A 45621-nucleotide genomic window follows, 5' to 3' on the forward strand; every position below is an offset into this window, starting at 1 on the left:
GCGTTTGGCGTAGCGGAAATGTCGCGCCTGCAACGATCCGGCGCGTTTGGCTGCGAGCGTGGGCGGCCAGGCGATGCGCTCGCCGTGCTTCGCAACTTGTGCGGGACCGCGTCCCGGGCCTTCTCGCCGTCGAGCGCCGCCCTGTGCCGAGGTGGCGGCCTGTGCCCGACGGGTCAGCGTTTTTTTGCGGGCAGCGGGATCACGCCCTTCACGGCCTTCGCCGCGACGGGCTCGGGCGGCAGCTCGCCCCAATCGGCATCCGATGATGTTTCGGTGTGCTTGTCTTCGTGCCTCGGCGAGGCGGGCGGCTGCGTCTCGGGTGAAGACGGCACATCGGAGCGCTGCGGCATGGCGTGCCGGCGATGCGCGAGCACGCAATCGGCAACCTCGTCGACGTGTTCCGGGCTCACCGCCTGCGCCCCTTCGAACGCGGCGAGCGCGCGCGCCGCACGCAGCATCACGAGATCGGCGCGCAAGCCGTCGACAGCGGCCTCGATGCAACGCTGCGCGGCGCGCTCGTGGACGGCGTCGCTCCAGTCGAGCTTGTCGAGCGCATCGCGGGCCGCCGCGATGCGCTGCGCGAGCGCGCGCTGTTCGGCCTCGCGCACCGCACAAAACGCCTGCGGATCGGCGTCGAATGCAAGCCGCGCCTTGACGATGCGTTGCCGTTCAGCGACGTCATAAGGCGTGCCGAGTTCGACCATCAAGCCGAAGCGATCGAGCAATTGCGGACGCAACTCGCCCTCTTCGGGATTCATCGTGCCAACCAGCACGAAGTGCGCGTCGTGCGTGTGCGACACGCCATCGCGTTCCACGGTATTCACGCCGCTCGCCGCCGCGTCGAGCAGCACGTCGACGAGCGCGTCGGGCAGCAGGTTCACTTCGTCCACGTAAAGCACGCCGCCGTGTGCGCGCGCGAGCAGCCCCGGCGCGAAGCGCACCGCGCTCTCGCGCAACGCCGCTTCGAGGTCGAGCGTGCCGATCAGCTTGTCCTCGCTCGCGCCGAGCGGCAGCGTGACGAACGCGCCTTCCGGCAAGAGCGCCGCGAGCGCACGCGCCGCCGTGGATTTCGCGGTGCCGCGCGGCCCGCTCACCAGCACGCCGCCGATCGCGGGGTCGATGGCCGCGAGCAGCAGCGCGCGCTGCAATGCCGCCTGGCCAACCAGCGCGGTAAAAGGAAAAGCGGGACGCGTGGCCGCTTCGCTCATGGTCCTGATCCTTCCAGATGCTGCCCGGCTTCGAGCAGACGGTGTTCGAGTTGTGCGCGATGCTCGCCCGGCTCCTGCCAGAGCCCGCGCTGGATCGCTTCGAGCAGGCGCTCGCACACGGCATGCAGCGCGTGCGGATTGTGGCGCTGCATGAATTCGCGCGTGTCGTCGTCGTGCACGTAGGCGTTCGCGACGAGCGCGTACTGATGATCTCCCACCACGCGCGCAGTCGCGTCATAGCCAAACAGGTAATCCACGGTCGCCGCCATTTCCGCCGCGCCCTTATAACCGTGGCGCTTCACGCCGTCGATCCACTTCGGGTTCACCACGCGCGAGCGGATCACGCGCGCAATCTCTTCGTGCAGCGGACGAATGCGCGGCGCGGCGGGGTTGCTGTGGTCCGCGTGATAGAGCGCGGGCTGGGCCTGCGAAAAATGCCGCGCCGCCACGGCCATGCCGCCCTGGAACTGGTAGTAGTCGTTCGAGTCGAGCAGGTCGTGTTCGCGGTTGTCCTGGTTCTGCAGGACCACGTCGAGTGTCGCGAGTCGCGCGCGGAACGCCTCGCTCGCCTCGTCGCCAGCGCTCTTTTGTGCGTAGGCGTAACCGCCCCACGCCTGGTACGCGTTCGCGAGATCGGCGTCGGTCTGCCACTGGCGATGGTCGATCAACGACTGCAAGCCCGCGCCATACGCGCCGGGGCGCGCGCTGAAGACACGCCAGCCCGCGCGGCGTCGCGCCTCGTCGGCGGCCATGCCGTTCGCGACCAGCGCATCGCGCTCGCGCAGCACGCGTGCGCGCAGCGGGTTCTGGTGCTCCGGCTCGTCGAGATCGGCCACCGCCTGCACGGCGGCGTCGAACAGATGCATGACGTTGGGAAACGCGTCGCGGAAAAAGCCCGATACGCGCAGCGTCACGTCGATGCGCGGCCGGTCCAGCGCCTCGACCGGCATGATCTCGAAGTCGGTCACGCGCTGGCTGCCGGCGGCCCACTTCGGCCGCACGCCGATCAGCGCGAACGCCTGGGCGATGTCGTCGCCGCCGGTGCGCATCGTCGCCGTGCCCCAGACCGAAAGCCCAATGGCGCGCGGGTAGTCGCCGTGCTCCTGCAGATGGCGCTCGATGAGTTGATGCGCCGATTTCATGCCGAGCGCCCACGCTGCTTGCGTCGGAATGGCGCGCGTATCGACGGAGTAGAAGTTGCGGCCCGTGGGCAGCACATCGGGGCGGCCGCGCGAGGGCGAACCACTCGGGCCTGGCGGCACGAAGCGGCCTTCGAAGCCACGACGCAGCTGGCGCATCTCTTCGGGGCCGCAGGCGTCGAGGCGCGGCAGCACGTCGTCGCGCAGGCGCGCGAGCACCTGGGCAGCGTGGGGCAGCGACGCAGTCTCCGCATCGCTTCGTTGACCTGAGCAAATGTCTTCGATCAGCGTGGCCGCGAGCATTTCCAGGCGTTCGCGCGTGTCGCCCGCATGACGCCATGGCGTATCGCTCACCGCTGCGAGCCGTGGTGGACGCGGGCCTTGCCACGGCGCAGCCCAATCGACCGTGGCCGGATCGACGAGGTAATCGATGCGCAGGTCTCGCGCGAGCGCATCGATGAGACCTGCGTTCGCGCCCTGCCCGTCCCCGCATGCGTATCGTCCGAGCGCGAGCAGCGTGTCGCACCGCTGCTGGCCTTGCGGCGATTCGCCGAACGTATGCAGGCCGTCGCGAATCTGCGCTTCCTTCAGCTCGCACAGGTACGCGTCGGCGCGCGTGAGCAATTCGTCTTCGCCAGCCTGATCCTGCGGCGCGGCGACGCTCAATTCCTCGTGCAGCCGATGCTCGATGATGGTCGCGAGTATGGTCTTGCGCAGCAGCTTCGCGCGGCGCGGGTCCACCATCAATGCTTCGTAATACTCATCGACCTGACGTTCGAGGTCTTGCAGCGGTCCGTAGTTTTCGGCGCGCGTGAGCGGCGGCATCAGGTGATCGATGATCACGGCCTGGGCGCGGCGCTTGGCCTGGCTCCCCTCGCCCGGATCGTTGACGATGAACGGGTACAGATGCGGCAGCGGCCCGAGCGCCATGTCGGGCCAGCAGGTGTCGGCGAGCGCCACGCTCTTGCCCGGCAGCCACTCCAGGTTGCCGTGCTTGCCCACGTGCGCGATGGCGTCGATGCCGAAGGTCTCGCGCAGCCAGAAGTAAAACGCGAGATACGCGTGCGGCGGCACGAGTTCGGCGTCGTGGTAGTTCGCGTAGGTGTCGTCGCCGCGCGAGCGCGAAGGCTGAATGCCCACGAACACCTGGCCACAGCGCCAGCCCGCAATCATGAAGCGGCCGCGGCGCACGGTGGGGTCGTCCTCCGGCACGCCCCAGCGCGCGATCAGCGCGTTTTGCGCCTCGGCGGGCAACTGCGAGAAGCGCGCGCGGTAATCATCGAGGGAAAGACTCTGCCATGCGGGGCGCAGCGCGCGGGTGTCGGGATCGTTCGTCACGCCCTGCGTGAGGATGCGCATGAGCGCGTCGCCGTCTTCGGGCAGATCGGCCACACGATAGCCTTCGTCACGCAGCATGCGCAGGATGCCGACCACCGAGGCCGGCGTGTCGAGTCCCACGCCGTTGCCAATGCGCCCTTCGCTCATCGGATAGTTCGCGAGCACGAGCGCGAGTTTCTTCTCCGCGTTCGGCAGGCTGCGCAGACGGCACCACCGGCGCGCCAGTTCGGCGACGAACGCCACGCGCTCGGCATCGGGCTGATAGCGCACGACATCGACCTGCGTCTCCTTGCAGTGGTATGCGAGGCCCTTGAAGCTGATCGCACGCGTAATCACGCGGCCGTCCACTTCGGGCAGCGCGATATGCATGGCGATGTCACGCGAATTCAGGCCGTGATTGTCCTTCACCCAGTCTTCGCGATTGCCGCCGCTCAGGATCACCTGGAGCACGGGCGCGTCGCCGGCGAGCGCGATCGGTTCGGGGTCGTCGAGCGACGAAGCCGCGAAGGCCGTGGTATTCAGCACGAGCGAGACGTCGTGCTCGGCCGCCAGTTGATCGAGCACGTCGCGGCTCAAAGTGTCCTTGAGCGACGTGATCGCAAGCGGCAGCGGGTTCAGGCCGCGCGCGAGCAGCGCGTCGATGAGGGCATCGAAAGCGGCGGTGTTCGCCGCCTGCAGATGCGCCTTGTAAAACAGCAGCGCGACGACCGGCGCGCCAGGTTGCCAGCGCACGCGCCATTCGTCGATGGTCGCGACGTCGCGCTGCGGGCAATAGAGCGCAGCGGCGGGCAACGCAATGGGCGGCGCAGGCTCGCTGCCCCAGTCGAATGCGCGCCACGCGAGCGCACGCAGGAACGATTCGGCGTTGCCCGCGCCGCCTTCGCGCAGATAACGCCACAGCAAGCGGCAAAACTCGGGCTCGGCGCGGCTCTTCGCGATGAGATTGGGGTCTTCCTGCAAGTCGCCCGAAAACATCGCGAGCAGTTGCCCGCGGCGCTCGGCTAGCGAGACGACCTGCTCGATGCCATATGGCCAGTACGTTTCGCCGCCCAGATGATCGACCACCACCACGCGCGCGTGCTGCAAGACATCATCGACGTAGAAGTCCACCGACGCGGGCTGGCGCAAATAGGTGACGTTCGCAAGCCGCACGCTCGGAAAACCTGCGGGCAGGCGCGGCACGACGCTTGCCAGCAGCGCGAGCGTCGTGTCCGCCGAACTGAGCACGACGATCTCGGCGGGCTGCTGGTCGATCCGGATAACGCCCTGCGTGTCATCGACGAAACCGCCTGGCGTAGTGCGCAGCAAATGCATGGGACGGCCTCGTCTAGCTCGGTGCGATCACTTCGCGCCCGCGGTCTGCACATTCGCCAGTGCGACATCGAAGGCCGCTTGCAGCGTCGCGCCATCGAGATCCTCTCCGATCAGCACGAAGCGGCTCGCAAGCGGCTGCGCCGCGCTTTCCTGCGCGTTCCAGCGGCGGTCGAAATAGCTGTCGAAGCGACGGCCCACGCCTTGAATCACGAGGCGCATGGGCGCGCCCGGCAACGCGGCAAAACCCTTCACGCGATAGATCGTGTGCGCATCGACGAGTTGCTGCAGCGCCTCGATCACAGTCTCGCGCGAAGCCGCATTGCCCGACACCACAACCGAATCGAACTCGTCATGATGATGATCGGGATCGTCGGCGGAACCGTGATGGTCGTGCCGCAGATGAATGCTCTCCTCCGAGGCCGCCTCGAGCCCGAGCAGCGTATGCAGATCGAGCTTGCCGTGCTGCGCGCGCACGATCTTCACCTGCGGCGGCAGCTCTTCGCGCAGTTCGGCGATGAGCGCGTCCTGGCCCGCAACGTCCAGCAGATCGGTCTTGTTGAGAATGACGAGGTCGGCCGCCGAAAGCTGGTCTTCGAACAGCTCGTGCAGCGGCGACTCGTGATCGAGGTTCGGGTCGGCGCGGCGCTGCGCGTCCACGGCCTGCGGATTTTCGGCGAACTGCCCGCTCGCGGCGGCGGGGCCGTCCACCACGGTCACGACCGCATCGACGGTGAACGCGTTGCGAATCGACGGCCAGTTGAACGCCTGCACGAGCGGTTTGGGCAGCGCGAGGCCCGAAGTTTCGATCAGCACGTGATCGACATCGCCGCGGCGTTCGAGCAGTTTCTCCATCACGGGGAAGAACTCTTCCTGCACGGTGCAGCAAAGGCAGCCGTTCGCGAGTTCGTAGAGCTGGCCTTCCGTTTCGTTGCCGTTCTCGTCGCAGCCAATGCCGCAACCGCGCAGAATCTCGCCGTCGATACCGAGTTCGCCGAATTCGTTGACGATGACCGCGACGCGCAGGCCGCCCGCGTGCTGGAGAATGTGACGCAGCAACGTGGTTTTACCGCTGCCGAGAAAGCCCGTCACGATCGTGACCGGAATCTTGCGCATTTGCATGAAGTGCTCCTTCGGCGCCAGGCCGTATCGAGGGGCATGGTGCGTCGCGCCTGCCGTTCGTGCGGGTGCCGTGTTGCGCACACGCGCGTATCCATGGAGACGCTGTCACGCGCAACGATTCAACAACCTGCAGGGGACGAACGACCAGAAACGCACCCGGGCCTCGCCCGGCTGACGCATGAAAATCACGGACCCGGCACCGCATCCCCGCAGCACGAATCCCACGTATCTGGCCGGTATCCGGACTGACGAAACACCGCTTCGCCTTCCCGCGCGAGCGGCCTTGCGGCCGGCTTGCACAGTGGCGTGGACTGCGTAAAGCATGGAAGCGGTTTGCGGCATTCGTGCGAACGCCGCGCTCGTTGTACCGTTGCGGGTGCAGTTCAGGTTGGCCACGCCCGAGGCGGGATGGCTCCCTGATTCCCGTTTAACTGCGCGCGCATTATGAATCGCGCGCGCGAGCACCAGAGTGCGTGCGAGTGTAGGCGCGGGGGGCCCGTGCGTCAAGGAAGGCGTGGGAAGCCGCAAAAGCGTGTGCTATCGTAGCGCGCATCCGGCGCCCGCCGGAACGCGACGCTTTTGCTCGTTTTGCCCCTGCGGTCACGCCTTCGATCGACGCCCTCGCCGTGAATCCTGCCGAAAATCGCGCCTCGGGCGCAGCCTCATTCGAAGCCACGCCGGAACCCGCGCAGCGCGTGCCGCCGCTTGCGCTCGGCATCGGCTGCCGGCGCGGCGTGACGCTCGCGCAGGTCGAAGCCGCGGTGCGCGCCGCGCTCGGCGCGTGGCCGGTCGACAGCGTAACGGCCGTGGCAACGCTCGATGCAAAAGCCGGCGAACCCGGCTTGCAGGCGTTTTGCGCGGCACATGCGCTGCCGCTTCAGACGTACACGCGGGAGCAACTCGCCGCGACACCGATACTGGCGCCACCCTCCGCAGCCGCGCAAGCGCAGTTCGGCGTAGACGGCGTGTGCGAACCCTGCGCGCGTCTGGCGGCGGGCGGCGCTCCGCTCGTGCGCGGCAAGCTGGCGCTCGACGGCGTGACGGTCGCAATCGCAGGCATTCTGCCAAACGACGCAAATGCGGACGCGAAAGCGCCGCAACCAAACCAATCCCGATGATGAAAACCGATCCCGAATCGCACCAACGCATGACGCAACGCCGCCGCGAGGGCCACGAAAAGAAGCAGGCCGCCGCGACGCACGAAAAGGGCCTGTTGATCGTCAACACCGGCAACGGCAAGGGCAAGAGCACGGCCGCGTTCGGCATGGCCGTGCGCATGCTCGGCCACGGCATGAAGCTAGGTGTCGTGCAGTTCATCAAGGGCGCGCTGCACACGGCCGAACGCGATTTCCTCGGCAGCGTTGCGCACTGCGATTTCGTGACGATGGGCGACGGCTACACCTGGAACACGCAGAATCGCGACGGCGACATCGCCACCGCGCGCAAGGGCTGGGACGAAGCGAAGCGCATGATCGAGAGCGGCGAGTACGCCATGGTGATCCTCGACGAACTCAACACGGTGCTCAAATACGAGTACCTGCCGCTCGACGAAGTGCTCGGTGTGATCGCCTCGCGCGCGCCGCACGTGCACGTGGTCGTGACGGGTCGCCATGCGCCCGACGCCCTGATCGAAGCGGCCGACCTCGTCACGGAAATGCGCCTCGTGAAGCATCCGTATCGCGAGCAAGGCGTGAAGGCGCAAAAGGGTGTGGAGTTTTAAGCGCATGAGCGCAACGGTTGCCTGCCCCGCGCTCTTCATCAGCGCGCCCGCTTCGGGCCAGGGCAAGACCACGCTCACGGCTGGCCTCGCGCGACTGCATCGGCGCGCGGGCCGACGCGTGCGCGTCTTCAAGACCGGGCCGGATTTTCTCGACCCGATGATCCTCGCACGCGCGAGCGGCGCGCCCGTGCTCTCGCTCGACCTGTGGATGGTGGGCAAAGAAGCGTGCCGCGCCCTGCTCGCGCAGGCGGCGCGCGACGCCGACCTGATCCTTATCGAAGGCGTGATGGGCCTGTTCGACGGCACGCCGAGCAGTGCCGATCTCGCGACCGAGTTTGGCGTGCCGGTGGCCGCCATCGTCAGCGCGAAGTCGATGGCGCAGACCTTCGGCGCGATCGCGTTCGGTCTCGCGCATTTTCGGCCGGAAGTGCCCTTTCACGGCGTGCTGGCGAACCGTGTGGGCTCGCCGCGCCACGCGCAGATGCTGCAGGAGGCGTTGCCCGCCGACGTACGCTGGCTCGGGCATGTTGCGAGCGAAGCAACGATGGCGCTGCCCGATCGCCACCTCGGCCTGCATCAGGCCGCTGAGATCGGCGACCTCGACGCGCGCATCGAACGCGCCGCCGACGCGCTCGCGCAAACCGCGCTCGCCGAATTGCCGCCTGCGGTGGCATTCGCCGATCCTTCGCATGACGAAGCGATTGCGCACCGGCTCGAAGGCCGCCATATCGCCATTGCGCGCGACGCCGCATTCTCGTTTCTCTATCCGGCGAACATTGCGCTGCTCGAAACGCTGGGCGCGAGCGTGAGCTACTTCTCGCCGCTCGCAAACGAGCCCGCGCCCGCCAGCGCCGACGCGATCTTTCTGCCAGGCGGCTATCCCGAGCTACATGCCTCGACGCTCGCGCACAATACCCAGACCGCGAATTCGTTGCGCGCGCATGTATCCGCGGGAAAGCCGCTCGTCGCTGAATGTGGCGGCATGCTCTATCTGCTCGATGCACTGACCGACGTGGAAGGCACGCGCACGCCGATGCTCGGCCTGCTTCCCGGCGAGGCGGTCATGCAAAAGCGTTTCGCGGCGCTCGGCATGCAGCAGCTCGACGGCGCGCATGGCGCGCTACGCGGCCACACGTTTCACTATTCGCGCGTCGCCACGCCGCTGGCGCCCGCGCTCACGGCACACCACGCACAGACCGGCGCGCCGGGCGAGGCGCTGTACCGGCACGGCTCGATCGCGGCCACCTATATGCACGCTTACTGGCCCTCCAACCCGGCTTTCGCGGCCGCACTCTTCCATGGCACAGCCCTTTGACGAAGCCGAACGCGCGGCGGTCTACCGCGCGATTTACGAGCGCCGCGACATGCGGCACTTCGCACCGGGCCCGATCGATCTCGCGACACTCGCGCGCCTGCTCGACGCCGCGCATCACGCGCCGAGCGTGGGCTTCATGCAGCCGTGGCGGATCGTGCGCATCACGGACCATTCGGTGCGCGAGCAGTTGCACGCGACGGTCGAGCGTGAGCGCATTGCAACCGCCGATGCGCTGGGCAGACGCCGCGACGAGTTCATGAAGCTCAAGGTGGAAGGCATGCGCGATTGCGCCGAGGTGCTCGTGGTCGCGCTGATGGATCGCCGCGAAGCCCACGTCTTCGGCCGCCGCACGCTGCCCGAGATGGACCTCGCCTCCGTGGCGTGCGCGATCCAGAACATGTGGCTCGCGGCGCGCGCCGAAGGGCTCGGTATGGGCTGGGTGTCGATCTTCGACGTCGACGAGGTGCGCACCCTGCTCGCCATGCCGCCCGGCGCCAAGCCGGTGGCGATCCTCTGCGTGGGTCAGGTCGACGCGTTCTACCCGCAGCCGATGCTCGAAATGGAGAAGTGGGCCGAACGCAAGCCGCTTGGCGAATGCGTGTTCGAAAACCGCTGGCCGCAGGACGAGCCGGCGAGCGTGCCCGAAGCGGCGCCGGACACCCCCGGAAAGTTGCCCTGAACTACTGCTGATTGACGGGTGAGACGGAGAGCACTTCCGGCATGCCCGGCGCTTGATCCGCCGTGCCGGCGCTGACCGGACCCTTCAGCTTGACGCGCCATTGCGGCGCGCCCGCGTACGGCAGCCGCGCCAGTGCGCCCGCCACGAGATACGGCACGGCCTCGCGGGCGTCGGCGTTGCGGTCGCGCTTCACGGCGCTCACCTTGTAGACCTCGTTACCATCGGGCAACGCGAAAAAACGCAGCGTCAGCGTGTGCACGTAGGGCCGCCCGAACCATGGCAACGACGGTCCCTCGGCCGGCGCGCAGCCGGCGCCGCAGCTAGCGTCCACGACTTTCACCTCGGCGGGATGCGTGTCCCACGCCACCGAGACGAGATAGCGCGCCGCCTCGGGTGCGCCTGCCTTGAAGCCGCGCTGCGCGAGACCGTCGCTCAGCAACGCCTGGTACGGGAGGATCTCGCCCGCATCGGCCTGGGCCGGAGTTGGCGCAAAACGGTAGGTCGCGGGCTGGCTGGTCGCAGCCGTTGCGGGCAGCGCGCCTGTGGCCGCGACGTCGGTCGTCACGCCCGCGCATCCGGCAAGGGCGACGAGCATCGGTAGCAGACAGATCGACAGCAAAGTCTTCACGAAACACTCCATCGGGTTGCCGCCGGCATACGGCCAACGGCATTCGGGTTATTCATGCATGCATGCGCAGCAGGAACGACACGGCACGACTCAAACCGGCGCACCGATCGCGGGCAGCGACATCGTCAGCACGGTGCCCTTGCCTGGCTCGCTCTCCAGCAGGACGTCGCCGCCGTGGCGCGTCACGACTGTCTTCACGAACGCCATGCCGAGCCCCGCGCCGCTCACCTCGGGCCGCTGTTCCGCATGAAAGCGCTGAAACGGCTGAAACAGCCGCGCCTGATCTTCCTGCGCGATGCCGTAGCCCTGATCGCGAATCGAGCAGACCACGCGCGACGGAACGCGGTCGTCCAGCGCGACGGTGCAGACGATGCGCGTATCCGCAGGACTGTACTTCACTGCGTTGTTCAGCACGTTCACGAGCGCGCGCGTCATGAGCGAGCGGTCGGCGTTGATCCAGCCCATCTGCTCGCCTTCGAACACGGTGTCGATCTGGATGCGCTTCGCGTGCGCCTGCGGCCACACTTCGTCGCTCGCGTCGATCACCAGCTCCGCGAGGCTGGTGAGCTCGAGCGCGTACACCTGCGACTCGGCGCGCGCGAGCTGCACGAAGTCGTCGGCGAGCTTGAGCGAGCGGCGCGCGTAGCGCTCGATGCGCTCCATCACGCCGCGCACGGGCTCGGAGCCAAGCGTGCCGCGCTCGCGCTCCGTCTCGACGAGCGCGACGATCGAGGCCTGCGGCGAGCGCATGTCGTGCGACAGCAGGCGCAGCGCGTCCTCGCGCTGGCGTTCGGCGTCGTGCAGCTCCGTCACGTCGACGAGACCCGCGATCCAGCCCACCGCCTGTCCCTGCGCGTTCGTACAGCACGCGTAGCGCAGCAGATAGTCGCTGCCGTCGCGCGCGCGCACTTCCACGCCGCGTTCCATCAGCTCGGCAAACTCGTCGCGCGCCGGGTCGAGCGGCGCGGGCCAATGCGCGTGCGCAAACGCCATCGCGTCGGGCGACGGGTCGATCGGCTTGACGAGCGCGAGGTCGCCGAACACGTCCTGCATCCGGCGCCCTTCCGCGGCGCTCACGTTCAGGCGCTCGAGATACGCACGCGACGCATGATTCGCGATCAGCACGACACCGCGCAGATCGGCCACGAGAATCGGCTCCGGCACGGAATCGAGGCTATCCCATACGAAGCGGCGCATGTCCTGCAGCCGCTGCGCGGCCTGCGCCATGAGCGCCATTTGCTGGGCGAGCGCGTCGCCGGCGAATTCGCGGCGCGGCGTAGGCGCCTCGGGCAGCAGGTAGGGTTCGTCGGCAAGCTGGCGCAGTTCCTTGCGCAGGTAAGCCATCGTCATCTCGAGGCGGCGCCAGCTCCACACCGGATAGACGATGAGCAGCGCGACGATCGCTGGCACGGGCGGGAGCCAGAGGCGCACGTGCAGCATGCCCGCGCTCGCACCGAGCGACACGGCGATCAGGAACGCGAGCAGCAGCAGCGTGCGCAACGGCGAGAGCACGAGGAAACCCGCCAGCAGCACCGCGAGCGGCGCGAGCGAGGCAAACACGACCATGACCGGCGGCGCGGGCTGGATGGCGCTGCCGTTGAGCAGCGTGTCGAGCACGATGGCGTGGATGTACACGCCGGGTAGCGGCCCGAGCGTACCCGAGAGCGGCGTGGCGAAGCGGTCGTAGAGCCCCGAGGCCGTGACGCCGACGATCGCCACGCGCCCGCGCAACTGCTCGGGCGGCACGCGGCCATCGAGCACGTCGGCGAACGAGACCTTGTGGAACGCCTGGGAATTTGCGCCGAACGGAATCAGGAAACGCGCCTCGCTGCCCGGCGCCGCCGCATGCAGCACATCATCGCGCTGCGCGGCGGCGGGCATGCCGTGCGCGAGCTTCACCGCGCCGCTGCGCACGGCCCGCCAGACCGGCACCATCAGTTGCGGCCAGCGCTGCTGCGCGTCGCCTTCGAACAGCGCGACGCTGCGCACGATGCCGTCGCTATCGACTTCGAGGTTGATGTGGCCCATGCCGGCGACCGCCTGCGCGAGCGGCGCGACCGGACGCACGGCCTCGCGGCGGCCGGTGTCGTCGGCGGGCGTGAGCAGGATGGGGAGGAACGACGGGCGCGCGTGCAGTGCCTGCGCAAAGTGCGCGTCGTCGGGGGACGATTCGGTGAACAGCACGTCGTAGACGACGGCCGCGGCACCCGCTTTCGCGAGTTGATCGACGAGCCGCGCATGCAGCTCGCGCGGCCACGGCCAGCGCCCGAGCGCCGCGACGCTCGCATTATCGATCTCCACGAGCACGATGTCGGGCGACACCGGCAACGCACGCGCGGAGAGCAGGCGGTCATAGACGAGATGGTCGGCGCCGCTCGTGAGCCGCCAGAGCACGCAGAGCACGACCACGACCACGCCCGCGCAGCCCACGCCGGCCCATTCGAACAGGAAGCGTCGCCCGACGGAGCGGCCAAGGCGCGCGGGCGGCCTCACGCTCATGCGGGGCTCCACCTCGTCCGGCCGAGTCACCAGTCGAGCCTGAATGACTGGACCGGGCTGCCCTTCTGGTAGTAGTGGCCGTTGTCGAACTGCTCGGCGATCACCGTCCAGTAGTAGACGCCCTTCGGCAGGTCGCGCACGACCGCATCGCCCGTCGTGATGTCGGTACGGTCGATGAGCGGCGCGCGCAGATCGGACGTCGTGCCGAGCACGAAGCGAAAGCGCGTGTTTTGCGCGTTGCGGTCGATGAACCAGCGGAACGCGAAGTCGCGCGAGCCTTCAATGGGGCCGGCGCTCGTGCCCAGCGCGACGCGCCGGCGCTCGAACGCATACGAAACCGGCATGCCTTCGAGGCCGCGGGCGTCGATGGCGGAGATGCGTACGAAGTAGGTGCCGTCTTCGAGATTGGCAAACGACACGCGCGGGTCGGCGCTGCGCTTGTCGCGAATCATGTCGAGCAGGCCCGCGTCGCGGCCGATCTGCACGCGCCAGGCGCTCGCACCCGCCGAGGGCGCGATTTCGAAGGCGACAGCTTCGTCGTCCTGCACTTTGGACGGATGCAGCAGCTCGGGCGCGTCGAGCAGCGTGACGGGCGCGCCCACCGGCTGGCCCGCCAGCGTGAGGTTGCCGTGGTGCGCGGCGACGAGTTGCTCGGAGGCGCTGAGCGGGGTGCCCGGTGACGGCGGCCGCGCGAGCGCGCTGCGGCCGTTGCGGGCCACCGAGTCGGCGTCCACGCCCACTGCGCCGTCCAGCACCTCGACCGCCGTCGCACCCTTGTCGCCGTCGTAGCTCACGCGAAACTGCGTGCCGCGCACACCGGCCACCACGGAAGGCGAGCGGATCTGGAAGCGATCGTCCTTCTTCGTGGCATGCGTGACCTCGTTGCTCACCTCGCCGTGATGGAGATCGACGATGCGGTCGGTCGCGCCCGTGAGCGCCGTTTGACGCAGCGTGGCGAGGTCGAGCGAGGTATCGGGCGGCAGGGCGATATGCGAGCCATCGGCCAGTTCGAGGGTGGCGAAACCGTTGTGGCCGGTCTGCACCCGGTCGCCTTCGACAAGGCTCGCGCCGACGGTGAGCGGTAGAAGCGGGCCGGTGCGGAACGCATGCTGCACGGGACCGTTCGCGGCGATCACCTTCGCGCTCAGGCCATCCTGGCGCAGCAGCGCGACCGGCACGCGCAGCGTCGTGCCCGGCCGGAGGTGGCGCGGCTCGCTCACATGATTGAGGCTCGCGAGCTTCTTCCAGTCGGCGGGATTGCGCAGGTAACGCGTGGCGATGTCGTAGAGCGAGTCGCCGGGGCGCGCGACGTAGGGGGTCATCTCGGGCGGCTGCGCCGGAGCGTTCTCGCGCGCCTCGGCGCCGCGGGGAAGTGCAACGAACGCAAGCGCGAAAGCAAGGAACGGCGCCGCGGTGGCGCGCACCGCACGCGCGCCCCTCACGCGCTGTCCCCCTCGATACGCTCGAGCCGGTAGCCGTAGCCGTAAATCGGCGTGAGGCGATAGCCGTTCTCGGGACGCAGGCCGAGCTTCGAGCGCAGCATGGAAACGTGCGTGTCCATCGTGCGCGAAGGAATGTCGTCGGACTGCTTCCAGATCACGTCAAGGATGTGCGCGCGAGACAGAGGACGGCTCAGATGCTGAAACAGCAGCAGCGCGAGTTCGAACTCCTTCTGCGTGAGCGCGACGTTGCGGCCGCTCACCGAAGCCTGGCGCGACTTCAGGTCGAACTCGTATTCGCCGAAGGTTTCCTTGAACGCGGGCGTGTGCAGTTGATAGGCGCGGCGCAACAGCGAATTGACGCGGGCGATCAGCACCGGCGCCGAGACGGGCTTGACGACATAGTCGTCGGCGCCGGCGTTGAGCATTTGCGCGATGTCGGCCTCGCGGCTGCGGCTCGTCATGAAGAGCACCGGCAGGCGCGTGGAGAGGCTCTGCCGCACCCAGTGCAGCACCTCGTCGCCCGCCATGTCGGGTACGTTCCAGTCGAGCACGAGCATATCGAACGTCTGCCGCCGAAGCTGTCTGACGAGCTCGCTACCCTTGGCGAACGCGTGGCAGACGTGGCCCGCAGCGCTCAAGGCCTGGCAGACGAACTCTGTCTGCGCTGCATCGTCATCCAGTACTGCAACTCTCATAGCACCCCGCAACCAGGTTTGTTCTTCATCGTCCTGCGATGGACTGCTTCCCTGCCGCACCGCGCTGCCACCAGGACCATTGCCTGGCGGGCGCTGGCGCGCGCTTCGGCGCCGGATCGTGGGCCACCCGCCCGGGCCCCGGCTCTGGGCCTGGCGGCACGCGGGACCCGCCGCGCACCAAAGCCCGCTACTCTCGCCGCGTCTCGAAAAAAATGCGAGCGCGAGGCCACGCTCGACTTCGGTGAACAGATCGCTCTCATGTTAATCACTCATGGTAGTCGAATTTGCCGTCGTTCGAACCGGGCCTGGCCGCCTCGCCCGCAACTGACGGCGATTGCGCGAGCAGCGCGGTCAGGTGGGAGTGCACGTGCTCCCATGCCGCGTGTGCATAGTCCGGCTGCAAGGCCGCGCGCGACTGCGCCATCACGAACACGCGCAGTACCGTGGACGAACACTGTGTCAGACGCTCGGCCGCGCCGAAACGCGAAAGGTGCAGCGCCTCGCTGAGCCACGGGAGTTCGGCCGCGCAGGAGTCCGCGTAGGCTTCCATCGCGGCGCGCGCATGCTGGTCGCGCGCGAGGTCGAGCTCGATGCGGTCGAACTCGCGGCCACCGTCGGGGCCGTCCGCGCGCGAGCCCGGTGGAAAACGCTTACGGCCGGATCGGAAAAACATGTAGCCCCCGTGAAGACAAGCAGGCAGAGCAACAGAAGTGAAGCGGCCAGGCGTTTTTTCGCGGACGCAACAACGTCGAGCCGCTCGCAATGCGCGAAGCGGCAAAAAGAATGCGTTCTCAAATGCGGAAAAAAATGTGGCGACGGCCGCGTGCTACGCACTGCGTGGTCTCCGGATTCCGCCCCCGGAGTCGGACCGCCAGCGCAGTCATCGTCGTACGCGGCGCGAGCCCCGCTGCCAGCGTCACCGCCCGACGCTGTCAGCGGGCCGCAGCCGCCTCCCTGCACGACGAGGCACGTGCCGCCATCGCCACGTCCACCTCAAAGCACTGGTTTTCCCAGCGTTATCCGGCGAACTCGGGTTCGCTCTGACTTCCTCTTGCTGACTGCGTCGCCAGGTCCCGAGCGAGCCAGCCCCCGTAGCGGAAATCCGTTGCCAGCGGCGCATGCGCGAAGCTCGCGTGGCGCTGGCGGCGTGCGGCCGTGCTTGCACTTGCCGCGACGACGTATTCTCACCTGGGTGCCGTGAATTTACTGTCAGGGATTGTTAAATCTGTCAGAGCCGATGAAAAGCAGTGAACAGCCGGGCAGATGGCATGGCTTGGGGGATGGCTCCAGCGAGCCCGCGTAACGCAGCGCATGCCCGTCACGCGCCCGGATTGATTCGCAATCCTAACTCTCAGCCGGAAGACGGCAGCGGCGGGATTCCCGCCATGGAGATATCCCGCCGCCGCAGCGAAGCAAGTCAGTATGCGTTAGTGCTCGGATTGCCGGTCATTGCCCCGTTCGCCACCCTGGGGAGCATGCCCGCCCTGACCACCACCCTGAGGCGGCGCAGCCGGCCGCCCCTGCGGCTGTTGAGGTGCGGGCGGGCGCATGCCGGCCTGCGGCTGTTGAGGTGCGGGCCCAGGCGCGCGCATGCCGCCCTGCGGCTGGGGCTCCGGCGGACGCGCATAGCCCTGCGCGGGCGCGCCGGCGGGCGGCCGGCCGCCGAACTGCTGCTGCTCGGGCGGATGCCCCGCCTCGTGGGGACGCATGGTGCCCGGTTGCTCCCCGTTGCCGGGCGGGCGTTGCGTCCCGGGCGGCGGTGCGCCGCGCATCGGCTCATCGGGTCGCGAGGGACGCTCGCCACCGCCAGGCGCAATGGCGGACGGCCGGCCCGGCGCACCATGCCACGCCGGCGCTGCCGGCGGGCGGCCGCGTTCGGGCGGCGGCACGTGCTCCCAGCGATGCTGTTCGCCATACCACGGCCGGTCGCGATAGAAGCTGCCCCAGTAGGCGCCCAGCGAGAACGCCACGATCGGCAGGCCGATCTGCGCGCCATAGTCGGTGAGCGGCACGTAGCTGCCCTGATACGGATAACTGAGATACCCGCCGTAGACCCAGCCGCGCAGACCGGGCACGGTGACGTCACACCACGAATAGTCGCCCACGCAGCCCATCACGGTGACGGGCTGGCCGGGTCCCAGTTCGGCTACGACGGGATAGTCGCCTGAAGGCCCCGCGTACAGATCCACCGGTTCGCTCGTGTAGGCCGCGGATTGCGCGCTGGCGGCGGACGACGCGAGCACGAGACCGGTTGCGAGGCACGCGCCGGCGAGCGCAGGTAAGGCCGCGCGCAGGCGCGTGTTGAAGCGCTTGGACATCGTTTCTCCCTGTTCCAGCTAGTTTGTTTGCCGCTGCGCAATTGCCGTGCCCGGCCCGTCGTGACGACGATTCGAGGTTATTCGTTTTCTTCGAAGTAATGCCCGAACTTGACCTGCTTGGTGCGGATATAACGCTCGTTTTCCTCGCGCATCGGGATCGCGAGCGCCACGCGTTCGATCACCGGGAGGCCGTGCTGCCTGAGCGTGTCGAACTTCTTCGGATTGTTGCTCATGAGCTTCACCGACGACACTTTCAGCAGGCGCAGGATCGCTGCCGCCGAATCGTATTCGCGCGCGTCGTCGGGCAGACCGAGATCGAGGTTCGCCTCGACGGTGTCGCGGCCCTGCTGCTGGAGCTGGTACGCGCGGATCTTGTTCGACAGGCCGATGCCCCGGCCTTCGTGGCCACGCAGATAGAGCAGCACGCCACGGCCTTCGGCCGCGATGTAGCGCAGCGCGAGGTCGAGCTGCTCGCCGCAGTCGCAACGGTAGGAACCGAACACGTCGCCGGTCAGGCACTCGGAGTGGAGCCGCGTCAGCGTAGGCTCGCCGCTGCCCACGTCGCCCATGACGAGCGCGAGATGCTCGGCGCCGCCGTCCTTCACCCGGTAGACATAGGACTCGAACGTGCCGTAGCGGGTCGGCAGCGTGGCGGTCGCGTCAAGCACGACGCATTCGTTGGCGTTGTCGCCGTCCGCACAGGACGACTCAGGAAGCGTAGGCATGATTCTCGAGCAAAAACTGGCAAAACCGGCAAGGGGCCGGGTTGAGGTTCGGAACCGGAGTTTACCGCCATTTGCTCCACCCCGCCGCCCAGCCCAGTAGGGGAGGCTCGGCCCGCGCCGCATGCCCTCGGCATAAATGGTGCGACCCCCGCGCATACCCCGAGGACGCACGGCACGCCAGCCGCCTATACTGAAATGGCTTTCCAATGGCTTGACGGGCGATACACCCGGCTTGCCGCACCGCGCAATGACTGGACAACCAGAAGGACGAAGAGGGTCGCCCTATGACAAGCGTTGCACAGGTACTCAAATCGAAACCGGAACAGGTGGTGTACACGATCGAAGCCTCCGATTCCGTCTACAACGCAATCCGCCTGATGGCCGATAAGCAGATCGGCGCGCTGCTCGTGACCGACGGTCCATCGATCGCCGGCATCGTCACGGAGCGTGACTACGCGCGCAAGATCGTGCTGATGGACCGATCTTCGAAAACGACCGCCGTGCGCGACATCATGAGCACGCACGTGCGCTTCGTCCAGCCGGAGCAGACCACCTACGACTGCATGGCGCTCATGACCGAGCGGCGCATGCGTCACCTGCCCGTCATGGACGGCGGCAAGCTCGTGGGAATGGTGTCGATCGGCGACCTCGTGAAGGAAATCATCGCCGAGCAGAAGTTCACGATCGAGCAGCTTGAGCACTACATCACCGGCGGGACTGGCGCCTGACGTAACGCGCCCGCCCCACCAGCCCACCAGACGTGAAAAAGCGCCCAATCCCGACGGGGTTGGGCGAAGCCACCTTTCGGCGGCGGAGGTTCCACGCATGAAAAATCGCGCGATGGTTTGCGCGGGCGGCGTGCGACAAAGGCGGAACGCTGTCCGCCTTCGCCAGTATGGGTTTAGAGCTTTGCTGGGTGGGGGCGCTGCCGGGTCAACTTACGCGTGCGTCCGTGCCTGCTCGCAGCGCCCTGGCACCGGTTTGCGCTGGAACGGCCAGCCTCGGCCGATCGATGTCGCCCGGTCACCCGCTTAGTTGCCGAAGTACACCGACTGCGACGGGCGCACCGTGGCCGGCTGGCCCGACTGCGCCGAACCGGAGGTCGACGGGCCATAGCCGCTCGTTTCGGCTGCCGGCGCTTGTTGCGCCAACCCTTCCTGCTGGCTCACGCGGGCTTCGGCGGCCTGGATGTCGCTCGGGTACGTCGCGTCATTGGCGGTAGCCGGGTTGTAGCCGGCCTTCTCGAGCTGGATCAATTCGGACTTCACTTCGGCGCGTGTGACCGGACCGTTGCCTTGCACCTGGGCAAACGAAAGGGCCGGAGCAGCCACGAGGGCGGCGACGAATGCGGCTTGAATCAGGGTACGGGATTTCATGTTCATTACCTCCATCACTTGTTTTATTCCGACGGCGGTGTCTGCTTGCATCGCCGAACCAGTGATTTCAGTGTATTGAGACAGGAGCCCAGGGGAAACCCTAATTTTGGGAAAATACACTTTCAATCGCGGCAACAATGCCGCGCGCATGCGATATCGGCCGAACGCCTTGCGGCGCGGCGCTTCCCGCGGATTTCGCCGGAGCGCTCGTGCCAGTCACAGCGGGGCGACGCTGCCGTCCAGCAGCTTACGTGGGCCGCTCACGAACCGGCTGCCCCGTTCGTAGAAACGCAGCGGCCGGTCCATCTCACGCGAGAGCCCGATGCGTGTCGTCACGCCCACGGGCCGCTCGGGTTCGTCCACGCGGCCGATCCAGAGTCCGTGCCCGCGGCACAGGTCCACGCCGTCGAAGGCCGCCGCAATGCCGAACGCCTGCGAGAGCCGCCCCGGCCCGCGCGCGAGATCCCGCAGCGGGACGCCGGGGCGCAGCGCCTCCATCGCGCCGATGCCTTCGAGCGGCTCCAGCGCGCGAAACAGGATGCCCGCGCCCACGTCCACGGCTTCGCTCGACATGTTGAACATCCAGGCGCTGCCGTAGGTCAGCCGCACGTGGGCATGACCGCGCTCGAGGAACATCGCGGCGTTATAGGGCCGGCGTCCGATGTAGGCGTAGCTCGTGGAGTCGCCCACGGGATACGCTTCGACTTCGACGAGCCGCCCCACCATGCGCCCGCGCGCCAGGTCGCGCACGAGATATTTGCCGACCATGAAGCGCGCCAGCTCGGCGGTATCGAGCGGCAGGTCGTGGCGGTGCAGTGGCAGTATCGTCATCGAAGCGTTCTCGGGGTGGTCGGGGTGGTCGGCGTGGGCATCGCGGTTTCGCGGACCGGCAGAGTGTAGCGCTGGCCGCGCCCAGCTACCGCTCATCCACGGCTTAGCCACGCGCAGCCGGCCATTGCGCTACCATCGTCCGCATATCCGCGCGAACGGTTCGCGCTACCCAAGGAGCCGTACGATGAACGAACAAAGCGCGATTCAATTCCTCACGACCGTGCGCAAGCCCCTGCTCACGCTGCACAAGGCGATTCTCGACCACGAGCGCAAGGACTACGAACGCGAGTTCGGACCGGTCACGCCGGCGGCCTTCCTGCAGGTGCTCATCAACGGCTCGGGCTTTCGCTGGCTCATGCCGCTCTCGACGGTGATCGCCAACGTCGACGAAACGCTCGACGCCAAGGATGCGAGCCCCGACGATCGCATCGGTGCGGCGCAAGGCGTGGCCGCACTCTTCTCCGGCGAGGAATCGGCGGAGTTCTACGAGCGCTATCAGGCGTTGCTGCAGGCGAGCCCCGAGATCCTGCACTTGCACGGGACCGTCGCGCCGCTCCTCAACGCCCTGAAGAACTAAGCGTTTCTGGCGCGCGGCGCCTTGCGAGGCGCCGCGGCCACCGTGGCCTCGGCTGCTGCGCCGCCGCGCTTGCCCTTCGCGGCGGAAAGGCGTCGCCACAACGTCGTCTTGCTGATGCCGAGCATCTCGCACGCGCGGTCGCGATCGCCGTTGCAGGCGTCGAGCGCGGCGCGGATTTCATCGGCTTCGGTGTTGAGGCTGCGCTCGCGCAAGGTGAGCGCGCCCTCGCCTGCCGTCGTTGCCGCGCCACTCGCAGCACGGCGCGACTCGAACACCTCCGGCGCGATGGAGCGCAGCACGTCGGGCGTCAGCACGTCCTCTTCCGAATCGGCCAGTTCCACCACCATCCGCTCGACCACGTTCTGCAACTCGCGCACGTTGCCGGGCCATGCGTGCCGCGCGAGCGCGCCGCTCACCCGTGCGAGCGTGCGCGACGCGTCTTCGGGCGTGCGGATACGCACGGCCACGCGCGGCTCGCGGCGCGAGGCCTGGAACAGCAGTTCCGACGCCAGCAGCGCGATGTCGGCGCCGCGCTCGCGCAACGGCGGAATGGCGAGATTGAGAATGTTCAGGCGATAGAAGAGATCCGCGCGAAACTCGCCCGCTTCGATCTGCTCGGTGAGCGCGCGGTGCGTGGCGGCGACCACGCGCACGTCCACGCGCGTGGGCTCGGTGGCGCCGAGGCGCACCACCTCGCGCTCCTGCAGCACGCGCAGCAGGCGGCTTTGCAACGGCAATGGCATCTCGCCGATTTCATCGAGAAAAAGCGTGCCGCGGTGCGCGGCCTCGATGAGCCCCACCTTGCCGCCGCGCCGCGCACCCGTGAACGCGCCCTCCTCGTAGCCGAACAACTCGCTCTCCAGTAGCGCCTCGGGAAACGCGCCGCAATTCATCGCGACGAACGGAAAGTCGCGCCGCGGGCTCTCGCGATGAATGCCCTGAGCGATCATCTCCTTGCCGGTGCCGCTTTCGCCGCGGATCAGCACCGTGGCGTCCGACTTCGCATAGCGCCGCGCGAGCTGGCGCACGCGCTCGATGCCGGGCGTCGCGCCGCTCAGGTCGTCCAGCCGGTAGCGCGCGACGAACTGCTGCGTGCGCTGACGCGAGCGCAGCGTGCGGTCGAGCCGCTCCACCGCACGCGACTCCTGAAACGTGAGCACGGCGCCTGTCGTCACGCCGTTGTCGACGAGCGGCCCGCGATGCACGACATAGCTCACACCGCGCACGGTCTCGAGCGATTCGCCATCGGCTTCGGGCAGCGCGAACGCGATGTCGGGCGCGAGCGCCGCGAGCGACTGGCCCGCGGCCGCCGCCGGATCGATGCCGAGCACGGCCGCGAGGCGCTGGTTGATCGCCTCCACGCGGCCGCGCGCATCGAGCGCGACCACGCCGTCGCGCAGGTGTTGCAGCACGCTGTCGAGGCGCTGCCGACGCTGCGTTTCGCGCCAGGTGGCTTGCACGAGATCCAGCGCGTTGTCGAACGCCGCGCGCACCGAGGGCCGCGAGTAGACGAAAAACGGCACGAGCCCGAGCCGGGCCGCGAGATCGTTGACGAGGCCCGGCCCCACGACCGCGCCCACGCCGCGGTCGCGCAGGTCGAGCACGCAGGCCTCGGCGTCCTGAACCGTGCGGTACTGGCCGAACACCACGTCGATGCCATAGGCGCTGGCAAAGCGCCGTACTTCCACAGGCGTCTCACCGTAGGTGACGAGCGCGACGAGATCGGCCTCGCGCCGCGCGCGGGCTAGCGCCTGCATCACGTCGAAGCCGGTGGGCTGCACGAGCACTACGGGCAGGTCGATACGCGCTTTCAGATAGGTGCCGTTCGAGCCCGCCGCCACCACCACATCGGGCCGCTGGTTCGGCCCCGCGGCGGCGAGTTCGGCCACCGCTTCCTCGAAGCCGCGCGGCACCACGCGCAGGTCCGCGAGCTCGTCGTATTCGCGGGCGATGTCGCGAAACAGGTCGCGCAGGCGGCTGATACCCATGGCCCAGACACGCGGGCGGATCGCGGAGGAAGCGGGAGCGGGAAAGCGGTTCATGATGTCCAACGATACGGTCGTGACGCCGGGGACGGTGCAGCCGATAGCCGACCGTCAGCCAGATTTCGCATTATCGCGCGCCGATTTCATTTTTGAAATTGTGATTTCACCATGGAAATCGGGGCCCGCTACCGGCACAAGCGATTCCAGCGCAAAATCAACGCGTTAGCCTCCTGGCGCGGAGCTGGCACGCTATCTGCAGTATCAGGCGGCGATTCAATTGGAGACATCCCGCATGAACAACAAAATCCCCGCCAGCGCCGGCGCGAAATTCCGCGCAGCCGTGGCTGCCGAACAACCGCTGCAGGTCGTCGGCGCCATCACCGCGTATGCGGCCAAGCTCGCGCAGGCGACCGGCTTCAAGGCCGTCTATCTTTCGGGCGGCGGCGTGGCCGCCAACTCGCTCGGCGTGCCGGACCTCGGCATCAGCACCATGGACGACGTGCTGATCGACGCCCGCCGCATCACCGACGCCGTCGACATTCCGCTGATGGTCGACATCGACACCGGCTGGGGTGGCGCATTCAATATCGCGCGCACGATCAAGTCGTTCATCAAGGCAGGCGTGGCCGCCGTGCACCTGGAAGACCAGGTGGGTCAGAAGCGCTGCGGCCATCGCCCGAACAAGGAAGTCGTGGGAACCGACGAGATGGTGGACCGCGTGAAGGCCGCCGTGGACGCGCGCACCGACGACGGCTTCGTCATCATGGCCCGCACCGACGCGGCCGCCGTGGAAGGCATCGACGCCGCGATCGAGCGCGCCGTGGCTTACGTGGAAGCGGGCGCGGACATGATCTTCCCCGAAGCGATGAAGACGCTCGACGACTACCGCCGTTTCCGCGCCGCCGTGAAGGTGCCGATTCTCGCCAACCTCACGGAGTTCGGCTCGACGCCGTTCTTCACGACCGAAGAACTGAAGAGCGCGAACGTGGATATCGCGCTCTACTGCTGCGGCGCGTATCGTGCGATGAACGCTGCCGCGCTGAACTTCTACGAGACCGTCAAGCGCGACGGCACGCAAAAGGCCGCCGTCTCGACGATGCAGTCGCGCGAAGACCTCTACCGCTACCTCGGCTATCACGCATACGAAGACAAGCTCGACGCGCTCTTTGCCGCGAAGAAGTAAATCCGCCCACCATATAGTTCACAGATACCTGGAGAGAGGAAGACACCATGAGCGAAGCAGAAAACACCACGCAAGCCGCTGGCGGTTTCAAGCCGAAGAAGTCCGTTGCGCTGTCAGGCGTCGCGGCGGGCAACACGGCGCTGTGCACCGTGGGCCGCACCGGCAACGACCTGCACTACCGCGGCTATGACATTCTCGACCTCGCCACCGCGTGCGAATTCGAAGAAGTCGCGTACCTGCTCGTGCACGGCAAGCTGCCGAACACGTCCGAACTGGCCGGCTACAAGGCGAAGCTCAAGGCGCTGCGCGGCCTGCCCGCCAACGTGAAGACGGCCCTCGAAGCCGTGCCCGCCTCGGCGCATCCGATGGACGTGATGCGCACCGGCGTCTCGATTCTGGGCACCGTGCTGCCCGAGAAAGACGACCACAACCTGCCGGGCGCGCGCGATATCGCCGACCGCCTGATGGCTTCGCTCGGCTCGATGCTGCTGTACTGGTATCACTTTTCGCACAACGGCAAGCGCATCGAAGTCGAAACCGACGACGACTCGATCGGCGGCCACTTCCTGCACCTGCTGCACGGCCGCGCGCCGTCGAAGTCGTGGGTCGACGCGATGCACGTGTCGCTCAACCTGTACGCCGAGCACGAGTTCAACGCCTCGACGTTCACGGGCCGCGTGATCGCGGGCACGGGCTCGGACATCTACTCGGCCATCACGGGCGCGATCGGCGCGCTGCGCGGTCCGAAGCACGGCGGCGCGAATGAAGTCGCGTTCGAGATCCAGTCGCGCTACGAAAACGCCGACGACGCAGAAGCCGATATCCGCGCACGCGTGGAGAAAAAGGAAGTCGTGATCGGCTTCGGCCACCCGGTGTACACGATCTCGGACCCGCGCAACAAGGTCATCAAGGAAATCGCGAAGAAGCTCTCGAAGGAGCAGTCGAACATGAAGCTGTTCGACATTGCCGAGCGCCTCGAATCGACAATGTGGGAAGTCAAGAAGATGTTCCCGAACCTCGACTGGTTCAGCGCCGTGTCGTATCACATGATGGGCGTGCCGACCGCCATGTTCACGCCGATCTTCGTGATCGCGCGCACCGCCGGCTGGAGCGCGCACATCATCGAGCAGCGCATCGACAACAAGATCATCCGCCCGAGCGCGAACTACACGGGTCCGGAGAATCTGAAGTTCACGCCGATCAGCAAGCGCTGATCGCCGGAGGCGATGCGTCGTAGCGTGACGACGTCGCCTTCGATCCTGCGCATCGCCGCTTACAATCCATTTGGTCCCCAAGCCGTGAATACCGCCTACCGCAAGTCCCTCCCGGGCACCCGGCTCGATTACTTCGACGCGCGCGAAGCCGTCGAGGCCATCCAGCCCGGCGCCTACGCCACGCTGCCGTACACCTCGCGCGTGCTCGCCGAAAACCTCGTGCGCCGCTGCGACCCGGCCACGCTCACCGCCTCGCTTACGCAGCTCATCGAGCGCAGGCGCGACCTCGACTTTCCGTGGTTCCCGGCGCGCGTGGTCTGCCACGACATCCTCGGGCAAACCGCACTCGTCGATCTCGCCGGCCTGCGCGACGCCATTGCCGACCAGGGCGGCGACCCCGCCAAGGTGAATCCGGTCGTACCGGTGCAACTGATCGTCGACCACTCGCTCGCCGTGGAATGCGGCGGCTTCGATCCGGACGCGTTCAACAAGAACCGCGCGATCGAAGACCGCCGCAACGAAGACCGCTTCGACTTCATCAACTGGACGAAGAAGGCGTTCAAGAACGTCGACGTGATTCCTCCGGGCAACGGCATCATGCACCAGATCAATCTGGAGAAGATGTCGCCCGTGATCCAGGCGCGTGACGGCGTGGCGTTCCCCGACACCTGCGTCGGCACCGACAGTCACACGCCGCACGTCGATGCGCTCGGCGTGATCGCCATCGGCGTGGGCGGCCTCGAAGCCGAGAACGTCATGCTCGGCCGCGCCTCGTGGATGCGCCTGCCCGATATCGTCGGCGTGGAGCTGACCGGCAAGCGCCAGCCCGGCATTACCGCCACCGACATCGTGCTCGCCCTCACCGAGTTCCTGCGCAAGGAAAAGGTCGTGGGCGCCTATCTGGAGTTCCGTGGAGCAGGCGCATCGAGCCTCACGCTCGGCGACCGCGCCACGATCTCCAACATGGCGCCCGAGTATGGCGCCACGGCCGCGATGTTCTTCATCGACGACCAGACGCTCGAGTATCTGCGTCTCACGGGCCGCGACGAAGAGCAGGTCAAGCTCGTCGAAACCTACGCGAAGACCGCGGGCCTGTGGGCCGATACGCTCGCTAACGCGCAATACGAACGCACGCTGACGTTCGATCTTTCGAGCGTGGTGCGCAACATGGCCGGCCCGTCGAATCCGCACAAGCGTCTGCCCACATCCGCTCTCGCCGAGCGCGGCATTGCAGGCAAGTGGGAAGAAACGCCGGGCCAGATGCCCGACGGCGCGGTCATCATCGCCGCCATCACGAGCTGCACGAACACGAGCAACCCGCGCAACGTGATCGCCGCCGCGCTGCTCGCGCGCAACGCGAACGCGCGCGGCCTTACGCGCAAGCCGTGGGTAAAGAGTTCGCTGGCGCCGGGATCGAAGGCCGTCGAGCTTTACCTCGAGGAAGCCAACCTGCTGCCCGATCTGGAAAAGCTCGGCTTCGGCATCGTCGCGTTTGCATGCACCACGTGTAACGGCATGTCGGGCGCGCTCGACCCGAAGATCCAGCAGGAAATCATCGACCGCGACCTGTATGCGACCGCCGTGCTCTCGGGCAACCGCAACTTCGACGGCCGCATTCACCCGTATGCGAAGCAGGCGTTCCTCGCCTCGCCGCCGCTCGTCGTCGCGTACGCGATTGCGGGCACGATCCGCTTCGACATCGAACAGGACTCGCTCGGCACGGACAAGGACGGCAAGCCCGTGTACCTCAAGGACCTCTGGCCGAGCGACGAAGAGATCGACGCCATCGTCGCGAAGAGTGTGAAGCCCGAGCAGTTCCGCAAGGTGTACGAACCGATGTTCGCGGCCACCGCGGTAACAGGTGAAACGACCGACCCGCTCTACGACTGGCGCGCGCAAAGCACCTACATCCGCCGCCCGCCGTACTGGGAAGGCGCGCTGGCAGGCGAGCGCACGCTCAAGGGCCTGCGCCCGCTCGCGGTGCTCGGCGACAACATCACGACCGACCACCTCTCGCCCTCCAACGCCATCCTGCTGGACAGCGCAGCGGGCGAGTACCTCGCGAAAATGGGCCTGCCCGAAGAGGATTTCAACTCGTACGCGACGCACCGCGGCGACCACCTCACGGCGCAGCGCGCAACTTTCGCGAACCCGACGCTCATCAACGAGATGGCCGTGGTGGACGGCGCCGTGAAGAAGGGTTCGCTTGCGCGCGTCGAGCCGGAAGGCAAGGTCACGCGCATGTGGGAAGCCATCGAAACCTACATGGAACGCAAGCAGCCGCTCATCATCATCGCGGGTGCGGACTACGGCCAGGGTTCGTCGCGCGACTGGGCGGCCAAGGGCGTGCGTCTCGCGGGTGTGGAAGCGATCGTAGCGGAAGGCTTCGAGCGCATTCACCGCACGAACCTGATCGGCATGGGCGTGCTGCCTCTCGAGTTCAAGGCGGGCACGAACCGCACGACGCTCGGCATCGACGGCACGGAAACGTACGACGTGATCGGCGAGCGCACGCCGCGCGCCGACCTCACACTCGTGATTCAGCGCAGGAACGGCGAGCGCGTGGAAGTGCCGGTCACCTGCCGACTCGATACGGCCGAGGAAGTGTCGATCTACGAAGCCGGCGGCGTGCTGCAGCGTTTCGCGCAGGACTTCCTCGAATCGTCACAGGCAGCGGCATAAACGGGAAACGGGCGGCGCAGCGCTCACACGCGCGCCGCCCTTCGTTTCAGGACAACACATGGCACACGTACCCCAGATCAAGATTCCCGCCACCTATATCCGCGGCGGCACCAGCAAAGGCGTGTTCTTTCGCCTCCAGGATCTGCCCGCTTCGGCGCAGCAGCCGGGCGTTGCGCGCGACAAGCTGCTCATGCGCGTGATCGGCAGCCCCGACCCGTACGGCAAGCAGATCGACGGCATGGGCGGCGCGACGTCGAGCACGAGCAAGACCGTGATTCTGGCGAAGAGCAGCAAGCCCGACCACGACGTCGACTACCTGTTCGGCCAGGTCGCCATCGACAAGGCCTTTGTCGACTGGAGCGGCAACTGCGGCAATCTCTCCGCCGCCGTGGGCCCGTTCGCGATCAGCGGCGGCCTCGTCGACCCGAGCCGCGTGCCCGACAACGGCGTGGCGACCGTGCGCATCTGGCAGGCCAACATCGGCAAGACCATCATCGCGCACGTGCCGATGACGAACGGGCACGTGCAGGAGACGGGCGATTTCGAACTGGATGGCGTGACCTTTCCCGCCGCCGAAGTGCAGCTCGAATTCCTCGACCCGGCCGCCGAGGAAGAGGGCGCGGGCGGCGCGATGTTCCCCACCGGCAATCTCGTTGACGACCTCGAAGTGCCTGGTGTGGGCACGCTCAAGGCCACGATGATCAACGCGGGCATCCCGACGATCTTCGTGAACGCCGAGACCATCGGCTACACGGGCACGGAATTGCAGGACGCGATCAACAGCGACGCGCAGGCGCTCGAAAAATTCGAGACGATCCGCGCGCACGGCGCGCTGCGCATGGGGCTCATCAAGCAACTCGACGAGATCGCCACGCGCCAGCACACGCCGAAAATCGCCTTCGTGGCGAAGCCGGTGGGCTATACGGCGTCGAGCGGCAAGCGGGTGGAAGTCGGCGATGTGGACCTGCTGGTGCGCGCCATGTCGATGGGCAAGCTCCACCACGCCATGATGGGCACCGCGGCCGTGGCGATCGGCACCGCGGCGGCCATTCCCGGCACGCTCGTGAATCTCGCGGCGGGGGGCGGCGAACGCAGCGCGGTGCGCTTCGGGCATCCGTCGGGCACGCTGCGCGTAGGCGCCGAGGCGCGTCAGGTAAACGGCGAATGGACGGTCACGAAGGCCATCATGAGCCGCAGCGCGCGCGTGCTGATGGAAGGCTGGGTGCGGGTGCCGGGCGACGCGTTTTAAGCAGCGGTTTTAGGAAGTACGCGGTTTGCGACGATGAAAAAACCGCCCTGACGTTGTGATGCGTCAGGGCGGTTTTGTTGTTCTCGCCGCACAGGTGGGACGCTCAGCCCTGCGGAGAAGAAGGCAAATAGGGCATCGGGTCCACTGGCTTCCCATCGCGGCGCACCTCGAACAACACCGCCACGCGGTCGTTGTTTTCGCTGCCCATCTCGGCGATCTGCTGGCCCTGATGCACCGTGTCACCGGTCTTCACAAGCAGACGGCGATTGTGCGAGTAAGCCGTGAGGAAGTCCTTGTTGTGCTGGACGATGATCAGGCTGCCGTATTCGTTCAGGCCCGTGCCCGCATACATGACCTTGCCGTCGGCGGCGGCGAGCACGGGGTCGCCGGCCTTGCCCGCGATCTCGATGCCGCGCGTCGTGCCCGGTGCGAACGGTTCGACCACACGGCCATGCGCCGGCCACACGAGTGCGACGCTGTTCGAATGGCGTGCCACTTCGGCCGCAACCTGGCGGTTTCCAGCTGCGTTCGGGCTGGCATTCGCCGTCGCTCCGCCTGCTTGCGGCGCGGCCACCTGGACGGTGATCGTCTGCTTTGAAACCAGCTTGATCGACTGGCCTGCGCGCAGTTGAGCGTTCGGCTTCAGGTGATTCCAGGTGGCCAGATCCTTGACCGACACACTGTGCTTTTGCGCGATGCGCTGAAGCGTGTCACCGCGGCGCACGCGCACGTAGGTCGTTTTGGTGACGACGCGCGTGACGGGCGCACTCGTCGCTTGTTGTGCGCTGCTGGCGTCGGCGCTCGCTGCGTCGGAGGCCGGGGTCGCCGCTGCCGCCGTGTCAGGCTGCGGTTGTTGCTGCGGCTGCTGCTGATTCATGTTGGCGCAGCCCCCCAACAGGGCCGCCAATCCCAACGCGGCCCAAAACGCTTTGAGGCCGCGCTGACCGATACGATCGTCTTCAAACATAACCCTTTCTCCTGCGGTGCCTGCAGCCGTGCGATGCAGCGAATGGCTGCCCCGGACGGTCTGCCGCGTATGCCGCGCTCCCGTCCCTCATGGCGTGCCGGCTCGCCTGCGCCGGGCTGCGTCGATCTGCGTCTAAACCGACGACATCTCGAACCATAAACATTCAACGCACGCGATCGCTCCATTAACGAACGAGCGTGCCATCTCAAATTCGATGCGGCATTGTAAGCGCAACTCCACGAAATCAGCCCAGGGAGAACACTTTGAAACAAATGTTAATTAGCCGAATTCTTGCTCAGCAGCGCGTTGGCAAAGGGCCAGAGGAAATTGCCCAAACCCGCTTCAGGGCGGCGTTTGGCGCACCTGCATGATCGTGCCCCATCCCCTGCCTTATCGGCACACGTCCCAGAAACTTGAACAGCGCACTGGCCGCGCCGACTGAAAGCTATTTGAAATTACGCTAACATCGGCGGTGTCAACGTAAACCCGCATTCGGCGGGAACCCTCGCGTATTCTTCAGGTCTTTTCCTGCGTTTGTCGTGCGGCCGCCCTGGTGGCCACTTCCCGGTTCCCGGCGCAAGGCGCGCCGCGAACGTCGCCCGAATTCCTGATTTCCCGATTTTTCCAGCCAGGTACTTCCAGCATCTGCCCGCCCGGCCCGTTTTGCATCATCGGCTGCTTCATGCGCCTCATACCGGCCCGGCCTTCTGCCCCACCATGCCAAAGTCATCCAACCGTCTAGTCGAACTCGATTTCTTCCGCGGCCTCGTTCTGCTCATCATCGTCGTCGATCACATCGGCGGCAGCATCGTCTCGCGCGTCACGCTCCACGCCTACGCGCTGTGCGACGCGGCCGAGGTCTTCGTCTTCCTCGGCGGCTTCGCCACGGCCACCGCGTGGGCCACGCTGTGCGCACGCCGCACCGAGGCCGCGGCGCGGCAGCGCTTCATCAAGCGCGCATTCGAGATCTACCGCGCGTTCGTCGTGACGGCGCTGTTGATGCTGCTCGTCACGGCGATTCTCGTGGCGTGCAACGTGGATGCGCCCAACCTCGCCACCACCGATCTCGACGATCTGACGCTCGCGCCTGCCGCCGCTTTGCGCGACATCGTGCTGTTGCGCCGCCAGCCGTATCTGGCCGGCGTGCTGCCGATGTATGCCTGGTTCGCCCTCGCCGCCCCGCTCGCATTGCCACTTGCGCGCACGCGGCCGTGGCTGCTGCTGGCCGTGAGCCTCGTGCTCTGGGGCGTCGCGCCGCACCTGGCACCGTGGCTGCCCCACGTCGAGGACGTGCAATGGGACTTCAACCCGTTCGGCTGGCAGCTGATGTTCGTGCTCGGCGTGATCGCGCAGGCGCAACCCGTGTTCCAGCGCGTGACCGCCCATCGTCTCGGCACGCTCGTGACCCTCGCCGCACTCGCCGTCGTGGCGGGTGCCGCGATCTATCGCCTGCAACTCGGCAACGTCGCGCTCGACGGCGACTTCAAGCGCAACCTCGCATGGTTTCGCGTGCTCAACTTCCTTGGCATCGCGTGGCTCACGGCGCATGTCATCCGCTTCGGCTGGGCGAAGCGCGTGGCGCATGCGCTGCCCTGGGTGGGCCTCGTCGGTCGCAAGGGGATGCTCTCGTTCGTGGCCGGCGCCGTCATTTCGCTCACGGTCGACTCGGTGCTCTACTGGTACACCGACGGCTATCTGAACGTGCCGCTCGGCCTCTGCGCAGACGCCGTCGCGATCACCGCGCTGCTGCTCGTCGCGCGTGCGTCCGACCCGCTCAAGCGGCTGCTGCCCTCGCGCGCCAAAGCTTCCGCCTGAAACGACGCGGCGCACAGGCCATGCACTGCGCGCCGGCTAACCGATCATCACGGCTTCCGGCACGCATGAGCGGCTGCTAGCATGATGACCCCGCGCCGCCCGCGCGCCACCGCTCTCGATGTCCCTGCCATGCGCAGATTCCTTCGCACCGCGCTGCTCCCGCTCGCTCTCTCCTGCGCGGCGTTCGCCACGCCCGCGGCGCCGGCCGCGGCGAGCACCGTCGTGGTCCGCACGTTCCACGCCGAGGCGCTCAACCGCGACTGGCCATACGTGGTGTACCTGCCGAACGGCTATCGCGCCGACCAGCACCGCTACCCGGTGCTCTATCTCCTGCACGGCAACAACGGCGAGCCGATGGACTGGGTCACGCAAGGCCAGCTCCAGACCACCGCCGACACGCTGATCGCCCGTCACGAGATCCCCCCCGTGGTGATCGTGATGCCGCAGGGCGGCACCGACTGGTACGTCGACCGAAAGGAGAGGATGGAGACGGCGTTCTTCCAGGATCTGCTGCCCGAGATCGAGGCGCACTTCGCGGTGGACGACGCGCGCGACGGCCGCGCGATCGGCGGTGTCTCGATGGGCGGGTTCGGCGCGCTGCGCTACACGCTGGAGCACCCCGACATGTTCTGCGGCGCGTTGCTGCTTTCCCCGGCGGTCTATGCGGGCGACCCGCCGCCCAGTTCGGCGGCACGTCACGTGGGCGTGTTCGGCGATCATCAGTTCGATGCGCAGATCTGGCGCACGCTCAACTATCCGGCGCTCTGGAAGCCGTACTTCGCGCAGCCCCGGCGCGTGCCGTTCTTCATCGCGGCCGGCGACGACGACCTCGTGATCCAGGCCGAGTCGTCGCTGCTCTACACGCGGCTGCGCGAGGCCGGCAATACGGCGGCGCTGCGCATCGTGGACGGCGGCCACGTGTGGCCTGTGTGGCGCGAGCTGCTGCCCGCCGCGCTCAAGTACACGCTCGCCTGCTTCCGTTGAGCAAGGCACGAGGCGCGCCTCGCCCTGAACTGAGCGTCACTCCGCCCAGTTCACCCAAAGCACCATCAGCACGGTCATGAGCGCCGGGCCGATGAAGATGCCGATCAGCCCGAAGGTCGTCGCCCCGCCCAGAATGCCGAACAGCACGAGCAGAAAAGGCAGACGCGTGGAATTGCCGATCAGCACGGGCCGCACGAAATGCTCGGCGACGAACACCACCACGAATCCCCATATCGCGAGCGCCGCCGCCGCGATCAGCGAGCCCTGGATGACGAGCCACAGCGCCGCGCCGCCGAACACGATCGGTGCGCAAAACGGCAGCATAGCCGCGATGGCGGTGACCGTGCCGAGCAGCGCTGCATGCGGCACGCCGGTCGCGATATAGGCGGCGGTCAGCAGCACGCCCTCGCCCAGCCCCACGACCACGAGCCCCGTGACCGTGGCGCGCACGGCGGCGGCCATGCGCTGCAGGAGTTGCGCGCCGTCGGCGCCGAAGGCGCGGCGCGCACCGCGCATCACGGTTGCCGAAAGACGCGGGCCGGCCCGGAAGATCACGAACAGCGTGACGAGCATGAAGCCGAACGTCATCGTGGCGTGGGCGGCGCGCGCACCGAAGTGGCGGCCGAACGAGGTGATGGTGTCGCCGTGCAGGCTCTTCATCGCCGGCGAAGCCTTGAGCGGCTGGGCGAGATTGGCCTGCCACCAGTCGCTCACCTGACGGCTGCCGACCGGTAAATGTGAAACGAAGTCGGGCACCGGCACGCCGTTCTCCTGGGCGTCGCGCAGCCACAGGTAAAGCTCGTGGGCCTCACCGCCCGCCTGAATGGCCGTGACGGCGATCGGCAGCAGCACGAGCAGGCCGATCGCGGCAGTGAGCAGCGTGGCGATCAGCGTCTTGCGGCCCTTGAACGGGGCGCGTCGCTCGATCGCCTGATAGGTCGGCCACAGCACGATGGCAAAAACGCTCGCCCAGGCCACGGCGGGCACGAACTCGCGCACGATCCACAGCGCCAGCAACACGAGCGTGGCGTACAGCACCGCAGAGGCGGCGCGCTGGATTTTTTGCTCGTTTGCGGAGTTCGGAGCAGGCGGACGATGAATCATGTAACCTCTTGAAAATTCAAAAACAGCTGGCCGGTTTCGTGGCTGCGCAGGTGCGGTGCCACCCGCCAGCGCGGTGCAGAAAATCGATCCAGCCGGGCCGGTCTTCCCTCAGATCCCAATCCGCCCCAGTCGTTCCGTCCCTATCCTGGAACGCCCTCCAGGCGCCCGTTTTCGGCCCCTCGATGTCGCGCCACGCACAACAGTGCGTTGCACAAATTCGAGATGTCGACCCCAAATCCGCGCAAACCCCCATTCCTTCGTCAATCGAAACGTGTCGCAGGGCGATTGTTGCTGATAATGGAATGGTGTTTCAACGGCGACAGAATGGCACTTGTCAGCGCGCAGGACTACATTCGCGGCACCACACTTACGGAGCCGACAATGAAGAAAAAAGCGTGCCTCTCGCTTGACGGAGCCAACGGTGAGCGTATCGAAATACTCGAGCAGACGGATACGGCGCTGGTGATCCGCTGGGTCGAACCCGGTCGCTGCCATTATGGCGAACAGCGCTGGCGCCGCCGCTCGGCGCATTCGTCGGGCACCTGCGCGGTGTCGCGCCGCAAGATCCGCCGGGGCGACGCCGTCTTCAAGCCGGCCGAACGTCCCGCGCCGCTCAACGCCTCCGTCATGATCGCCGCCGAAGTGTTCGGCGCCCTCATCGGCGCGGAACTGCCGAAGTAAGCGCGGCGACGTCTGCCGCGGCCTCAGCGAGGCGCGAGCGAAATGGCCCGCGCGGCATGGCGCGGCGCGAAGCCCGCCGAGGCGGCGCTCAACGCTGCCACGCGCGCGAGCACATCGGCGTCGAACGGCGCCGCGCGCGGGCCCGAGCGGTCCACGTGCAGGAGCAACTGCTCGCTCGCCGAGACGGGCGAGGCGAGCGCATCGTCAAGATCGCCCGCGAACATCTCCAGATACAGGCGCACGCGTTTCGCGTCGTGCTCGATCACCCGGACGTCGATGCGCACCTGCGCGCCCTCCTTGATCTCGCGGAGATAGTTCAGGTGCGACTCCAGCGTGTACATCGACCGCCCGCGCGCCTCGCGCGCCGCCGCGTCGAGCCCGATGGCGTCGAGCAGCGCGTCGGTCGCGTAGCTGTAGATCAGCATGTAGAACGCATCGCGCAAGTGGCCGTTGTAATCGACCCACTCCGCGCGCACCGTGTCGCGGTAGACCACGGGCGCCGTTTCGTTCGTCATCCAGTCTCCTCTCCCGTCTCCATATTTGCTGCCCGCGTGCAGGCGGGAGCAGTGTAACCGCAGACACGCCTCGTCCGCCGCGACACCGGCATGCTCCGGCGCCGCCGCATGCGCGCTCGCGCCACCGTGCACGCCGCGCGCCGCTGGGGTAAGGTTGAACGGTCGCGGCCCAGCCGCCGCCCTTCGAACGCCCTTCAACTGCCGCTCCCGCGCGGCGCTACGCGAGGTCCGGTCATGGCAGAAAACACGCCCCCGCTTCCGTTTCCCCCGCAGCAGTTCTCACTCGACGTGATGCTCGAGAAGTACGCCAAAGGCGACGAGCAGACCGCAGACGACATCTACCGCCGCGTGGCGCGCGGCGTCGCGCAGGTCGAGCCGCCTGCGCTGCGCGCCGAGGTCGAGGCGCGTTTCGTCGACAACCTGCGCAATGGCGCGCTGGGTGCGGGGCGGATCATGAGCGCGGCGGGCGCCGGCATCGAAGCCACGCTGATCAACTGCTTCGTGCAGCCGGTCGGCGACAGCATCCAGGGCGTGGACGACGAAGGCCGCCCCGGCATCTACGTCGCCCTGCTGCAGGCCGCCGAAACCATGCGGCGCGGCGGCGGCGTGGGCTACAACTTCTCGGCGATCCGGCCGCACGGCGCACACGTGAAGTCGACGGGGTCGAGCGCATCGGGCCCGTGCAGCTACATCGACGTGTTCGACGCCTCGTGCCGCACCGTGGAAAGCGCGGGCGCACGGCGCGGCGCGCAGATGGCCGTGCTCGACTGCGATCACCCCGACCTGCCCGAATTCATCGAGGCCAAGCATTCGAAGGGGCGCTGGAACAACTTCAACGTGTCGGTCGCGGTGACCGACGAATTCATGCGCGCGGTGGAAAACGACGCGCCCTGGCAGCTCGTGCATCGCGCCGAGCCCTCGCCCGCGTTGCGCGCCTCGGGCGACCTGCGGCGCCGCGACGACGGCCTGTGGGTCTACGCCGAAACGCGCGCCCGCGCGCTATGGGACGCGATCATGCGTTCGACCTACGACGTGGCCGAGCCGGGCGTGGTGTTCATCTCGCGCATGAACGAGGACAACAACCTGCGCGCGCTCGAATCGATCCGCGCGACCAACCCGTGCGGCGAGCAGCCGCTACCCGCGTACGGTTGCTGCAACCTCGGACCGCTCGACCTCACCCGCTTCGTGATCGACCCGTTCGCCCAAATGCGCGGCGGCAAGGCAGATTTCGACTGGACTCAACTCGCCGAGCGCACGGGCACCCAGGTGCGCTTTCTCGACGACGTGCTCGACGCCACGCTCTGGCCGCTGCCCGAGCAGCAGGCGGAGGCGGCGGCCAAGCGGCGTATCGGCGTGGGCTTCACGGGGCTCGGCGACACGCTCGTGATGCTCGGCATCCGCTACAACTCGCCCGAAGGCTGCGAATTCGGCGCGCGCGTGGGGCGCACGATGCGCGACGCCGCCTATCGCGCCTCCGTCGAGCTTGCGCGCGAGCGCGGCGCGTTTGCGCTCTTCGACGCGAAGTCCTACCTCGAAGAAGGCACCTTCGCCTCGCGCCTGCCCGAGGACCTCAAGGCCGAGATCCGCGCGCACGGCATCCGCAACAGCCATCTGCTTTCCATCGCGCCCACCGGCACGGTGAGCCTCGCGTTCGCCGACAATGTCTCGAACGGCATCGAGCCCGCGTTCTCGTGGACCTACCAGCGCACACGTCGCATGGCCGACGGCAGCCGCGAAACGTTCAATGTCGAAGACCACGCGTGGCGTGTATTCCGCGAACTCGGAGGCGACGTGAGCGCACTGCCCCCGTACTTCGTGAGCGCGCTGGAAATGAGCGCACAGGAACACGTGGCGATGATGGCGGCCGTGCAGCCGTACGTCGACACGTCGATCTCGAAGACCGTCAACGTCCCCGCCGACTATCCGTTCGAAGATTTCGAAAATCTCTATCTCGACGCATGGCGTCGCGGCCTCAAGGGACTCGCGACTTACCGCCCGAACGAGACGCTCGGCGCGGTGCTGCAGACGCTGCCTCCCGAAGCGGCGGCAACGGCCGACGATGCGCTCGGCGACGCCCTGCTCGACCCGCTGCGCGTGGCGATCGACCACCGGCCCAAGGGCGAGCTGCCCGCCGTGATCGAGAAGATCGAATACATCACGCAGACGGGCAAGGTGTCGCTCTACGTGGCGGTGTCGTTTCTCGAAGTGACGGGCCAGGTGGGCGGCGAAGCCGTGACCATCGAGCGGCCCATCGAATTCTTCATCCCCGTGGGCCAGCGCGACGAGCAGCAGCAATGGATCACGGCGACCATGCGTTCGCTCTCGCTCGCGGCGCGAGGCGGCTTCGTCGCGCGCAATCTGCAGGATTTGCGCAAGGTGTCGTGGGATCGCGGCCAGGTGCGGTATGGCGAGACGCAGCGTCTGGACGGCCGGCGCATTCCGCTGTGGCACGACTCCGAGGTCGCGGCCATCGCCTACGCAATCCAGCAGATCCTGCATCGGCGCGGCTTTCTCGATGCCGAGGGACGGCAAGTGCCGTCACGGCTGCTCGCACAGCGGCGTGACGGTGCGTTGGCCGCGCAGTTCACCGGCAACGCGCGGGCCGGCGCGGAGCACCCCGGCGACCAGGTGCTGGACGGCGATAACGCGCTGCCCGCCGATACCCAGCACGCGTTTGCTCACGCGATGCTCGGCCGCAAGTGCGGGTCGTGCGGGGCGAATGCGGTGATCCGCAAAGACGGGTGCGACTTCTGCACGGCGTGCGGCGAGATCGGGACCTGCGGTTGAGGGCTGGTGCTCAAGTCCGGGGCGGCGTGGCGGCCGCCCTGTTTTCCTTTCGGCCGCCAGGATAGCCCGCAAACCCCTACTCGGCTATTTCGATCTCCTACCAATGTTGCGCGACGCTCGCGTTGCAGGACTAACGCTCTGCTAGACGGCCGCCGTAATCGCCGCTATCAGCCCGTTCAGCGCAACGCGCCACGCTTCGCTGTTCGGGCCTTCGGTCAGCAGTGCGCCCACCACCTCCCGATGCAACGCGTCGCGTCGCGCGCCGGCGGGCAGAATATCGCCGAAGCCCGTCAGCGACTGCGCGAGCGGCGTGCTGCCGCCCTCGCCCTCTTCGCGCGCCAAGGCGCGCAAGAGGTCTTGCGCCGCTTCGGGCACCGCCGCGATCATGAGCATGCGCTCTTCCCAGATCACGAAGCGGGCGAGCCGCGCCAGGAGGCCTTCCGTTCCAGCGCCGCTTTCGACGTTCGCGGTCGCGGCGAAGGCCGGCGTCGTGTCGAGCCATTCGATGAGACGTGCGCCTTCCATCGGTTTCGCGATGCCATAGCCCTGCGCGCCGTCCACGCCGAGAATGGCGAGCGCGCGAAGGAGGTCGAGCGTATCGATGCCTTCGGCAAGCACGCGCCTGCCCAGCGAATGGCCGAGGCGCGTCAACTGATAGATCACGCGCAGCGTACTGAGCGCGTCGCCGCCGCTCACCTTCACCATCTCGCGGTCGAGCTTGATCCAGTCGAAGGGCAATTCTCGCAGTCGCGTGAGGCCACTATGCCCCGCGCCAAGATCGTCCTGCGCGAGCAGCACGCCCAGCTCGCGGAACTTCGCGAGAATAGCGCGCTGTCCCTGGCTCAGCGACAGTGCTTCGTTCTCCAGAACTTCCAGCGTGAGCCGCTCAGCCGGGCAACGGTGCGCGGCCAGCGCGGTGCGGGCGGCCTCGAAATAGCGGATGTCGTTGAGCGCCGCCGGCGGCAGGTTGATCGAGACGTCGAGATCGCGGCCCTGGGCGTACCAGCGTGCGCGGTCGGCAAGCGCCTGCTCGATGCCGCGTGCGAAGAGTGCGAGCAGATCGTCGGAAGAGAGTGCCGAGAGAAAAACGTCGGGCACGAGCAGCCGCTCGCCGTCGCGCAGACGCGCCAGCGCTTCCACCTTGGTCGCCTTGCCCGTGGCGAGGCTGAGCAGCGGCTGATAGTGCATTTCCAGCGCGCCGGTACGCACGAGCGCCGCCCAATGCTGGCGCACGCTCACCGGCACCGCGGCGCTCAGGCCGTCGTTGCCGGCGATGCGCGTCGCGGCGCAGCCGAGCAGCGTTTGCAGTAAATCGACGAAGGCCACCTGATCGGGCCCGACGAAGCCGCCCGGAAACGCGCTATACAGACTCAACACGGCGAGCGGCGGCTGCCCGGGCGCGGCCAGCGGAATCGACACCGAAGAGCGCACGCCCTCGCGCGCCGCGAGATCGCGCCACGGCGCGACGAGCGGATCCGTCTGATAGTTGATGACGCGCGCGGGCTTGCCGCTGCGCCACGCACGCCCAATGGCGCCCTGCCCTTGCGGATGATCGGCGCGCACGCTGATTTCCCGATCGTGCGCGGCAAGCACGTTGAGCATGCCGCCTTGCGTCTTGCCGCCCGCGCCGGCCTCGAAGTGAAAAATACCCGCTTCGTCAGGACGTCCGATGGTGCAGGCGCTCACTTCGTCATGCTCCGCCAGCGCGGCAATGACCTGGTCGATGAAATTCGTGTAGCTGCCCGCCTCCCAGACAAGACGCGTGATGCGCAACAGCGCCTCCTGCTGCGAGTCCTGGACGGCCTGATACGCCTTGAGCTGCCACGCGAGGTCGGCGGTCAGACGGCGCGCGTAGAGCGAAAGTTGTTGCGTGCTCACCGTGCGGCCGACGTCCGCGTAGATCAGTTCCTGAAGAATGCCGCGGCTGCGCACGAGTTCTTCCTTGTCGAGCCCGACAATGGCATGAATGCGGCCGATGCGCTGCGCCATGTCCTCATGCTCGCGCGAGGTCGGCCCGAGACTGGCGAGGGCAAGCAGATTCTGGATCTGCCGCGCCTTGAGGTGCGCGAGTTCCGCACCCGAAAGCATTTCGAGGATGCGGCGGGATTTGGGCAAGCGGCCCAGCTCCTCGTAGAAGCGGTTGACCACGTGGGCCGCGTGCTCGTGTAGCGCGCCAATCAGCGTTTTCATTTTTGAGCCTTCGATATCACCGCCCTGGCGTCACGGCCCGGATCTGCAAATCGGGCAGGGTGTCGCGCCACGTTCATGGCCGTAGTGGTCATTAGCGGCCGCTCGAACAGCGATTGTGGCTCGCACAGAAGGAATGATACGTCATGCGCCGCAGGCGTCCGCGCACGATGGCATACACAAGGCGGCGCAAGCGGGCGCTAAAAGCGCCCAACGTCCGCCCTCAAAGCGGCGTGAGCAACGCCTCGCCCGCGAAGTGCCGCGCCGCGTTTTCGGCGAAATGGCGCACCGTGGCGGTGCGCACGTCGGGGGACGCGCCGGCCACGTGCGGCGTGAGCACGATGTTGTCTAACCCGACGAGCGCAGCGGGCGGCTGCGGCTCGCCCTCGTAGACGTCGAGCCCCGCGCCGCCCAGCGCCCCCGCCTTCAGCGCGAGGGCGAGTGCGGCCGTATCGACCACGCTGCCGCGCGACACGTTGACGAGAAAACCCTGCGGCCCCAGCGCATCGATCACGGCGCGATCGATCAGATGCTTCGTTTGCGCGCCGCCCGGCGTCGCGATCACGAGAAAGTCACTCCATTGCGCGAGCGCCATCACGCTCTCGAAGTAGCGCGCCTGAGCGCCCTCGCGCGGCTTGCGGTTGTGATAGCCGAGTTCCATGCCGAAGCCCGCCGCGCGCTTCGCAACCTTCTCGCCGATATGACCGTAGCCGACAATGCCGAGCCGCCGCCCCGTTACCGTGGGACGCATGGGCAGCGCGTCGCGCCAGACGCCGGTGCGGCACGCGGCGTCGAACTGCGGCACGGCTCGCACGGCCGCGAGCAGCAGCGCGAGCGCGTGGTCGGCTACGCAGTCGGCATTGACGCCCGCGCCGTTGCACAGCGCGATGCCACGCTCGCGTGCATGGTCGAGCGCGATATTTTCGTAGCCCGCGCCAAGCGCGGCCGCCAGTTCGAGCGCGGGCATGCGGTCGATTTCGTCGGCGGTGAGGCCCGTCGTGCCGTTGGTGAGCACCACGTGCACGTCCTTGCCACGTTCCGCGACCGCTTTGGCGCGCGCATCGGCATCGGGCGCGTAGATCACGTCGAACTGTTCGCCAAACCCGGCGAGGTCTTCAGCGGGAAGCAGTATCAGGACCAGCAGGCATGGCTTCATCGTCGTGTCACCCTTCCGTCAATGCTTCGATATGCGAATCGAATACCGCACGCCCGCGTGTGGACTTCACACGGCCGTCACATAACGCGGCGGCAACACCTCGACGCGCGGCGCGGCCGCGGCGGCTGCGGCGTCGCGCGCGCGGCGCATCTGGTCGGCCGGGCTCATGCCGAAGAGGCGCTTGAATTCGCGGCTGAACTGCGACGCGCTTTCATAGCCCACGCGCGTGGCCGCCGCGCTCACGGTCAGACCGTCGTGCGTGATCAGGAGCCGCGCATGGTGCAGGCGCGTGGTCTTCACGTACTGCATGGGCGACGTCGAGGTGACGGCCTTGAAGTGCGCATGAAAGACGGCAAGGCTCATGCCCGCCTCGGAGGCGAGCGTTTCGACGTCGAGGTCGCCGCGGTAGTCGGTGTGAATGCGCCGCAGCGCCTTCGCGATCCGCCCGAAGTGATGCTGATGCGTGAGCGCCGCGCGAATTGCGTCGCCCTGCTCGCCCATCAGCACGCGGTAGCAGATTTCGCGCACGATCGAGGGGCCGAGAATGCGTGCCTCGTATGGCTGCGCGAGCGCTTCGAGCAGGCGCAGCACGGCGTTCGAGAGCGTGGCGTCGAGCGGCGTGGCGTAGATGCCCGACGGTTCGGACACGGCGCGGCGCGGATCGTCGAGCGCCATGAGCAGTTCAGCGACGGTCGTGAGATCGACGCGGATCGAGATGGCCAGAATCGGCTTCTCGGGGCTCGCCTCGGTCTCGCACTCGAACGGCATCGGCACGGAGAGGACCAGATATTGCTGGGCGTCGTAGATGAACACCTGGTCGCCGAGAAAGCCGCGCTTGCGCCCCTGGCAGACGATGAAAATGCTCGGTTCGTACATGACCGGCTGGCGCGGATGGCTTTCGCTGCCGCGGTAGAGCCGCACGCCTTCGACCGCCGTGGCGTGCACGCCGTCGCGCTGCGTGATTTGCATGAGCAGGTCGACCGTGCGCGCCTGCGTGGCGGCCGCCGGCGCGATGGCCGCCGCGGCGAGGGTTTTGACGTAGCCCATATCGGTTGTGCCCCAAAAGATGAAGTCAGGCAGAGAAACAGGCTTGCCAATCTATCACCGAACCTGTGGATGTGCTGCGCGCCAGGAGAATCAGGCAAGTCTTCGATAGCTTCAGGTATTCCCTGGGTGGGTGCCGATCCTTACGATGGGAACCCTGCCGCAACACCCATGCACTAGAGGAGAGCCAACCCATGTACCCAACCTACGGATACGCCGCCCGCGACGCCGCCTCGCCGCTCGCCCCGTTCGAATTCCAGCGCCGTGACATGCGCGAACTCGACGTCCGTATCGACGTGCTGTTCTGCGGCGTGTGCCACTCCGACCTGCACCAGGCGCGCGACGAATGGCGCAACACGATTTACCCGGTCGTGCCCGGCCACGAGATCGTCGGCCGCGTGGCCGAAGTCGGCAAGGGTGTCACGAAGTACAAGGTGGGCGAACTCGTCGGCGTGGGCTGTCTCGTCGACTCCTGCCGCACCTGCCCGAGCTGCGCCGAAGGCCTCGAACAGTATTGCGAGAACGGCTGGGTCGGCACCTATAACGGCGCCGACCGCGTGAGCGGCGACATCACCTACGGCGGCTACTCCACGCAGCTGGTGGTGGACGAAGCGTTCGTGCTGCGCGTACCCGAGAACCTCGATGCCGCCGCGGCCGCGCCGCTCCTGTGCGCGGGCATCACCACGTATTCGCCGCTGCGCACGTGGGGCGCCGGCCCCGGCAAGAAGGTCGGCATCGTGGGTCTCGGCGGCCTCGGCCACATGGGCGTGAAGCTCGCGCATGCCATGGGCGCGCACGTGGTGCTGTTCACCACGTCGCCGTCGAAGATCGAAGACGGCAAGCGCCTGGGCGCGGACGAAGTGGTGATCTCGAAGGACCCGGAGCAGATGCAGGCGCACGCCAACAGCTTCGACCTGATCGTGAACACCGTGGCCGCGCAGCACGACCTGAACCCGTTCATCGAGCTGCTGCGCCGTGACGGCACGATGACGCTGGTGGGCGCGCCCGAACACGATCACCCGTCGCCACAAGTGTTCAACCTGATCCTGAAGCGCCGCCGTCTGGCGGGCTCGCTGATCGGCGGCATTGCAGAAACCCAGGAAATGCTGGACTTCTGCGGCAAGCATGGCATTACGTCGGATATCGAAATGATCAAGATGCAGGACATCAACAACGCCTATGAGCGCATGCTCAAGAGCGATGTGAAGTACCGCTTCGTGATCGACCTCGATTCGCTGCGCAAGTAACGCGCACGCCGCGCGGCAAACAAGCGCCGCGCATCCAGACGTAACACCCTGCCCCGCCGGGCCATCCGTTCCGGATGGCCCGCCAGCCCTTTCCCTTCGAGGCCTTCTTTTTTGGCCTCCCGTAGTCGAGCCGGCGTCACATACGCCGCCATCCAATCGTCATGGCTGTTTAACCGCTGAGCGTCGCTTTCCGCGAGACGCCGGCACCGCGAAGCGCTTTCATCGCTACGCGGCTCACCCTTTTGCTGCACCAGCGCGGATTTCGTTCAAGCCTCAAGCCCATTGCAGGAGCTCGCCCGTGATCGACCGCATCCAGGCGATGCGCACGTTCGTGCGCATCGTTGACACCAATAGTTTCACCAAAGCCGCGCAGTCACTCGATATGCCGCGCGCCAGCGCCACCACGCTGATGCAAAACCTCGAATCGCTGCTCGGCACGCAATTGCTCGTGCGCACAACGCGGCGCCTTTCGCTCACGCCCGAAGGCGCCGCGTACTACGAGCGCGCCTCGCAGATCCTCGCCGACATCGACGATGCCGAAGCGAGCGTGCGCCAGTCGCCCGGCGCGATCGGCGGGCGCTTGCGCGTGGAAATGCCGGGGCTCATCGCCAATGCGATCGTGCTGCCCGCGCTCGACGCCTTCCACGCGCGCTATCCGCAGATCGACCTCGTGATCGGCGTGAGCCTGCGCAACGTCGACCTCGTCGGCGAAGGCGTGGATTGCAGCATCCAGCTCGGCGAGTTGCCCGATTCGGGACTCGCGGCGCGGCGCCTCGGCGTGCTGGAGCACGTGACCTGCGCGAGCCCCGCGTACCTCGAGCGGCACGGCGCGCCGCAAACGCTCGACGATCTCGCGCGGCATCCGGTCGTCAACTTCCTCTCGCCGCTCACGGGCCGCCCGTTCGAGTTCGACTTCGAGGTGGAGGGCAGTCCGACCAAGGTGAAGGTGGATGGCTTCGTACATGTCTCCGACGAGTTCGCCTACCTCACGTGCGGTTTGCAGGGCTATGGGCTGATCCAGCCGCCGCTGCTCGCTGCGCAGCCGTACCTGGACAGCGGTGCGTTGGTCGAGGTGCTGCCGCAGTGGAAGCCGCTGCCTACGCCCGTTTCGGTGGCGTTCGTGAAGTCGCGACAGTTGTCGCCGCGTGTGCGCGTGTTCGTTGACTGGCTCGCGGAGCTGTTCGAGGATGCTGGCGCGGTGAATCGCGATCTCTCGCGGGTGCGGCAGTTGCTGGAGGGGCTGCAGTTGGCGCCGGTCTGAGCGTTTGCGGTTTTTGTAGCAGGGTCCGTGCTTTCGCCTTTTCTTGTTTTCGCGGCGGTATGCCTGGGTTGCCCCTGTGCGGGGCGGCACCTACTTTCTTTGCGGCGGCAAAGAAAGTAGGCAAAGAAAGCCGCTCAAACCGCCAGCGCCTGCCACAGTTCACATCTCGACGTAAATGGTGAATGGCTCCGGAGCGTCTGTCACCTCGCACCACCCAAGTGAGTGACAAGGCAGTCATTCATTCCGCTGCTCGCTACGCTCGCTGCGGTTGGGTCTGCATGGGAAACCAGGGGGGGATTGTCAAGGTTCGCGAGAACGCACGCGCACCAATAGTTTTCGGTTATGCCATTCGGCGCGCGCAGCGCCGCCGGAAGGATGAGCGCCTTGTCACTACCTTTGAAGGTGCGAGGTGACAGACGCTCCGGAGCCATTCACCATTTACGTCGAGATGTGAACTGTGGCAGGCGCTAGCGGTTTGAGCGGCTTTCTTTGCCTACTTTCTTTGCCGCCGTGTATGGACCGGAAACATGGGTAACAGGTGTGCGGGGACATGGGTAACACTTCGGGCGAGTGATTGGCCTGGAGCCGTTCATGCCCTGGAACCCGAGAAACACCATGAACCTGCGTCTGGAATTCG

General features: G+C 67.1%; 38 protein-coding genes and 1 riboswitch (1 of these 39 running past the window's edge). Of the genes, 17 read left to right on the forward strand and 21 right to left on the reverse strand.

Features of this window, described 5'->3' with window-relative positions:
- The 4 genes from AB3X98_RS26015 to cobW all read right to left on the reverse strand — a co-directional run.
- Positions 1 to 33 carry the start of a VWA domain-containing protein gene (locus tag AB3X98_RS26015; protein WP_368602859.1) on the reverse strand. It extends 492 nt beyond the left edge of the window, so the window shows 33 of its 525 coding nt (coding positions 1–33); its start codon is at positions 31 to 33; its stop codon lies beyond the left edge, outside the window.
- A 140-nt stretch (positions 34 to 173) separates the two neighbouring features.
- On the reverse strand, positions 174 to 1208 hold the full coding sequence (locus AB3X98_RS26020; RefSeq protein ID WP_368602858.1) for an ATP-binding protein: 1035 nt from the start codon (positions 1206 to 1208) through the stop codon (positions 174 to 176).
- On the reverse strand, positions 1205 to 4999 hold the full coding sequence (gene cobN / locus AB3X98_RS26025; RefSeq protein ID WP_368602857.1) for a cobaltochelatase subunit CobN: 3795 nt from the start codon (positions 4997 to 4999) through the stop codon (positions 1205 to 1207). The genes AB3X98_RS26020 and cobN overlap by 4 nt, the downstream gene beginning before the upstream one ends.
- 27 nt (positions 5000 to 5026) lie before the next feature.
- Positions 5027 to 6118 (reverse strand): cobalamin biosynthesis protein CobW, encoded by a 1092-nt coding sequence (gene cobW / locus AB3X98_RS26030; RefSeq protein ID WP_342946460.1) that lies wholly within the window; start codon positions 6116 to 6118, stop codon positions 5027 to 5029.
- Between the two features lie 213 nt (positions 6119 to 6331).
- A riboswitch (cobalamin riboswitch) is annotated at positions 6332 to 6602 on the reverse strand.
- A 142-nt stretch (positions 6603 to 6744) separates the two neighbouring features.
- Between cobW and AB3X98_RS26035 the strand changes: the two genes are divergently transcribed.
- Genes AB3X98_RS26035 through bluB form a run of 4 tightly spaced genes read left to right on the forward strand, consistent with a single transcriptional unit; the run spans position 6745 to position 9832 of the window.
- Entirely contained in the window at positions 6745 to 7236 is a 492-nt protein-coding gene (locus AB3X98_RS26035) for a cobalamin biosynthesis protein (protein ID WP_256094833.1), read from the forward strand.
- Positions 7236 to 7838 (forward strand): cob(I)yrinic acid a,c-diamide adenosyltransferase, encoded by a 603-nt coding sequence (cobO, locus tag AB3X98_RS26040; protein ID WP_028205563.1) that lies wholly within the window; start codon positions 7236 to 7238, stop codon positions 7836 to 7838. The genes AB3X98_RS26035 and cobO overlap by 1 nt, the downstream gene beginning before the upstream one ends.
- Before the next feature lie 4 nt (positions 7839 to 7842).
- Complete coding sequence (locus AB3X98_RS26045; protein ID WP_368602856.1) at positions 7843 to 9153, forward strand: cobyrinate a,c-diamide synthase; 1311 nt, start codon at positions 7843 to 7845, stop codon at positions 9151 to 9153.
- Positions 9137 to 9832 (forward strand): 5,6-dimethylbenzimidazole synthase, encoded by a 696-nt coding sequence (bluB, locus tag AB3X98_RS26050; protein WP_368602855.1) that lies wholly within the window; start codon positions 9137 to 9139, stop codon positions 9830 to 9832. The genes AB3X98_RS26045 and bluB overlap by 17 nt, the downstream gene beginning before the upstream one ends.
- A gap of 1 nt (position 9833) precedes the next feature.
- On the opposite strand, the gene AB3X98_RS26055 is transcribed toward bluB, so the two are convergent.
- From AB3X98_RS26055 to ribA, 7 genes are all read right to left on the reverse strand, one after another.
- The gene (locus AB3X98_RS26055; RefSeq protein ID WP_368602854.1) at positions 9834 to 10460 is read right to left on the reverse strand and encodes a DUF4136 domain-containing protein; all 627 of its coding nucleotides are present in this window, start codon (positions 10458 to 10460) and stop codon (positions 9834 to 9836) included.
- Between the two features lie 90 nt (positions 10461 to 10550).
- Positions 10551 to 12959: a CHASE2 domain-containing protein gene (locus tag AB3X98_RS26060; protein WP_368602853.1), complete on the reverse strand. Its 2409-nt coding sequence runs from the start codon at positions 12957 to 12959 to the stop codon at positions 10551 to 10553.
- A gap of 26 nt (positions 12960 to 12985) precedes the next feature.
- The gene (locus AB3X98_RS26065; protein ID WP_368602852.1) at positions 12986 to 14401 is read right to left on the reverse strand and encodes a FecR domain-containing protein; all 1416 of its coding nucleotides are present in this window, start codon (positions 14399 to 14401) and stop codon (positions 12986 to 12988) included.
- Positions 14398 to 15096, reverse strand: coding sequence for a response regulator transcription factor (locus tag AB3X98_RS26070; RefSeq protein WP_368602851.1), 699 nt, complete (start codon positions 15094 to 15096; stop codon positions 14398 to 14400). The genes AB3X98_RS26065 and AB3X98_RS26070 overlap by 4 nt, the downstream gene beginning before the upstream one ends.
- A gap of 265 nt (positions 15097 to 15361) precedes the next feature.
- The gene (locus AB3X98_RS26075; RefSeq protein ID WP_368602850.1) at positions 15362 to 15769 is read right to left on the reverse strand and encodes a hypothetical protein; all 408 of its coding nucleotides are present in this window, start codon (positions 15767 to 15769) and stop codon (positions 15362 to 15364) included.
- 754 nt (positions 15770 to 16523) lie between these two features.
- A complete protein-coding gene (locus AB3X98_RS26080; protein ID WP_368602849.1) occupies positions 16524 to 17414 on the reverse strand; it encodes an SH3 domain-containing protein in 891 nt (296 codons plus the stop codon).
- A 77-nt stretch (positions 17415 to 17491) separates the two neighbouring features.
- Complete coding sequence (ribA, locus tag AB3X98_RS26085; protein WP_035513597.1) at positions 17492 to 18139, reverse strand: GTP cyclohydrolase II; 648 nt, start codon at positions 18137 to 18139, stop codon at positions 17492 to 17494.
- A 284-nt stretch (positions 18140 to 18423) separates the two neighbouring features.
- Here ribA and AB3X98_RS26090 point away from each other — a divergent pair, with 284 nt between their 5' ends.
- Positions 18424 to 18867 carry a CBS domain-containing protein gene (locus AB3X98_RS26090; RefSeq protein WP_069266211.1) on the forward strand — a complete coding sequence of 148 codons (444 nt, stop codon included), beginning with the start codon at positions 18424 to 18426 and terminating at the stop codon, positions 18865 to 18867.
- 303 nt (positions 18868 to 19170) lie between these two features.
- Here the strand turns inward: AB3X98_RS26090 and AB3X98_RS26095 are convergent, their stop codons facing one another.
- Positions 19171 to 19515 (reverse strand): DUF4148 domain-containing protein, encoded by a 345-nt coding sequence (locus AB3X98_RS26095; protein WP_368602848.1) that lies wholly within the window; start codon positions 19513 to 19515, stop codon positions 19171 to 19173.
- A 216-nt stretch (positions 19516 to 19731) separates the two neighbouring features.
- The gene (locus AB3X98_RS26100; protein ID WP_342946598.1) at positions 19732 to 20346 is read right to left on the reverse strand and encodes a DNA-3-methyladenine glycosylase; all 615 of its coding nucleotides are present in this window, start codon (positions 20344 to 20346) and stop codon (positions 19732 to 19734) included.
- 184 nt (positions 20347 to 20530) lie between these two features.
- On the opposite strand from AB3X98_RS26100, the gene AB3X98_RS26105 reads away from it, so the two are divergent.
- Complete coding sequence (locus AB3X98_RS26105) at positions 20531 to 20923, forward strand: hypothetical protein (RefSeq protein ID WP_069266209.1); 393 nt, start codon at positions 20531 to 20533, stop codon at positions 20921 to 20923.
- Here AB3X98_RS26105 and prpR read toward each other — a convergent pair.
- Positions 20920 to 22965 carry a propionate catabolism operon regulatory protein PrpR gene (gene prpR / locus AB3X98_RS26110; RefSeq protein WP_368602847.1) on the reverse strand — a complete coding sequence of 682 codons (2046 nt, stop codon included), beginning with the start codon at positions 22963 to 22965 and terminating at the stop codon, positions 20920 to 20922. The genes AB3X98_RS26105 and prpR overlap by 4 nt on opposite strands.
- Between prpR and AB3X98_RS26115 the strand changes: the two genes are divergently transcribed.
- The 5 genes from AB3X98_RS26115 (at position 22964) to prpF (ending at position 29236) form a co-directional block, all read left to right on the forward strand.
- Positions 22964 to 23134, forward strand: a complete 171-nt coding sequence (locus AB3X98_RS26115; RefSeq protein WP_342946600.1) for a hypothetical protein — start codon at positions 22964 to 22966, stop codon at positions 23132 to 23134. The genes prpR and AB3X98_RS26115 overlap by 2 nt on opposite strands.
- A 66-nt stretch (positions 23135 to 23200) precedes the next feature.
- Positions 23201 to 24091, forward strand: a complete 891-nt coding sequence (prpB, locus tag AB3X98_RS26120) for a methylisocitrate lyase (RefSeq protein WP_368602846.1) — start codon at positions 23201 to 23203, stop codon at positions 24089 to 24091.
- Between the two features lie 47 nt (positions 24092 to 24138).
- Positions 24139 to 25305 carry a 2-methylcitrate synthase gene (gene prpC, locus AB3X98_RS26125; RefSeq protein ID WP_069266207.1) on the forward strand — a complete coding sequence of 389 codons (1167 nt, stop codon included), beginning with the start codon at positions 24139 to 24141 and terminating at the stop codon, positions 25303 to 25305.
- 84 nt (positions 25306 to 25389) lie between these two features.
- Entirely contained in the window at positions 25390 to 27987 is a 2598-nt protein-coding gene (gene acnD / locus AB3X98_RS26130) for a Fe/S-dependent 2-methylisocitrate dehydratase AcnD (RefSeq protein ID WP_368603054.1), read from the forward strand.
- Between the two features lie 58 nt (positions 27988 to 28045).
- A complete protein-coding gene (gene prpF, locus AB3X98_RS26135; protein WP_368602845.1) occupies positions 28046 to 29236 on the forward strand; it encodes a 2-methylaconitate cis-trans isomerase PrpF in 1191 nt (396 codons plus the stop codon).
- A 103-nt stretch (positions 29237 to 29339) separates the two neighbouring features.
- Here the strand turns inward: prpF and AB3X98_RS26140 are convergent, their stop codons facing one another.
- Together AB3X98_RS26140 and AB3X98_RS26145 are read right to left on the reverse strand one after the other, a co-directional pair.
- Positions 29340 to 30203, reverse strand: coding sequence for a peptidoglycan DD-metalloendopeptidase family protein (locus AB3X98_RS26140; protein ID WP_368602844.1), 864 nt, complete (start codon positions 30201 to 30203; stop codon positions 29340 to 29342).
- A 516-nt stretch (positions 30204 to 30719) separates the two neighbouring features.
- Positions 30720 to 30887: a hypothetical protein gene (locus AB3X98_RS26145; protein WP_368602843.1), complete on the reverse strand. Its 168-nt coding sequence runs from the start codon at positions 30885 to 30887 to the stop codon at positions 30720 to 30722.
- 33 nt (positions 30888 to 30920) lie between these two features.
- Here AB3X98_RS26145 and AB3X98_RS26150 point away from each other — a divergent pair, with 33 nt between their 5' ends.
- The gene (locus tag AB3X98_RS26150) at positions 30921 to 32018 is read left to right on the forward strand and encodes an OpgC domain-containing protein (RefSeq protein ID WP_342946603.1); all 1098 of its coding nucleotides are present in this window, start codon (positions 30921 to 30923) and stop codon (positions 32016 to 32018) included.
- A 129-nt stretch (positions 32019 to 32147) separates the two neighbouring features.
- On the forward strand, positions 32148 to 33002 hold the full coding sequence (locus tag AB3X98_RS26155; RefSeq protein ID WP_368602842.1) for an alpha/beta hydrolase: 855 nt from the start codon (positions 32148 to 32150) through the stop codon (positions 33000 to 33002).
- 36 nt (positions 33003 to 33038) lie between these two features.
- Here AB3X98_RS26155 and AB3X98_RS26160 read toward each other — a convergent pair whose 3' ends face one another.
- Positions 33039 to 34106: an AI-2E family transporter gene (locus tag AB3X98_RS26160; RefSeq protein ID WP_069266203.1), complete on the reverse strand. Its 1068-nt coding sequence runs from the start codon at positions 34104 to 34106 to the stop codon at positions 33039 to 33041.
- 381 nt (positions 34107 to 34487) lie between these two features.
- Here AB3X98_RS26160 and AB3X98_RS26165 point away from each other — a divergent pair, with 381 nt between their 5' ends.
- A complete protein-coding gene (locus AB3X98_RS26165) occupies positions 34488 to 34787 on the forward strand; it encodes a DUF3331 domain-containing protein (protein WP_069266348.1) in 300 nt (99 codons plus the stop codon).
- Positions 34788 to 34810: 23 nt separating this feature from the next.
- Here AB3X98_RS26165 and AB3X98_RS26170 read toward each other — a convergent pair whose 3' ends face one another.
- Positions 34811 to 35302: a thioesterase family protein gene (locus AB3X98_RS26170; protein WP_368602841.1), complete on the reverse strand. Its 492-nt coding sequence runs from the start codon at positions 35300 to 35302 to the stop codon at positions 34811 to 34813.
- A 234-nt stretch (positions 35303 to 35536) separates the two neighbouring features.
- On the opposite strand from AB3X98_RS26170, the gene AB3X98_RS26175 reads away from it, so the two are divergent.
- Positions 35537 to 38089 (forward strand): adenosylcobalamin-dependent ribonucleoside-diphosphate reductase, encoded by a 2553-nt coding sequence (locus AB3X98_RS26175; RefSeq protein WP_368602840.1) that lies wholly within the window; start codon positions 35537 to 35539, stop codon positions 38087 to 38089.
- 141 nt (positions 38090 to 38230) lie between these two features.
- Here the strand turns inward: AB3X98_RS26175 and AB3X98_RS26180 are convergent, their stop codons facing one another.
- From AB3X98_RS26180 to AB3X98_RS26190, 3 genes are all read right to left on the reverse strand, one after another.
- On the reverse strand, positions 38231 to 40279 hold the full coding sequence (locus AB3X98_RS26180) for an EAL domain-containing protein (protein ID WP_368602839.1): 2049 nt from the start codon (positions 40277 to 40279) through the stop codon (positions 38231 to 38233).
- Positions 40280 to 40499: 220 nt separating this feature from the next.
- On the reverse strand, positions 40500 to 41432 hold the full coding sequence (locus AB3X98_RS26185) for an NAD(P)-dependent oxidoreductase (protein WP_368602838.1): 933 nt from the start codon (positions 41430 to 41432) through the stop codon (positions 40500 to 40502).
- Positions 41433 to 41498: 66 nt separating this feature from the next.
- Positions 41499 to 42479: an AraC family transcriptional regulator gene (locus AB3X98_RS26190; protein ID WP_069266198.1), complete on the reverse strand. Its 981-nt coding sequence runs from the start codon at positions 42477 to 42479 to the stop codon at positions 41499 to 41501.
- Positions 42480 to 42670: 191 nt separating this feature from the next.
- Between AB3X98_RS26190 and AB3X98_RS26195 the strand changes: the two genes are divergently transcribed.
- Positions 42671 to 43723 carry an NAD(P)-dependent alcohol dehydrogenase gene (locus AB3X98_RS26195; RefSeq protein ID WP_069266197.1) on the forward strand — a complete coding sequence of 351 codons (1053 nt, stop codon included), beginning with the start codon at positions 42671 to 42673 and terminating at the stop codon, positions 43721 to 43723.
- Positions 43724 to 44021: 298 nt separating this feature from the next.
- Entirely contained in the window at positions 44022 to 44984 is a 963-nt protein-coding gene (locus AB3X98_RS26200; RefSeq protein WP_368602837.1) for a LysR family transcriptional regulator, read from the forward strand.
- Positions 44985 to 45621: the final 637 nt, after the last annotated feature.

Origin of the sequence: Paraburkholderia sp. BR14312 (assembly GCF_040948675.1) — a bacterium.
In the GTDB taxonomy this organism is placed as follows: Bacteria; Pseudomonadota; Gammaproteobacteria; order Burkholderiales; family Burkholderiaceae; genus Paraburkholderia; species Paraburkholderia nodosa_A.

Coding starts and splice junctions, on each gene's coding strand:
- AB3X98_RS26020 (WP_368602858.1), bottom strand. CDS start 1,208: ATGAGCGAAGCGGCCACGCGTCCCGCTTTTCCTTTTACCGCGCTGGTT.
- cobN (WP_368602857.1), bottom strand. CDS start 4,999: ATGCATTTGCTGCGCACTACGCCAGGCGGTTTCGTCGATGACACGCAG.
- cobW (WP_342946460.1), bottom strand. CDS start 6,118: ATGCAAATGCGCAAGATTCCGGTCACGATCGTGACGGGCTTTCTCGGC.
- cobO (WP_028205563.1), top strand. CDS start 7,236: ATGAAAACCGATCCCGAATCGCACCAACGCATGACGCAACGCCGCCGC.
- AB3X98_RS26045 (WP_368602856.1), top strand. CDS start 7,843: ATGAGCGCAACGGTTGCCTGCCCCGCGCTCTTCATCAGCGCGCCCGCT.
- bluB (WP_368602855.1), top strand. CDS start 9,137: ATGGCACAGCCCTTTGACGAAGCCGAACGCGCGGCGGTCTACCGCGCG.
- AB3X98_RS26060 (WP_368602853.1), bottom strand. CDS start 12,959: ATGAGCGTGAGGCCGCCCGCGCGCCTTGGCCGCTCCGTCGGGCGACGC.
- AB3X98_RS26070 (WP_368602851.1), bottom strand. CDS start 15,096: ATGAGAGTTGCAGTACTGGATGACGATGCAGCGCAGACAGAGTTCGTC.
- AB3X98_RS26075 (WP_368602850.1), bottom strand. CDS start 15,769: ATGTTTTTCCGATCCGGCCGTAAGCGTTTTCCACCGGGCTCGCGCGCG.
- AB3X98_RS26080 (WP_368602849.1), bottom strand. CDS start 17,414: ATGTCCAAGCGCTTCAACACGCGCCTGCGCGCGGCCTTACCTGCGCTC.
- ribA (WP_035513597.1), bottom strand. CDS start 18,139: ATGCCTACGCTTCCTGAGTCGTCCTGTGCGGACGGCGACAACGCCAAC.
- AB3X98_RS26090 (WP_069266211.1), top strand. CDS start 18,424: ATGACAAGCGTTGCACAGGTACTCAAATCGAAACCGGAACAGGTGGTG.
- AB3X98_RS26095 (WP_368602848.1), bottom strand. CDS start 19,515: ATGAAATCCCGTACCCTGATTCAAGCCGCATTCGTCGCCGCCCTCGTG.
- AB3X98_RS26100 (WP_342946598.1), bottom strand. CDS start 20,346: ATGACGATACTGCCACTGCACCGCCACGACCTGCCGCTCGATACCGCC.
- AB3X98_RS26105 (WP_069266209.1), top strand. CDS start 20,531: ATGAACGAACAAAGCGCGATTCAATTCCTCACGACCGTGCGCAAGCCC.
- AB3X98_RS26115 (WP_342946600.1), top strand. CDS start 22,964: ATGATGTCCAACGATACGGTCGTGACGCCGGGGACGGTGCAGCCGATA.
- prpR (WP_368602847.1), bottom strand. CDS start 22,965: ATGAACCGCTTTCCCGCTCCCGCTTCCTCCGCGATCCGCCCGCGTGTC.
- prpB (WP_368602846.1), top strand. CDS start 23,201: ATGAACAACAAAATCCCCGCCAGCGCCGGCGCGAAATTCCGCGCAGCC.
- prpC (WP_069266207.1), top strand. CDS start 24,139: ATGAGCGAAGCAGAAAACACCACGCAAGCCGCTGGCGGTTTCAAGCCG.
- prpF (WP_368602845.1), top strand. CDS start 28,046: ATGGCACACGTACCCCAGATCAAGATTCCCGCCACCTATATCCGCGGC.
- AB3X98_RS26140 (WP_368602844.1), bottom strand. CDS start 30,203: ATGTTTGAAGACGATCGTATCGGTCAGCGCGGCCTCAAAGCGTTTTGG.
- AB3X98_RS26145 (WP_368602843.1), bottom strand. CDS start 30,887: ATGAAGCAGCCGATGATGCAAAACGGGCCGGGCGGGCAGATGCTGGAA.
- AB3X98_RS26150 (WP_342946603.1), top strand. CDS start 30,921: ATGCCAAAGTCATCCAACCGTCTAGTCGAACTCGATTTCTTCCGCGGC.
- AB3X98_RS26155 (WP_368602842.1), top strand. CDS start 32,148: ATGCGCAGATTCCTTCGCACCGCGCTGCTCCCGCTCGCTCTCTCCTGC.
- AB3X98_RS26160 (WP_069266203.1), bottom strand. CDS start 34,106: ATGATTCATCGTCCGCCTGCTCCGAACTCCGCAAACGAGCAAAAAATC.
- AB3X98_RS26165 (WP_069266348.1), top strand. CDS start 34,488: ATGAAGAAAAAAGCGTGCCTCTCGCTTGACGGAGCCAACGGTGAGCGT.
- AB3X98_RS26170 (WP_368602841.1), bottom strand. CDS start 35,302: ATGACGAACGAAACGGCGCCCGTGGTCTACCGCGACACGGTGCGCGCG.
- AB3X98_RS26175 (WP_368602840.1), top strand. CDS start 35,537: ATGGCAGAAAACACGCCCCCGCTTCCGTTTCCCCCGCAGCAGTTCTCA.
- AB3X98_RS26180 (WP_368602839.1), bottom strand. CDS start 40,279: ATGAAAACGCTGATTGGCGCGCTACACGAGCACGCGGCCCACGTGGTC.
- AB3X98_RS26185 (WP_368602838.1), bottom strand. CDS start 41,432: ATGAAGCCATGCCTGCTGGTCCTGATACTGCTTCCCGCTGAAGACCTC.
- AB3X98_RS26190 (WP_069266198.1), bottom strand. CDS start 42,479: ATGGGCTACGTCAAAACCCTCGCCGCGGCGGCCATCGCGCCGGCGGCC.
- AB3X98_RS26195 (WP_069266197.1), top strand. CDS start 42,671: ATGTACCCAACCTACGGATACGCCGCCCGCGACGCCGCCTCGCCGCTC.